Below are 57,671 nucleotides of genomic sequence, written 5' to 3'. Positions count from 1 at the left end.
CGCGCGATGGATACCTATCACCGCTGGATGGAAACGGTCGTACCGTGGACGCTGGCCGGCTGCCCGGTGATCAACGTGCCGGTCGGTTTCAACGACGCGGGGCTGCCGATGGGGATGCAGTTGATCGGGCGCCCGCGCGCCGATCTCGCCGTGCTGCAGCTCGCGCGCGGCTACGAGCAGGCGGCCGACCGGGTCGGCCGGCGGCTGCCGGCGTGGATGGCTGCGTAAGGTTGAGGCGGGCCGGCAGCCGGTAACGGGTAGCAGGGTGACGAAACGGGTGGCGGTGAGCCGCCCGTTTTGCTTCGATCCTCGAACGCGATGCTTGTCGGCAGTCAGCACTCGGCACGCCCGCGAGAACGCGTTTCCTGGCCGCGATACGTTTTGCGGTTCCGCTCGCAGAACCCGAAACCCGCCGTCATTCATGCAACCGGAGAACGAATTCCGGCACAGGCGTGATATCGCGCATCAACCGCGGACGAATCCGCTCGACCGTGTCCGTCGGTCGCGGAATTGCAAGCGGCCGCGCGACGTGATTTCGTTTCGATGTGTTTCAGTCGTTGCGGCGGCGCGCGACGCGCTTCGACAATATCGGCCTCAATCATTCCGGCACGAGGGAAACACATGAAGCACATTCGCGCGACGGGCAGGCATCTGGCCTCGGCAGGCATCGCATTCGGCATCCTGGTGAGCGGCGCCGCGCACGCGCAGCTCGATCTGCAGTCGCTCGGCGCGTCGCTGCTCGGCGGCGGCCAGCAACAGGCCGCGCCCGCGCAGGGAGGCATCGCGCAACTGCTGCAGGCGTATGTCGGTGCGAACCAGCAGGTGTTGTCCGGCCAGTCGACGCTCGCATCGGCGATGGGGCTGACCGGCGCGGCCGGGCAGGCGCAGCAGGCCGCGAGCCAGCTGGCCGGCGGCAACGCGCTGACGCCGGCCGCGCTGTCGCAGATGGGCGGCGCGCAGCAGTCGGTGTCGCAGGCGCTCGGCCAGGCTTTCGCGAGCGGCGGCGCGTCGCACGGCCCGATCGACAAGCAGGCGTTCAGCAACGGCCTCGCGTCGCTCGGCCAGGGGCTCACGCAGTATTCGCAACTGCAGTCGGGGCTCGGCAGTCTCGGTTCGACCAGTGCCGCGTCGCTGCTGCAGTCGGGCCTGAATCCGCAGAACATGCAGGCCGCGTCGTATATCGCGCAAAGCGCGCCGGGCCAGTTGCAGTCGCTCGCGGCGACGCTCAGCCAGGCCGTGCAATTCGCGACGAGCCAGGGCATTTCGGTGCCGTCGGTCGCGTCGTCCGCGCTGAAGCTGCTGCCGTAACGTTGCGCGGGGCTGCGCGCGGTGCGGTGCCGGCATCGCGCGTGACGACGGACAATCGCCCCGCACAACATGGGGATTTCGCGCGATGCTATCGTGGCGTGTCCCTTTTACCGGTGCAGGTTCATGACTGACTCGTTCGACCTCTCGCGCTATTTCTCCCGCATCGGCTACGACGGCCCGGCCGAGCCGACGCTCGACGTGCTGCGCCGGCTGCATCTGCTGCACCCGCAGGCGATTCCGTTCGAAAACCTCAATCCGCTGACCGGCGCGCGCGTCGCGCTCGACCTGCCCGCGATCGTCGACAAGGTGATCGGGCGCCGCCGCGGCGGCTACTGCTTCGAACTCAACAAGCTGTTCCATACCGCGCTCACGACGATCGGTTTTCGCGTGACGCCGCTGATCGCGCGCGTGCGCTGGATGCGGCCGCCCGAGATCGTCGCAGCGCAGACGCACATGCTGCTGCGCATCGATCTCGACGATACGGTCTGGCTCGCGGACATCGGCTTCGGCAGCGCGACGCTGACCGCGCCGCTGCGCTTCGTGCCGGGCGAGCGGCAACTGACGCCGCATGGCGCGTTTCGCGTGATCGACGCGCCGGTCGACGGCGAATTCGACATGCAGTTCGAGATCCCCGACGGCTGGCAGACCACTTACCGTTTCTCGCTGAAGCCGGCCGAGTGGATCGATTACGACGCCGCGAACTGGTTTACGTCGACGTATCCCGAATCGATCTTCGTGAACGACCTGATCGCATGCCGCGTGCTGCCGGACGGCCGCGCGGCGCTACTCAACACCGCGCTGACGCTGCGCGACGCGGCGGGGGCCGGACGCACCGTCACGTTCGACGACGCGGCCGCGTGGGGCGCGTGCCTGCGCGACACGATTGGCATCGATACGGCAGGGTTCGATCTCGACGCGCTGTTTGCGCGGCTGGCGGCGCGCGCCGCGAAGTAGACGCGCGAACGCACGCTATCCGAAGGCGGCCCGCACGCTGGCCGCGCCCGACCGAGACATCCCTTGCCATCGCCCGCAGTTGACTTTTGCTAGATTGCTAGCATACTAGCCTTCATGACCGACGAAGAAGTGAAGCAATTCAACGTGTACCTGCCGCTTGGCCTGATCCGGCAGGTCAAGTATCGCGCCATCGAAGCGGAGCAATCGCTGTCCGCGCTGGTGGCCGACGCGTTGCGCGCATACCTGGCCGCGCCGCCGCCGGGCGCGGGGCCGTCCACCAAGGAGGATTGACATGTCATCCGAGCGAATCGAAGCCGTGTACCTGACGACGCACAACTGGGGCAAGTCGGCGAAATTCTTCCAGGCGCTGGGCTTCACGCTGGAATTCGAAACCGATCACAACTCGGGCCAGCTACGCAGCGGCGACGGTCCTTTTCTGTTCATCGCCGAAGTGCCGCCGGGCGAGGCGCCCGACATGCAGGTCGTGCTCAAGGTGCCGGACGAGCAGGCGGTGCGGCCGCAGCCGATCGTCGATGTCGTCACGCCGTTCGAGGACACGCACTGGGGCACGCGCGATATGACCGTGCGCGACCCGGACGGCCGCGTGTGGCGGCTGCAGGCGCCGGGCAAGCAGGGCGCGTGAGGCCGCCATGACCGATACTCGCGAAGACGCCCCCGACAGCACCGCCGCGCGCGTCGCGCTGTGGCGCGCGCTGCACGTCGAACTCGACGCGCCGCCGCACGTGCTCGCCGACGAAGTCGGGCTTCGACTGCTCGCGCCGGCGCCGGGCTGGCAGCAGCGCGGCGACATGGATCCGCAGTTCACGCGGCCGTTTCGCGCGTCGATCGTCGCGCGGGCGCGCTTCATCGAGGATCTCGTGGTCGAGCAGGCCGTGCGCGGCGTGAGCCAGTACGTGATTCTCGGCGCGGGTCTCGACAGTTTCGTGCAGCGCCGGCCCGACATGGCGTCGCGCGTGACCGTCTTCGAAGTCGACCCGCCGGCGCCGCAGGCATGGAAGCAACGCCGCCTGGTCGAACTCGGCTTCGGCGTGCCCGACTGGCTGCGCTTCGTGCCGGTCGATTTCGAGGCGAAGCAGTCGTGGCGCGATGCGCTCGTCGGCGCGGGCTTCGATGCCGGCCAGCCGGCGGTCGTGGTGTCCACCGGCGTCAGCATGTACCTGACGCGCGAAGCGAACGCGGCCGCGCTGCGCGAAGTCGCGTCGCTCGCGCCGGGCTCGACGCTCGCGATGACGTTCCTGCTGCCGCTGGAGAATGCGGATCCGGACGTGCGCCCGGGGCTCGAAATGGCCGCGAAGGGCGCGCGCGCGAGCGGCACGCCGTTCATCAGCTTCTTCATGCCGGCGCAGCTCCAGGCGCTTGCGCTGGAGGCCGGCTTCGCGGCTGCCGCGCACGTATCGGCCGCTGAACTGACGCGTCGCTATTTCGCCGATCGCGCGGATGGCCTGCGGCCGCCGAACAACGCGGAAGAGCTGCTGGTCGCGACGGTCTGACCCTGCCCGAACCGTCACGCGCGTTCGAGCACGGCCATCTCCCGCACGATCACGAGCAGTACCGCGAGGCTGGCGCCGCCCGACGCGCGCAGGTCCGCGAGCAGGTGCTCGTAGCGCGCGAGCGCGGCGTCACGGCGCTCGCGCCACGCGCCGACGATCGTCTCTGGTGTGGTCGAATCCGGCGATTCCGCGAGCGCGCTCGTCGCGAGCGTGCGCTTCAGCCGCGCGACTTCCGCGAGCGCGGCCGCGCGTGCGAGCATGTCCCAGTGCGTGGGCGTCGGCAGCGTCGCAGCGCGTTCGCCGATCCATCCGTAATTGAGCAGCGTGCCGAGCGAGAAATAGACGCCCGCGACGAGTTCGAGGCTGCGGTTGCAGGTCGCGGCCACTTCGGCGATGTCGAGCAGCGCGGCCGAGATGTCGCCGCTCGCGACGCGCACCGCGAGCGCGCTGTCGACGCCGGCTTCAACGAGCACGCGCTGCCGCTCGGACAGCGCATCGAGCGCGTCGGCCGGCAGCAGCGACGGCAGTTGCGGCGCGAGCCGCTGCGCCGCGTCGCGGCAGCGCGCGATCAGCTCGGCAACGCCGCCGTCGGCCACCGCGCCGGACTGCAAATGACGCAGGAACCACAGCGCCGCGCGCTCCAGCAGCCGCGCGACGTCGACGAACATGCGCGCCTGCACGTCGTCGGCGACGCGGTTGTCGAGCGCGTCGATGTCGCGCCATACCGCATCGAGGTCGAACACGTCGCGCGCCATGATGCACGCGCGCACGATATCGCCGGGCTTCGCATCGGTTTCCTCCATCAGCCGATGCACGAACGCGCAGCCGACGCGATTGACGAGCGCATTGGTGAGGTGTGTCGCGAGAATCTCGCGGCGCAGCGGATGGCGGCGCATCGGCTCGCTGAAGCGCTGCTGCAGCGGCTTGGGGAAGTAGTCGACGAGCATCGCTGCGACCAGCGGATCCTCGGGCACGTCGGATTCGAGCAGCGCGTCGTAGAGCCACATCTTGCTGTACGCGAGCAGCACCGCGCGCTCCGGCGACGTGAGGCCGAGCTTCGCGGCTTGCCGTTCGGCGACTTCGTCGTCGGTCGGCAGGAATTCGATCACGCGGTTCAGGCGGCCCGCGCGTTCGAGCCAGCGCATCAGGCGCGCCTCGGCGTCGAGCTGCTCGACGCCGTAGCGGCCCGCGATCGACAGCGCCTGCGTCTGGTAGTAGTTGTCGCGCAGCACGAGCAGCCCGACTTCGTCGGTCATCTCCGCGAGCAGCGCGTTGCGCTGCTTCCCGGTCATCTCGCCGTCGGAGACGACGAGCCCCAGCAGGATCTTGATGTTGACTTCGTGGTCCGAACAATCGACGCCGGCCGAGTTGTCGATCGCATCGGTGTTGATGCGGCCGCCGCGCTGCGCGAACTCGATGCGGCCGAACTGCGTGCAGCCGAGGTTGCCGCCTTCGCCGACCACCTTGCAGCGCAGGTCCGCGCCGTTCACGCGCACCGCGTCGTTCGCGCGGTCGCCGACCTGCAGGTGGGTTTCGCGCGCGGCCTTCACGTAGGTGCCGATGCCGCCGTTGTACAGCAGGTCGACCGGCGCCTGCAGGATCGCTCGGATCAGCTCGGTCGGCGGCAGCGCGTGCGCGTCGATGCCGAGCGCGGCCTGCACGGCCGGCGACAGCGGGATCGTCTTCGCGGTGCGCGGGTAGACGCCGCCGCCCGTCGAAATCGCGGCCGGGTCGTAGTCGGCCCAGCTCGACCGTTCGAGCGCGAACATCCGCTGGCGCTCCGCGAAGCTGACCGCCGGATCGGGGTTCGGGTCGAGGAACACGTGCCGGTGATCGAACGCGGCGACGAGCCGGATATGCGGCGACAGCAGCATTCCGTTGCCGAACACGTCGCCCGACATGTCGCCGACGCCGACTACCGTGAAGTCGGTCGTCTGCGTATCGATGCCCATCTCGCGGAAGTGCCGCTTCACCGATTCCCACGCGCCGCGCGCGGTGATCGCCATCTTCTTGTGGTCGTAGCCAACCGAGCCGCCGGACGCGAACGCGTCGTCGAGCCAGAAGCCGTATTCGTGCGAGATCGCGTTCGCGTAGTCGGAGAAGGTGGCCGTGCCCTTGTCGGCGGCGACGACCAGATACGGATCGTCCGGGTCGTGGCGCACGACGTCGGGCGGCGGCACGATCGCGTTGCCGACCAGGTTGTCGGTCAGGTCGAGCAGGCCGCGCAGGAACGTCTGGTAGCACGCGATGCCTTCGCGCATCCACGCTTCGCGATCGCCCGGCGGCGGCGGGTTCTTCACGACGAAGCCGCCTTTCGAGCCGACCGGCACGATCACGACGTTCTTCACCATCTGCGCCTTCATCAGCCCGAGCACCTCGGTGCGGAAATCCTCGCGGCGATCCGACCAGCGCAGCCCGCCGCGCGCGACGCGCCCGCCGCGCAGGTGCACGCCCTCGACACGCGGCGAATACACCCAGATCTCGAACATCGGCTTCGGTTCGGGCAGGCCCGGCACTTTCGCCGGATTGAACTTGAACGACAGGTAGGGTTTCGATTCGCCGTTCGCGTCGAGCAGGAAGTAGTTGGTGCGCTCGGTCGCGTTGATCACGCCGAGGAACTGGCGCAGGATGCGGTCCTCGTCGAGGTTAGGCACCTGGTCGAGCGCAGCTTCGATCGCCTTCAGCAGCCGTTCGGCCTGCACGTCGCGCGTGTCGCCGGTGCGCGGGTCGAAGCGCAGCAGGAACAGCTCGACGAACTGGCGCGCGATCGCCGGATTGCCGGTCAGCGCGCGTTCGATATACGCGTCGCTGAACGTCGAGCCGACCTGCCGCAGGTATTTCGCATACGCGCGCAGGATCGTCACTTCGCGCGCGCTCAGGTGCGCGCGCAGCACGAGGCGGTTGAAATCGTCGTTCTCGATCCGGCCGCTCCAGATCCGGTCGAACGCATCCTCGAACAGGCCTTTCACGCGCTCGATGTCGAACTCGGTATCGTCGGCGAGTTCGAGCCCGAAGTCGTGCACCCATGCGTGCGCAGCGTCCTGCGTCTGGATCCGGTACGGCCGCTCCTCGTCGACGCGCACGCCGAGATGCTCGAGCATCGGCAGGCTGCGCGACAGCGCGATCGGGTCGCCCGTGCGATAGACCTTGAAGCGGAACGCGCGCGCCCCGGCCTCGATCGGCCGGTACAGGTTCATCGCAAGCTGGCCCGAATCCTTCACGCGCTCGATCAGCTCGATGTCGCGCACGGCCGTGCGCGCCGGATAGTCGTCGCGATAGCCGGCCGGGAACGAGTCTGCATAGCGTTGCAGCAGGCGGTTGCCTTGCTCTTCGCCGAACGCGTCGAGCAGTGCGTCGGCGAGATCGTCCTGCCAGCGGCGCGCCACCTGTACGAGCCGCGTCTCGAGCTCGCGCGTGTCGACGTCGGGCATCGTGCCCGGCTCCGCATGCACGACGAAATGAATGCGCGCGATCGCCGATTCCGACAGCAGCGGCGTGAATTCGACGTTCACGCCGTTGTACGCGTCGACGAGCAGCTTCGCGATGCGCCGGCGCAGGTCGGTGTTGTACTTGTCGCGCGGCACGAACACGAGACACGACACGAAGCGGTCGAACCGGTCGCGGCGCACGAACAGGCGCGTGCGCTGGTGTTCCTGCAGCCGCAGGATGCCGAGCGCGATGTCGTAGAGCTGGTCTTCGTCGGCCTGGAACAGCTCGTCGCGCGGATAGGTTTCGAGCACCGTCACGAGCGTCTTGCCGAGATGCCCCTTCGGCAGGAAGCCCGCGCGCCGCACGATGTTCGCGCACTTGCGGCGCACGATCGGAATTTCGGCATACGAACCGAAATACGCTGTCGACGTGTAGAGCCCGATGAAGCGACGCTCGCCGGTGATTTTGCCGTCGGCGCCGACGAGCTTCACGCCCACGTAGTCGAGATAGCCGGGCCGGTGCACGGTTGCGCGCGAATTCGCCTTGGTCAGGAAGATCGGCCAGGAGCCGGTGATGATGTCGGCGGCCGCCTTCGGCAGCGGCGTCACGTCCGACGCGCCCGACGCGCGCAGCGATTCGCGCAGGATACCGAGGCCCGTGCCCTCGATGCCGCGCAGGCCGAAGCCGGTGCCGTCCGACACCAGCGCGTAGTCGCGCTGGCCGAGGAACGTGAAGTGATCGGCGGCCATCCATTCGAGGAACGCGCGCGCCTCGATGTCTTCCGCGGTCGATTCGCGCGCCTTCATGTCCTTGATCGTCGCGCGCACGATGTCGACGATCTTCGGCCAGTCCTCGACCGATGCGCGCACGTCGCCGAGCACGCGCGCGATGTCCTCGCGCAGCGTGTCGAGCAGCGCGGCGTCGCCGCAGCGATCGACTTCGAAATGGATGAACGACGCGAGTTGAGACTGGCCGTCGCCGGACGTCGCGCCGCCTGCGTCGACGCGCTCGATGCCGCCGTTGGCGCCGCGCCAGATGCGGAACACGGGGTGCAGCGCCGAATGCTGCGCGAGCCCGAGGCGGTTGACGGCCATCGTCACCGAGTCGACGAGGAACGGCATGTCGTCGTTGACGATCTCGATGACCGTGTGGTCGGAATGCCAGCCGTGCTGTTCGAGGATCGGGTTGTATACGCGCAGCCGTTCGCTGCCGGGCACGTATTTCTGGGCGGTCTGCCAGTGCGCCATCGCGGCGCCGTACAGGTCGGCGATGCTGCGGTTCTGGAGATCGTCGGCGTCGACGAAATCGTAGTAATGACGCAGGAAAGGTTCGACGATCCGGAACGTGGCTTCGGGCAGGCGCTCGCGCGCGAATTCGACGACGTCGGAGAGCAGGTGTGCGACGACTTCCTCGTTCTTCGCTTCCATGGTGGTCTCCCGGGTGGCCATTGGCTGCTGCGTCTGTCCGGCATTATGCGCCGATTGCGTGACAAAGCGATGTGCGGGCGCACAACGGCGGAGCCGGGAGACGGCGCGAACGCGCGCTAGTCGAGCCGCTCGGGCTTCAGATCGGGGTGCCGTGCATAGAGTGGATTCATGAAGTCGACCAGCATCGTGGTGAGCAAGGATGAGACGAATTCGCGATAGGTCGCGAACTCGTGTTCGGGGCAGGTTTCCTTGACTTGCTGAAGCGATCGATCCAGTTCCGCACCCATGGACAGGACCATCTCGTTCAACGCCGAGGCGATTCGTGTGTTCTCGATCATGCGATCTCCTTCGAGCGCTGCGACGTCGCGGCGCGGCCGTTCAGGCTCCGGCTTGGTTCGAGCTCATTTTGCCCGGCGGGTTCCGTAGGGACTGAGATACGCCTGTCAGCCCTCGTCGCTCCACAGCTTCCCGGCCGTCGCCCAGTTCTCTTTCTTCACGTCGGTCAGGATGATGTCGACCGAGCCCGGCGCGCAGCCGAGCGTCTCGCACGTGACGCGCGTGATCGCTTCGACGAATTCGCGCTTCTGGTCGACGGTGCGGCCTTCGAACAGCTGGATATTGAAAGTCGGCATGACAGGTGCTCCGGTTGGGTTTGAACGATTCGGCCGCGGGTCGCGGCGATGGTTGCGGCGTCAGTCGCGATACGACGGATCGATCCGGTCGAGCCGGCGCAGCAGCGCCGGCCATTCCAGTTCGCCTTCGATCGCGCCGCCGCCGCGCAGTTGTTCGGCGGTGCGGTCGGCGACGGCCGGGGCGGGCAGCACGAGCGGCCCGCCGCCCGCCTGCGCGCGCACCTGGATGTCGCACGCCTTGATCAGCGTATCCATCAGCACATAGGCTTCGGCAACGGTGCGGCCGACCGTCAGCGTGCCGTGATTGCGCAGCAGCATCGCGGATTTCGCGCCGAGGCTCGCGGTCAGCCGCGCGCCTTCGGCCGGCGAGAACGCGAGCGCCTCGTAGTCGTGGTACGCGAGGTCGCCATGAAAGCGCAGCGCGTGCTGCGATGCGGGCAACAGCCCGTCGCGCTGGATCGACACGGCAATGCCGGCCGTATTGTGCAGATGCATCACGCACACGGCGTCGGCGCGCGCGGCATGCACGGCCGCATGCAGCGCGAAGCCCGTCACGTTGACCGCGTGTTCGCTGTCGCCGATCCGGTTGCCGGTCAGGTCGATCTTCACGAGGTTCGATGCGCGGACCTCGTCGAACGCGAGGCCGAACGGGTTGATCAGGAAATGGCCGGGCTCGCCGGGCACGGTCGCGGAAAGATGCGTGTAGATCAGGTCGTCCCAGCCGTTCAGCGCGACGAGCCGATACGCGGCGGCGAGATCGACGCGCAGCCGGCGTTCTGCGTCCGAGATCGGGCCGCCGGGTTTCGCGGCATCAGGACGGTGTGCGAATGACGACATCGGGTTCTCCGAGGGTGAAGCGGCGCGCGACAGCCACCGTGACCCACGACGCGAGCACGAATGGGGCCGTGAACGCGGGGATGCCCGCGCATGTCGCGAGCCACTGGATCAGTGCGGCGAGCGCGGCGGCCGCGAATGCGGCGCGCGGGCCGCGCGGCGCCAACGCGAGCGCGGCGAGCGCGCCGTTGAAGCCGAGCAGGCCGTCGGCGAACGACGTGCCGTTCGCGCCGAGCGCGAGCAGCAGCACGGTTGACACGATGGCGCCGCCCAGCGCGAACGCGGCCGCGCGACGCGACGCGGCGGCGACGCCGGCGACGATCAGTGCGCCGGCCCACGCGCCTTGCGCGAAGGTGGTCTGCGCGACGCCCGAGAGCAGCGCGTCGGCGATGGAAGAAAGCGTCAGTGTCGCGCCAGCCGTTGCGCCGCTCGCATGCGGCAGTGCAACAAACGGCAGCCACAGCGCGGTAACGGCGAGGCACGGGCTCGAATACGGGCACTGGCGCCAGCGGGCGAGCGGCGCGCGCATCGCGCGCTGCACGAGCGCCGCGCCGATGGCGACCAGCGGCACCAGCGCGAGCGCAGCAAGCGGATGGCGCGCGAGCAGCACGGCGATCAGCGCGGCGAGCGCGCCATTGAAGCCGTGCAGCCCCAGTTCGACAGCGCGGCGCTCGGCGCCGGACAGCACGGCGGTCATGCTCGCGGCGGCCGAGCCGACCAGCGCCGCGCACGCGAGCCGCACGTCGGTCAACGCCAGCGCGGCGAGCAGCAGCGCGCCGGTGAACGCATTCGCCTGCAGCACGATCTGCCCGATGCCGCGCAGCAGGATGCGCAGGTCGATCGACGGCGAGGCGGAGCGGGCGGTAGGCATGGTGGCGGCGGGACAGGACGAGCCGCGAGCATAGGACACAATTTCATGCACCGGAATAGGGAATCCTGGATAGTCAGGATTTGTGGGCGGTGCCCGGAATTGGGGCGGAAAGCGTTGTCCAGGATGCGTTTGTCAGGCGCATTAGCGTTTTTTTGGAGCTTCTCTATTTTGGTAGCAAATTTTGGTCGTCGTTAGATTTTCCGTCTCCATGCTAACGCGTTAGCGTTTTCGGGTAGGATCCGGAAATTGGTAGTATTTTCGCGGCCTCGGTAGGAGATTTTTCCATGCAAGTCGGCTTCAAGGCTCTGGCTGCTCGCTACGGTATTACGCCCGCACAACCTCTGCGTGTCGATTCGGTCATCGGCACCGGACGTGCGAGCCGGGAAACTGATGAGCAGGTAGAAAACCGGTATCCGCCCAGCTATCGACCCACCGACGACTTCGCCGGCCATTTTGAATTCGGACTCAAGTACGAAGAGCTTCACTTGGAGTTTTTCGCACGCCTGTTTGCAGCCGTGGGACCGGAGCAGATCGAAATGTGGTGCCGAAATGCTCCCTTTGGCCAATATGCCCGACGCGCGGGTTTCCTGTACGAGTGGCTAACAGGCAGGCGCCTGAATGTGCCTGACGTGACCAACGGCGGCTATGTCAACGCCGTTTCTCCGACTGAATACCTTACTCGCACAGAGTCGCTTCGCGTTCGCCGTTGGCGCGTGCACGACAACTTGCCGGGAACGCCCGCGTTCTGCCCGCTGGTTCGGCGAACCGCGGCGGTGCAGGCAGCGCTGCAGTTCGACTTGGGCACCGCATTGAGAGAGTTGGATCGCGTTTTCGGGGCCGACATCCTGATGCGGACAGCCAGCTGGTTGACGTTCAAGGAGTCGCGGGCGAGCTTTCTCATCGAGAAAGAGGCTGATCAGACCGACCGCATCCAGCGGTTTGCACACGTCATCGCGCAATACTGCGGCCGTATCGACGCTCCACTAAGCGACCGTAGCCTGCATACTCTGCAAGCCGGCATTCTGGGCCACGATGCGTTCGGTTTGGGGTTGCGGCGTTCGCCGGTCTTTGTCGGGCAGGCGACGATGCGCGAGAATATCGTGCATTACATTGCTCCTGCGTTCGAGGACGTGGCGGCGATGCTGGAGGGCCTCGGTGAATTCGAGGCCGCGACTCGAGGCGCAGAGCCGCTGGCACGTGCCGCTGCGTTGGCATTCGGCTTCGTATATATCCACCCTATGCGAGACGGCAACGGCCGGATTCATCGCTTTCTGATCAACGATTCTCTGGTGCGGGACAAGGCGGTGCCGGATGGCGTGATATTGCCGATCTCGGCAACCATCACGAGTTCGACGGAGTTCCGTGCCGGTTACGATCGCACGCTCGAGGTGTTTTCTCGCTGCTTCATGCGCCGTTATGCAACGTCCTATCGGTTCGGAGAACTGGTGACCTATGAGGACGGGACGCTGAGCAACTTCGTATTCGACAACTACGAAGATGCGCGCTTCGCTTGGCGTTATCCGGATCTGACGGCCCACGTTCTGTATACCGCGCGAGTTGTCGAGCACACGATTCGCACGGAGATGGCCGATGAAGCCAGGACGCTGCTGATCTTTCAGCTTGCCCAGGAGCGGCTCAAGGAGGTCGTGGAGATGCCGGGCCCGGATGCTGACCGTATCATTCGCTCTGTCAAGGAAAACGGCTGGCAAATCTCCGGCAAGCTGAAGCAGCAGTATCCGCAGCTGGAGAATGAGCGCAGGGCGTCGCGAGTCGTGGAAGCTATCCGGTCCTCGTTTGAAGGCAGGGACATGAACTTCGACAACGAATGACGCTCGTTGGATTTGTCGACAGTGAAATTCCGGATGGTCGGAATGTATGCGACGATCCTTCGCATTGAGTAAACCGGGAGGCGGAAAGATGCGCGAAGTGCGTTGGGCGTCGCTCGAAGGCGACGGGGTCGAACATCTGACGTTCGACCGGAGCGGCGGCGGGATCGTCGTCGAAAGCGCGGTGGTCGGCCAGCGGTACGGCCGCGCATACGGGCTCGCGTATCGCGTCGAGTGCGATTCGCACTGGCGCGTGACGTATGCGGTGCTCAAGGTGATGGGCGGCGGCACGCTCGAACTGCGCGGCGACGGCGCAGGCCACTGGCACGACGGAGCGGGCCGCGCGCTGCCGGAGCTCGACGGCTGCGTCGACATCGACATCGCGGCGACGCCGTTCACGAATTCGCTGCCGATCGGCCGCCTCGGGCTCGCGCGCGGCGAGCGGCGGCCGATCGACGTCGCGTATATCTCGACGCCGGACCTGAAGGTCACGCCGGTCAAGCAGGCCTACGCGTGCATCGAGCCGGGCCGGCGCTACCGCTACGAAGGCATCTTCCGGAATTTCACGGCCGAGATGGACGTCGACGACGACGGGCTCGTCGTCGACTACGAGACGCTGTTCAGGCGCCTGCCGACGCCGGCGGTGCGCTGAACCGCGGCGTTCGTGACCGCCGGCCGCTCGTGCGCGGACGCGAAGCGGTCGATCCGCGACGCGATCATGTCCGGGTGGCGCAGCACGATCCAGTGCGTGCCGTCGATTTCCTCGCGCACGTGGTCGCCGAGCCAGCGGTCGAGGTCGACCGACATCTCGGGCGTCACGTAGCGGTCGCGTACCGGCACGAGGATCTGCACGGGCGCCTGCGCGTACCGTTCGCGCGGCTTGCGTGCCCGCGCGAGGAAGTTCGCGCGGTAAAGTTGCAGGCCGTTCAGCGCATTCTTCAGTTGCACGGGGTCGCGCTCGGCGCGCACGCGTTCGGTGAGCTGCAACCAGCGAGGCCACAGCGCCGCGCCGCCGAGCCGCCATACCAGCGACGGCACGAGCGGCAGATGGAAGAATGCGATGTACCACGACTTCAGGCTCTGCTCGAGCCGCAGCTTCGCGCGGAACACGTGATCGAGGCACGGGCCCGAGATCGACGTGTACGACGCGATCCGGCCGCGGAACACGGGGTCGGTCACAGCCTCCCAGCATTGGATCGAGCCCCAGTCGTGGCCGACGAGGTGGAACGGCCGGCCGCCGCAGGTCGCGTCGGCCACCGCCTTCAGGTCGTCGGCGAGCCGCGCGAGCGTGTAGTCGGCACGGCGGCGCGGCGCATCGGACGCGCCGGCGCCGCGCACGTCGTACGCGATCACGCGGTAGCGCTTCGCGAGCCGTGCGCGGATCGGCGCCCATACGGCCGCCGAATCGGGGTAGCCGTGCACGAGGATCAGCGGCGGCGCGCGGCGCGATCCGCTTACGTAGACGGCGAGTTTCACATCGCCGGACTGGACGGTCAGCATCTCGTGCGCGCGCGCCATCGCGTCATGCCTGCGCAACCGGGTGCAGCGGCACGCGGCGCGGGGCGGCCTGCGCCGCGTAGCGCGCGTTGGTCGCGTCGATGTTCGCGAGCAGCGTGTCGAGCCCTTGCAGGTACTGGTGGTTGTCGTGGTCCCACGGGTGGAAGCCCGGGCGGAAGTAATCGAGCCATTCGCGCGCGATGTTCGGGAACACGCCGTGCTTCGGGCCGTACAGGTACTTCACGAGGCGCCACATGCCGCCGAACCTGCCGTGCTCGCGACGGTGCGCGCGCATCAGGCGCACGTGGAAGTCGAACACGATCGCCCAGAAGAACACCGTCGTCGTCAGCATCGTGCCCGTGCGCAGCAGGTAGCTGCCGAGGCCCGGCTTCATCACGGTGTTCCATACGTCGTACGACACCGCCTTGTGCTCGGTTTCCTCCATCGCATGCCACATCCACATCTGCTGATAGCCTTCGACCGATCCGTCGATGCGGTGCTCGTGGCCCGACAGCAGCTGGTTCGCGAGGATCGCCGTGTAGTGCTCGAGCGCGATCGTGATCGCGAGCTGCATCGAATGCGGCAGCACCTTCTTGAACCAGCCGAGGATCGTCCACAGGCGCTTGTCGAGCTTGTGCGCGGGCAGACCCGATGCCTGCAGCAGGTCGTTGTATTCGATGTGCTCGCGCGTGTGCATCGCTTCCTGGCCGATGAAGCCGAGCACCTGCTTCTTCAGCTCGGGATCCTCGATCCGGTCGCGGTAGTTGCGCACCGAATCCATGAAGAAGCGTTCGCCGGCCGGGAACAGCAGCGACAGTGCGTTCATGAAGTGCGTGACCGGCACGCCCTGCACGTGCCAGTCGCGCGCGCGTTCGGGCGGCAGCGCGAAACGGATGTCGCGCCGCACGGGCATCATGTTCGGGGTCGTCATGACTGTTCTCCTCCCTGATTACCTGCGTTGTTGTAGGTGGCGTGCAGCGGTGCGGGCGCCGGCGTGCCGCGGGCGGCGTCGCGTCGGGCCCTCGCGGCCTCGCGGCGCGTTGCCAGCACGACGAGCGCCTGGTATGCGGACGGCAGGATGCGCGCCATCCAGTCCCCGGCCTTCGCATCGCGGCCGATCAGCACGCGGCGCTTGTTGCGGCGCACGCCGGCGAGGATCGTGCGCGCGGCGTCGTCGGCGGTCGTGATGAAGAACTTCTCGAACGTGTCCCTGCCTTGTTGCTCGCTCGCGACCATGAAGCCGACCATGTTCTTCGACACGCGGCTGGCCTGCGCGATGTTCGTGCGGATGCCGCCCGGGTGCACGCAGGTCGCCGACACGCCGCACTTCATCATGTCGAGCTCCTGGCGCAGCGATTCGGTGAAGCCGCGCACCGCGAACTTGGTCGCGTTGTAGCCGCTCATGCCCGGTTGCGCGAAGATCCCGAAGAGACTCGACGTGTTGATCACGTGGCCGTCGCCCGATGCCTTCAGATGCGGCAGGAACGCCTTCGTGCCGTGCACGACGCCCCAGAAGTTGATGTTCACGATCCACTCGAGATCGCCGTAGTCCATCCCTTCGATCGTGCTCGACAGCGCGACGCCCGCGTTGTTGAAGATCAGGTTGACCTTGCCGTGTTCCCTCGCGGTGTCGTCGGCCCACGCGAACATCGCGTCGCGCTCGCCGACGTCGAGCACCCGCGTCGATACACGCACGTTCGGCGCAATCGCACGGACGATCCGTTCGGTTTCGGCGAGACCGACGCCGTTCTTGTCGGCGAGCGACACATGGCAGCCGGCCTGCGCGAGCTGGATCGCGAGCGAGCGGCCCATGCCCGAGCCGGCACCCGTGATCGCGGCGACCTTGTTGGCGAAATCTCTCATGTCGTTGGCTCCTTGTCTGGCTCAGGCCGCTTCGGCGGAAGTGGATGCGGAAGCGGCGGGCGCGGCGATCGGCCGCGCGATCGTGTCGTGCGGTGCGCGATACGCGTGGTAATCGGCGATCGAGAAGCGCGCGGTTGCCTGGCGGAAGCGCCACGTGAAGCCCGGCCACAGCGTCGTGTTCTTGCCCGTGCGCGGATCGAGGTACCAGCTCTTGCAGCCGCCCGTCGACCAGATCGCCTTCTTCAGCTTGCCTTGAAGGTCGCTGTTGAACTGCGCCTCGACGAGCGGGCGCACCTCGATCGCATCCGCGCGCTCGCGGCGCATCGCCTGCAGCGCGCCGAGGATGTATTCGATCTGCGACTCGATCATGAACACCATCGAGTTGTGGCCGAGGCCCGTGTTCGGGCCGACGATCATGAAGAAGTTCGGGTAGCCGGGCAGCGTCGAGCCGAGATACGCATGCGCGCCGTCGCGCCATGCGTCGACGATGTCGAGGCCGCCGCGGCCGACGATCGCGCCGCGCGGATACGGATCGGCGACCTGGAAGCCGGTGCCGTAGATCAGGCAGTCGACTTCGTGTCGCTTGCCGTCGGTCGTCACGACGGCGTCGGCTTCGATATGGTCGATGCCGGTCGTGATCACGTCGACGTTCTTGCGCGACAGCGCCGGGTAGTAGTCGTTCGAGATCAGCACGCGCTTGCAGCCGAGCGTGTAGTTCGGCGTGACGGTCTTGCGCAGTTCCGGATCGGGAATCTGCTTGCGGATATGGCGCAGCGCGAGCTTCTGCACGTTCTTCATCAGCGACGGATGGATCGCGAAGCCGAGCACGCGCGATTCGAGCATCCAGTAGATGCCGCTGCGCACGGCCTTCTGCGTGAACGGCAACGTGCGGAACAGCCATTTCTCGAACCCGGTCAGGTTGCGGTCGGGCTTCGGCATGATCCACGGCGGCGTGCGCTGGAACAGCGCGAGCGCCTTCACGCGCGGCGCGATCTGCGGCACGAACTGGATCGCGCTCGCGCCGGTGCCGATCACCGCGACGCGCTTGCCTTCGAGCGCGTAGTCGTGATCCCACTGCTGCGAATGGAACGCGTGGCCCCGGAAATTCTCGACGCCCGGAATCGCCGGCAGCGCGGCGCGCGACAGGCCGCCCATCCCCGACACCAGCACGCGCGCGGACAGCCGCTTGCCGTTCGCGAACGTGAGGCGCCAGCGTTGCGCGGCCTCGTCGTACTCGGCGCGCTGCAGTTCGTGGTTCATGCGCAGGTGCGGGCCGATCCCGAAGCGCTGCACACAGTCTTCCAGATACGCGCGGATTTCCGGCTGCGGCGCGAACATGCGCGTCCAGCGCGGGTTCGGCGCGAACGAGAACGAATAGACGTGCGATTGCACGTCGCATGCACACCCGGGGTAATGATTGTCGCGCCACGTGCCGCCGACCGACGCGGCCTTCTCGAGGACGACGAAGTCGGTCACGCCTGTCTGCCGCAGGCGGATCGCCATCCCGAGACCGGCGAAGCCGGTGCCGATGATGGCGATGTCGATGGTTTCGTCCAGGCCGTCGTGGCCGGGCGGACCGAAAGGCAACGTGCGAGCATTCATCCGGGTGTCTCCGATTTGGCTCATTTTTTAATGTTACATTGGTTGATGTAACGATAGTGGGTGAGCCCGGAAACCGCAAGAGGCTAGAAGCGGCGCTCTAAGGGCCGGAAAACCAGGCGGGAAAAGGCTGAGCGGGGTTTGGAACAGCACACTTTCCGCAATGCGGGATACGCGGAAAAGCCCGTCGACGCGGGCGGAGCGGGGCGGAGACGAGACCGCCGGCGTGCGGCGGTCTGTTTGAAACGGAATCAGGGGCGGATCGATCGGGCGGCCGTCTCATGGAAAACCCCGGCCACGATCGTGACCTGCGCGAGCGCGTAGAGGCCCCAGATCAGGTAGTCGATGCCCGGAAAACCGCCGAGGAAGCGGCCGACGCCGATCAGCGTATCGGAGCCGACGAAGACCAGGCTGCCGACGGCCACCAGTGGGCCGTGCGTGCGGGCGGCGAGCGCGAAGCTCGCCATCGCACACAGCACGAGCATGTAGACGGCGACCGGCGCCAGCAGCTCGCCGAGGTGCGGGAAGAAGGCGAGGTAGAAGGCCGGCGCGGCGATCCACAGCCCGACCAGCGCGGCGATGCGCCAGCCGTGCGGCCGCGCGCGCCAGCGCAGGAAGATCGCGCAATAGCACAGGTGCGTGAGCAGGAACGCGCCGAGGCCGAGGGCGAACGACAGCGGCCAGTCGGGCAGCGCGAGCAGCACGTCGCCGAGCACGGCCGTCGCGAGCGCCGCGCACAGCCACGCGCGTTCGCGCGGCGCGCCGCAGGTGCTGCCCGCCGCGAGCAGCAGGATGCCCATCGCGGCTTTCGCGGCGGCCTGGCCCGGATAGGGCGCGGCGGCGAGCGACAGTCCGTACAGCAGCGCGGCGGCGACGGCGAGCGGCCAGAGCCGGCGATAGGTGGCGGGAAGCGTGGCGATCAAGGCGGGTGTCTCCGGTTTGTTGTTGTCTGCGGTGGACGGCACGTCGTCGTCGGCGCGGCTGCGGCCATTATCCGGAAGAAAGGGCGGGCGAAAACCGGCGAATCCTTCTAGGACGCGGTCGGGATGGCACGTGCAGGTGTGTGCCTGCCGCCGCCGCGATCCGGTGCTGCCGGGTGACGATGCGCGGGCGTTGCCGCCGGATTTTTTCAACGCGTTGCCCCTGCTGAACCGGGGCAACGGCTCCAATTCGGCTTGCTATGATCGCCGCGACATTGCCGTTGTCGTTATTCCGCCCGGCGGCGCGACTGGACGCGCAAGCCGGTGCGTGCCCGATGAATCCATGCCGTGCCCGGCCCGCGCACCCATGCAAAGCGGGGCCGAGCCGGCTCCCACGAAAACAGGTCCGACCATGACCGAACTTCTCCACGGCGACGGCGCGATCCGTCGCACGACGCCGTACGGCTCCTCGATCGAAAACACCTATGCGGGCGTGCTGTCGTTCATGCGTCGCAACTATTCGCGCGCGCTCGACGGCGTCGATGTCGCGATTTCCGGCGTGCCGCTCGACCTCGCGACCACCTATCGCTCGGGCGCGCGGCTCGGGCCGGCCGCGATCCGTGCGGCGAGCGTGCAGCTCGCGGAGCTCAATCCGTATCCGTGGGGCTTCGATCCGTTCGAGGATCTCGCGGCCGTCGACTACGGCGACTGCTGGTTCGATGCGCACAACCCGCTGTCGATCAAGCCCGCGATCGTCGAGCATGCGCGCACGATCCTGCGCTCGGGCGCGAAGATGCTGACGCTCGGCGGCGACCACTACATCACGTATCCGCTGCTGGTCGCGCACGCGGAGCGCTACGGCAAGCCGCTGTCGCTGATCCATTTCGACGCGCACTGCGATACGTGGGCCGACGACGATCCGGACAGCCTCAATCACGGCACGATGTTCTACAAGGCCGTGAAGGAAGGGCTGATCGATCCCGCGACGTCGGTGCAGGTCGGCATCCGCACGTGGAACGACGATTTTCTCGGGATCGAGCGGCTCGATGCCGCGTGGGTGCACGATCACGGTTCGCGCGCGGCGGTCGAGCGGATCGTCGACATCGTCGGCGCGCGGCCCGCGTACCTGACGTTCGACATCGACTGCCTCGATCCGGCGTTTGCGCCCGGCACGGGCACGCCGGTCGCGGGCGGGTTGTCGTCCGCGCAGGCGCTGGCGATCGTGCGTGGGCTCGGGGCGGTGAATCTGGTTGGGGCGGATGTTGTCGAGGTCGCGCCTGCTTACGATCATGCGGACATTACGGCGATCGCGGCCGCGCATGTTGCGTGCGATCTGCTGTGTCTGTGGCGGCAGAAGAAGGTGGCGGGGGCGTTGAAGTAGGGCGGCGCGTACGGGCACGTGATGCAAAAGGCCGGTGGGCAGGGTGTCCGCCGGCTTTTTGCATGCGCTGCGCGTGACTTCGCCGGATCGATGGCCGTGTGCTGATTGCCCGCGGTGGGTCAAGCGAGAATGCTCTTCGCGGATTTCCGTGGATGGCGCTTTCCGACTGTGGATTCAACCGGTCGATGCCGCATGACACTTGCACGGACGCGACTCATCACGCTATTTCTTCTTCGACACAATCGCCGCCAACTTTGGCCAACGCATTCAGCAACCCTGTTCGCAGCGTGATCAACGCGAGACTCTTTGCGTCGAGTTCGGCGAGTTTTGCTTGCAGGCACGCGACCTTTTGGTCAACGCCGAACGTCGGACTTTCCCATACATGGACAACGTCGCGAATTTCCGCCAGCGTGAAGCCCAACGCCTTCGCGTGGACGATCAGCCTTATCCGCTGTAACGAAAGTTCTGAATAGCGCTTGTAAGTGTTCGTCGCGTTAGGTTGTGTTGCTTTGTCCAGCAGACCCATGCGCTCGTAGTAACGGACGGTGTCGCGCGATACACCCGCCCGCTTGCATAGCTCGCCGATGCGCATGCTGCCTCCAATCAATGTCGTGGAGCGTCATTTACGCTTGACCGTTGCCTATAGTCAACGGTTTAGAGTGCAAACTCCCGTTCCACTCCATCAGCAAGCTATGAGTAAATCTTTCGATTTTGGCGGAAAAACAGCACTCGTCACCGGTGCATCGTCGGGTATCGGGCGCGCGTTTGCCTATGCGTTGGCCGAACGCGGTGCGAGACTCCTGCTGGTCGCACGCTCTCACGACAAGCTGCGCGATCTGGCCGCAGAACTGCGGCGCGACTATGCGTGCGACGCCGATTTTCTGACGGTCGACCTGAGCGCGGCCGACGCCGTCGACACGATCGATCGTCATCTGAAGGAGACCGGCACGATCGTCGATGTGCTGATCAACAACGCGGGCTTCGCAGCATACGGGCGCTTTGAAACGATTCCGTTGACGCGCCAGCGCGATGAAGTTCTGGTGAACTGCATCGCCGCGCTCGAGCTGACTCATCTTCTGCTGCCGGGGATGCAAGCGCGATCCGGTGGCGCAGTCATCAACGTCGCGTCAACCGCGGCATTCCAGCCCGATCCGTATATGGCCGTCTACGGCGCGACGAAGGCCTTTCTCCTGTCATTTTCGGAAGCTGTTTGGGCTGAGAACCGGCATCGGGGCATCCGGGTCGTCGCGCTATGTCCTGGCGCGACGCAAACGGCCTTTTTCGACGTTGTCGGCGCGAAGGAGGCTGCTGTCGGCGTGCCGATGCCGGTCGCGAACGTGGTGCGGGATGCGTTGTGGGCGCTCGATCGCAATCTGAGCTATCGGGTTGTGGGGGCGCGAAATCGACTGCTGGCGAACTTGCAGAGACTACTGAGCCGTCATATGTCGGCCCGGCTCGTTGAAAAAATCCTTCGGCCAAGAGAAGATCCGGATTTCGCGGCAACAGATCTCAAGGCTTAGGGCGGTGCCGTTTCCAGATGGTGGTCTCTCGATGTCGCTATCCGCAGATCGTCTTCGGCGGATAGCGAACGGTTGCAACTGGCCGAACACCAACAGTGCGTCCCACGTTCCCCGAAAATTCGAGAAGAACCAAAAAAGGCCGACGGGCAGGGTGCCCGTCGGCCTTTTTCGACTGCGCGCCGCGCGTTACTTCGCCGCGAGCGCGCTCGCCACGCGTTTGTCGCTCCACGCATTGTCCGCAACGCTCAGCTTCTGCGGAATCAGCTTCGCCGCGTAGAACGCGTCCGCGACACCCTGCTGAACCGCAACGATCTTCTCGTCGACCGGCACCGCCCCAAACGGCACGCGCTTGATCCACGTCTCGACGAGCGCGAGCGGCAGCCCGACCTTCGGCGCGATCAGCGCGGCGGTCTCGGCCGGATGCCCGTTGACCCACAGGCCCGTCTCGCGCGCCTGCTTCAGGATGGCGCCGACCACGTCGGCATGCTGCTCCGCGAAATCCCGCGTCGCCTCGTAGAAGTTGTTCGCCGGCGTGAGGCCCGTGTAGTCGGACAGCGTGCGGATCTTCAGCGAATTCTGCGCGGCCGCGTAATACGGATCCCAGACGGCCCACGCATCGACGTTGCCGCTTTCGAACGCGGCGCGCGCGTCGGCGGGCGGCAGGTACACGGGGCGAATCTCGTCGTAGCGCACGCCGGCCTTCTTCAGCGCTTCCAGCAGCAGGTAGTTCGCGCTCGAACCTTTCTGCAGCGCGACCTTCTTGCCGCGCAGCTCGGCGAGCGAGCGGATCGGCGAATCGGCCTTCACGAACACGGCTTCGTTGTGCGGCGACGGCGGTTCCGCGCCGACGTACACGAAGCGCACGCCTGCTGCCTGCGCAAACACGGGCGGCGGCGCGCCCGTATAGCCGAAGTCGATGCTGTTCGCGTTCAGCGCTTCGAGCAGTTGCGGGCCGGCCGGGAATTCGAACCACTGCACGTTGTAGCCGAGCGGCTTGAGCCGCGCTTCGAGCGAGCCCTGCGCCTTGATGATCGACAGCAGGCCGGCCTTTTGATAGCCGATGCGCACGACCTTGTCGGCGCCGCCCTGCGCGAAGGCCGACGCGGCGGACAGCGCGACGAGCGTGACGGCGGCGGTGCGGGTGATCCAGCGGGTGAAACGAATCATCGAACGGACTCCATGCGAAACGTCTTCGGGAGAGCGGCCGGTGCCGCTCGGTTGGAAGAATCGTCGCATGGGCGGTTGCGCTCGCAAACGAAGCATTGCCGATAAGAATATGACGGCGGTGGCCCTATGCTTTGTCGTCGTCGCCTTGCGTATCGGGCGTGCCGGACTGGCGCGCCGCTTCGTCGCTGAGCTTCTTGTCGAGGATCGTCGCGACGCGGCCGCCGAGATACGCGCCCGCCGCGGTTTCGAGCGCGCGGTTCGTCTCGCCTTCGACGAACACGGCCGCGAGCGGGCGCAGGCGCCAGATCGCGTCGACCAGTTCGGGCACGTCGGTGGCCGGCGGCAGCGTGCCGGCGTCGTAGCGGTCGAGCCGCTTCACGACGAGATCGACGAGCAGCCGCGCGATCGCGTCGAAATGCGGCCGCGCGAGGCTGATCACGTCGAGCAACTCGCGCGGCGGGATGCCTTCCTTCGTCATCGCGGCCGCCGCTTCGAGCAGTGCGGGGCTCTTCGCGACGAACGACAGGCCGTGCCGTTCGAGCAGCCCGAGCTCGGTCACGCGCGAAAGCTGCGTGGTCGCCTGCGGCCCGAACATCTGTGCGAGCGCGGCGAGCGAATAGGTTTTCGGCAGTTCATGCGACCAGCGGCCGCCGATCGCGTTTTCGAGGCCGAGGATCGAGCGCAGGTCGTGGCCTTCGTCGATCGCCTTGATCAGGTCCTGGATGTTCGACAGCGTGTAGCCGCGCGCGAGCAGGTGGTTGATCAGCTTCAGGCGCGCGACGTGCGTGTCGTCGTAGATGCCGACGCGCCCGCGCTTCTCGGGCGGTGCGAGCAAACCGCGATCCTGGTACGCGCGGACGTTGCGCACGGTCGTGTCGGACACGCGCGCCAGCTCGTCGACCGTGTACTCGTTGCGGGAATCCGCCGCGGCCTCGTCGGGGGTGGAATGAGTCTGTTTTGACATGCGGCCATTCTAGCGCGACGCGGCAGGCCCGGGCGAGGCGGGGAGCGTGCGTGCGCCGTCTCCGAGCGGGCGCTGCAGCAGCGCCGTGTCGATCCAGCGGCCGTGCTTGAAGCCGACCGCCTTCAGCGTGCCGGCCGGCTCGAAGCCGAACGCACGATGCAGCGACGTCGAGCCGCCGGTGCCGCCGTCGGCGATCACCGCGATCATCTGCCGCCACGGGCCGGTCTCGCAGCGCGCGATCAGCGCCGCGAGCAGTGCGCGGCCGATCCCGCGCCCGCGCTGCGCATCGTCGATGTAGATCGAATCCTCGATCGTGAAGCGGTATGCGCTGCGCGCGCGGTACGGCGTCGCGTACGCGTAGCCGGCCACGCGGCCGTCGCATTCTGCGACGAGATACGGCAGCCCGTGGCCCAGCACCGCGTCGCGGCGCGCGCGCAGCTCGGCGGCATCGGGCGGCGTTTCCTCGAACGACGCGACGCCGTGGCGGACGTGGTGCGCATAGATCGCGTGGATGGCGGCGAGATCGGCTTCGGTCGAATCGCGGACGATGCAGGCAGCTGGCGTATCAGGCATGGTGACGGGGCGGCAGGGCGGGGATGAGGGCAAACCATGACTATGCGGGCGATCGCCTGGCGCGTAAAGCGGCGGCCGCATTCCGGGCGCCGCGGCGTTCAGTTCGGCGGCCGCTTCTTCTGCGTGTCGCGCGGCAACTCGTCGAAGCGGGCGAAGTAATACGCGGAAAAGCGGCCGAGGTGCCCGAAACCGAACGTCAGCGCCGTATCGGTGATGCTGGCCACCGGGTCGGTCAGCAACTGCACGCGCGCGGCGTCCAGCCGGATGTTACGCAGCAGTTCCATCGGGGTCGCGCCGTGGTAGCGCCGGCACAGCACGTTCAGCGTCCGCAGGCTGACGCCGGCCGCCCTGGCGAGATCTTCGAGCGAGATCGGCGCGCAGAGCCGCGCGTGAATGAATTCGTGCAGCGCATCCATCTGCCGGATGCCGCCACGCGACACGGCTTGCGCCGGCGCGCCGCCGCGCGCTGGCGGCGCCGCGCCGGCACGCACGGCGGCGGGCGACGGCGGGCAATGCACGAGCAGGAACAGCGCGAGGCTTCGTTCGAAATGGTCGCGCCATTCGGCCCGGATGCCACCGTCGTCGGCGACGGCGAGCACGTTGAGCAGCGACTGTGCGATCAGATCCCATTGCGACGCAAGCGCCGTCGGCAACAGGAATCCCGGCGCGAGGCCGGGCGCCGCGTCGTCGGGCCGGCGGCCGCAGACCGCGCGCATCAGCGAATCGGGCACCTTGACGATCAGTTGCCGGGTGCCGGACCGCCAGCGAAGACGGACGTGCGACGTCGGCGCCAGCACGGCGGTGCGCCCTTCGGACACGCCCATCACGTGCCCGTCGCACTCGATCTCGGCGCCGCCCGCAAGCGATGTGTGGACGAGCGAAAAGCCGTCGAACGGGCGCGGGGCGACCTCGACTTCGGCGCCGTACTGCAGCGCGTAGACGCTCAGATGATTCAGTTGCCCCTTGAAAAGCGCCGCGTCGGGCACGCCCTGCTTCCAGCGCAGCGCATGCTCGGCCAACTCCAGCGAGACCTGCTCGTGCGCATCCGCGCGCAATCCGGATCGGAACACGCAATTCCGGTACAGCGCGGACAGCACTTCCGCATTCGGGGTGAGGGGCATGGGGGGGCGTCTCCTGTGTGGCGTTTTTCGTGCAGCGCATCCAGCGGGCCGCGGATGCGCGTCATGCCACATCGGTTTCTCTTGTGAGCGAGATATCCTGAAAGGATGATATTGATCTTCGTCAGACTTGTCGAAAGTATCGCAAGAATCGGATAGTCCCGCTCCTGCCAGGGAAAAATCCGGATAGCGCGCGGCCCGCGGCACGCGGCACCAGAAAAAAAGCGGACTGAGTTCGCGAGCCACGTGCAAATTCCGGATAGTGAGAATCATTGTGGCTTCCTACACTGCGCCGGCATCCGGACGGAAAGCGGCGCATTTCAGGATGAAATTTCGTACAGCTACTAAATCGATGAGCTGAGCGATCGTATTACTTCGAACGCGCGTGATGCGAAGGCTACCGCCGGGCCTGAATCCCCTCTGGAAAAAGGAACGAAGCTCCATGCGTCAAATCAACCTGCAGGCGCTCTCCGACGATGCGCGGCTGGGTCCGCTGCACGGCGTCGTGCTGTGCTGGTGCGCGCTGATCATCGTGTTCGACGGCTACGACCTCGCGGTGGCCGGCATCGCGCTGCCGGCGATCATGAAGGAGATGGGCGTCAATCCGGCGCAGGCCGGCTTCATGGTCAGCTCTGCGCTGTTCGGCATGATGTTCGGCAACATCGTGTTCGGGACCGTCGCCGAGCGGATCGGGCGCCGCTGGGCCATCGCGGCCTGCCTGACGCTGTTCAGCGTCTTTACCGCGGCGGCCGGGCTGGCGCCGACGCCCGCGCTGTTCGGCGCCGCCCGCTTCCTGGCGGGCATCGGCATCGGCGGCGTGATGCCGAACGTGATCGCCCACATGACCGAGTACGCGCCGAGACGCTTGCGCAGCACGTTGGTGACGCTGATGTTCAGCGGCTATTCGGTCGGCGGCATGCTCGCGGCCGTGATGGGCAAGGGGATGATCGAGGCATACGGATGGCAGTCCGTGTTCGTCGCCGCGGGTGCGCCGGTGCTGCTCGTTCCGCTGCTCGTGAAATGGATGCCGGAATCGCTGCCGTTCCTGATCCGGCGCGGCAGGACGGACGAGCTCGCGCGCATCGCGCGCCGGCTCGATCCCGCATACCGGCGTCAACCGGGCGACTGCTATGTCGTCCCGCGCGAAGGCAACGCCGGCAGCGCGCCGGTTCGCCAGCTGTTCGACGACGGCCGCGGATTCAGCACGGTCATGTTCTGGATCGCGTGCTTCATGTGCCTGTTCATGGTGTATGCGCTCAGCTCGTGGCTGACGAGGCTGATGGCGAGCGCCGGCTACAGCCTCGGCTCCGCGCTGACGTTCGTGCTGGTGCTGAACGCCGGCGCGATGGTCGGCGCGATCGGCGGCGGCTGGCTGGCCGATCGCTTTCCGATCAAGACGGTGCTCGTGTCGATGTATCTGCTCGCCGCGGTGTCGATCACGCTGCTCGGCTACAAGATGCCGACCGCGCTGCTGTTCGTGCTGGTCGGCCTCGCGGGCGCGTCGACGATCGGCACGCAGATCGTCAATTGCGCGTATGCGGGGCAGTTCTATCCGATGGCGATCCGCTCGACCGGCATCGGCTGGACGCTGGGCGTGGGTCGCAGCGGCGCGATCCTGGCGCCGATCGTCATCGGTTTGCTGGTGGGCATCGATCTGCCGCTGGAACAGAACTTCATGGCGATCGGGCTGCCCGCGCTGGCGGCGGCCGTCGCGGTCGGCCTGATCGATCATCGGCGCTCGGCGTCGCATCGCGATCATCCGGCCAGTACCGGCGAGCGTCAGGCGTCGCCTGTCCGGCAGTCCTGAGCGGCGCATCGGCGGGGCGCAACCGGGGCGGGGATCACGGCCGGCCCGCAACGGCGGTTCTGAAGGGGCGGCGGTGTCAGAGCCGCCCGTCGGCCGCGCGCACCGCATCTGCGATCGCGTCCGCGACGCGCTGCACGCGCGGCGAGCGGCGCACGTCCGGATGGACGACGAGCCAGATCTCGCGCTCGATGTCGCAGCGCGGCGCGGAAGTCAGCTCGACGAGCGGCGCGGGTGCGGACGAGGGTGCCGCACCGGCTGCGGCGAGCGAATCGTCGACGAGAAACCGCGGCAACAGCGCGACCCCCGCGCCGGCGACGCACGCGCGGTGCAGCGCCGCGAGGTCGTTCGCGACGAACGCGAAACGGCGCCCGGCCGCGAAGCGTTCGAGCCATTGCTGCTGCGGCGTCTGCGCGAGCGCGTCGTCGTAGCCGACGAACGGCCAGGTGTCGGGCGGCGCGGCCGCCCATTCCGGCGACGCGCACAGCGCGAAGCGCATCGTGCCGAGCCGGCGCGCGGCGAGCCCCGGCTCGCTCGGCCGCGACAGCCGCACCGCGAGATCGGCTTCGCGCGCATACAGGTTCGCCGCATGCATCTCGCCCATCAGGTCGATCCGCAGCGCCGGCCATGCGCGCTGCGCGCGGGCAAGCCGCGGCGCGAGGAAATGGCTGGCGAACACCGGCGACGCCGACACGCGCACCACGCCGTCGAGCGCCGCCGCACCCTGCGCGGCGCGCGCGAACGCATGGGCATCGGTTTCGACGCGCGCGGCGTGCTCGGCGAGGTGCAGCCCTTCGTCGGTCGGCGGCCAGCCGCGCGGCAGGCGGTCGAACAGCCGGATGCCGAGCGCGGACTCCAGCGCGTCGATGCGCCGTGCGACCGTCGAATGCTGGACCTGCAGCGCGCGCGCGGCGGCCGACAGGCTGCCGCCGCGCATCACCGCGAGGAAGGTGCGGATGTCGTCCCAGCTCATCGGCAGTGCGGACGCGGGAACGGAATCAGGATCGGTCGAATTTTGCACAGTAGATGGGCGATAAACGGGAATTCCGATCGATTATGCACGATGGGATGATCGTGTCACTTCATTTGATTGCGAGGAACGTCATGACCCAAACTGCCACCGCCATCCGGATCGGGATCGACCGCTACGGCGACGCCGGCGTGCTGCGCCGCGTCGATGCGCCCGTCGCGCCGCCCGGCGCCGGCGAGGTGCGGATTCGCCAGACCGCCGTCGGCGTGAATTTCGTCGACATCTATTTCAGGACGGGGGCGCACGCATTGCCCGCGCTGCCGGACGCGCTCGGCGTCGAGGCGGCCGGCGTGATCGACGCGGTCGGGCCCGGCGTGACGGATCTCGTGCCGGGCCAGCGGGTCGCGTATGCGGGCATGCCGACCGGCAGTTATGCGAGCCTGCGCACGATACCGGCCGGGCGCGTGCTGCCGATACCCGACGGCCTGAGCGACGACGCGGTCGCCGCCGGGCTGCTGAAAGGGATCACCGTCTACATGCTGCTGCATCGCGTCCGGCAGGTCGGCGCCGGCGACACGGTGCTCGTGCATGCGGCGGCCGGCGGCGTCGGGCTGCTGGCGACGCAGTGGGCGCGTGCGCTCGGCGCGCGGGTGATCGGCACGGTCGGGTCGGCCGCGAAAGCCGCGCTCGTGCGTACGCATGGCGCCGACGAGGTCGTCGATTATCGCGAGGAGGATTTCGTCGCGGCTGCACGCGCGTTCGGCGGCGGCGCGGGTGTCGATTACGCGATCGACGGGATCGGCGGCGACGTGCTGACGCGCACGCTCGGCGCGATCCGTCCGTTCGGGATGGTCGCGAGCATCGGGCAGGTTGCCGCGATCGGCACGCGGCAGACGGTCGATCTCGACGAACTGGGGCCGGCCCGCTCGATCGCGCTCGCGCGGCCGAGCGTGCTCGGTTTCATCGCGCGCGACGTCGCGGGGTATCGCGAAGCCGCGCGCGCGACGCTCGAACGGCTGGCGGGCGGAATGCACGTCGAGATCGGCGCGCGGCTGCCGCTCGAACAGGCGGCCGATGCGCACCGGCTGCTGGAGTCGCGCGCGACGACGGGCGCGGTCGTGCTGGTGCCGTAAAGACGGGCCGCTGCGGATGGGGCGCGATGCGGGTCGAAGGCCTGAAGGCCGCGGCGTGGCGCGCTTCCGGTGCCTGCCGCGGCGCGGCTCGCATGCCGATCAGTTGTGCGTGCGCAGCGGCGCATCCTCGACGAACCACGCGAGTACGAACGCGATCGCGACCACGGTGGCCGCCGCGAGATATACGACGTGCAGCGAGCCCGCGAACGCATGCAGGTACGCGTCGCGCACCGCGTCCGGCAACTGGTGCACGGCACCGGGGCCGTGCGCGGGCGGCAGCTCCGTGCCGGCCGGCAGCGCCCGCAGCATCCGCGCCTGCAGCCCGTGCGAAAACAGTGCGCCGAACGCCGCGACGCCGATCGAGCTGCCGATCGAGCGGAACAGCGTCGCGCCCGATGTCGCGACGCCCATGTGCCGGAACTCGACCGTGTTCTGCACCGCGAGCGTGAGCACGGGCATCACCATCCCGAGGCCGATCCCGAGCAGCGCCATGTACGCGTACATCGTATGCAGCGGCGTATCGAGCGACAGCGTCGACAGCAGCGCCAGCGCGATCCCGCCGATCAGCGTGCCGGCGATCGGAAAGATCCGGTACGAGCCGAGCCGCGAGATCAGCCGGCCGCTGATCACCGACATCGCGAGCATCCCACCCATCATCGGCAGCAACTGCATCCCGGCCTGCGACGGCGTCGAGCCCTTCACGACCTGCAGGTAGAGCGGAATGAACGTGACCGAGCCGAACAGCGCGGTGCCGACCACGAAGCCGATCAGGCTGACCAGCACGAACGTGCGATGACGGAACAGTTCGAGCGGGACGATCGGCTCGGCCGCGAGCCGTTCTTCGTAGATGAACCCGCCGATCGCGACGAGGCCGAGCACGAGCGTCATCCACAGTTGCGGCGACGTCCACGGCAGCAGCGAGCCGCCTTCGCTGGTGAACAGGATCACGCAGGTGAGGGCCGTCGCCAGGAACGTGGCGCCCATGTAGTCGATCCGGTGCTTCACGTGTGCGCTGTGCGGCCGGAACGCGATGCCGATCACCGCGAGCGCGAGAAAACCGAGCGGCAGGTTGATCGTGAAGATCCAGCGCCACGACAGATGCTCGACCAGGAAGCCGCCGAGCAGCGGGCCGACGATCGTCGCGAGGCCGTACACGCCGCCGAACATCCCCTGGTAGCGCGCCCGGCGATCGGGCGGGACCAGATCGCCGATCGCGGCCATCGTGACGACCATCAGGCCACCGCCGCCGAGCCCCTGCAGCGCGCGCAGCACGATCAGCTGCGTCATGTCCTGCGCAACGCCGCACAGCGCCGAGCCCGCGAGGAACAGCACGATCGCGGCCTGCAGCACGATCTTGCGGCCGTACAGGTCGCCGAGCTTGCCGTACAGCGGCAGCACGACGGTGGACGACAGCAGGTACGCGGTGACGACCCACGACAACTGGTCGAGCCCGCCGAGTTCGCCGACGATCGTCGGCAGCGCGGTCGACACGATCGTCTGGTCGAGCGCGGACAGCAGCATGACGAGCAGCAGCGCGGCGACGATCAGCCCGGTCGGCGCGTCGCGGCGGGCCGTCTCGGCGGCCGGCGGAGTAAGGAAGGTGTCGGTTGTCATCGAGATATCTGCCATGGCAGGGAATTGGTCGAAATATAACGACCAGTGATTGACTAGTCAATTTCTGCCCAGCCTCGATATGTTGCAACCGTAACGGGAGATTGCCGGTGCGAAAAATTGATCGGGATCAGACAGAAAGCGGGGCCGGACTCAAGTTTTCTGCAGGCAAACCGTAATCCAGAGTGCCGCGGACCGATTGCCGCGGCACTTTTCATCGCTCACGTGCCGCCATGAACCTGAACGCCCTGTTTTCCCGTTTCTCGATCCGTACGCGGATCTTCTCCACGCTCGGTCTCGTTGCCGCGCTGCTCGTCGTGTCCGGGCTGATCGGCCTCGCCGGGATGCAGAGCTCGAACCACGCGCTCGACGAGGCCTATACGCAGCAACTGGCTGCGAAGACCGCGCTGTCCGCGGCGAGCCTGAACCTGACGATCGTGCGCACGACGCTCGACCGCGCGCTGCTGCATCCGGAAGCAGCGGAAGTGCCCGATCTCGTCAAGAAGGCCGAGGGCTATCTCGCGAAGGCCGACACCGCATGGCGCGGCTACGCGGCGATGCCGCACGACGGCGACGAAGGCCCGCTCGCGAGCCGTCTCGACGCCGCGCGCCAGGCGCTGATCGGGCAGGCGCTGAAGCCGCTGATCGACGCGATCCGCGACGGCCGGCGCGACGAGGCCGACCGCTTGCTGATGCAGGTCGCGCCGCCGCTGTCGGTCGCGCTGACGCAGGCGACCGATGCGCTCGATACGTACCAGGCGGCGCGCGGCAAGGATGTCTACGACACCGCGCAGACCTATTACGGCTGGATGCGCGCCGGCGCGATCGCGGGCATCGCGTTCGGCCTGGCCGCGTGCCTCGGCTGCGCGATCGGCCTGCATTACGCGATCACGCAGCCGGTGAACCGGCTGCTGTCGCATTTCCGCCGCCTGTCGGACGGCGACCTGACGTCGGAAGTGCGCTGGTCGTCGCACGACGAGATGGCCGAACTGGTCGAGGGCGTGACCGGCATGCAGCGCAGCCTCGCGGACACGGTGCGCCAGGTCAGCCAGGGTTCGGAAGCGATCTCGACGGCGACGCACCAGATTGCGGCCGGCAACACCGATCTTTCGCAGCGCACCGAGGAACAGGCGTCCGCGCTGCAGGAGACGGCCGCGAGCATGGAGCAACTGACCGCGACCGTGAAGCAGAACGCCGACCATGCGCTCGAGGCGCAGGCGTGCGCGGACAGCGCGAGCGAGATCGCGACGCGCGGCGCGACGGTGGTCGGCGAGGTGATCGGCACGATGAACGAGATCGACCAGAGCTCGCAGAAGGTCGCAGACATCATCGGCACGATCGAGGGGATCGCGTTCCAGACCAACATCCTCGCGCTGAATGCGGCGGTCGAAGCCGCGCGCGCGGGCGAGCAGGGCCGCGGCTTCGCGGTGGTCGCGGGCGAGGTGCGCACGCTCGCGCAACGCTCGGCGTCCGCCGCGAAGGAAATCCGCACGCTGATCGGCGAATCGGTCGAGCGCGTCGCGAACGGCTCGCGGCTCGTCGGCGTGGCCGGCGCGACGATGCAGGACATCCAGCAGGCGATCGGGCGCGTGACGGGGATCATGACCGAGATCGCGGCCGCGTCGAACGAGCAGCGCGACGGGATCGAGCAGGTGAACCGCGCGGTGTCGCAAATGGACCAGGTGTCGCAGCAGAATGCGGCGCTTGTCGAGCAGGCCGCGGCTGCGGCGTCGTCGCTGGAGGAGCAGGCGGACGGGTTGCGTCGTGCGGTGGGGGCGTTCCGGGTGGCTTGATGGATAACGGGCGGCGACGCGGCGGGCGCTTGCTTGCCGGCCGCCCGCCCGTTGCGTCAACCCGTCGCGAGTTGCCCAGCCGCCCGCGACGACGCGACGATCAGCAGCTTCATCGTCGCGCGCGTCGCGCCGACGAACAGCTTGCGCGCAGCACGCGCGTCGAGCGTGTCGAAGTCGACTTCGGTGAGGATCACGCACGGCGCCGACTGGCCCTTGAAGCGGTAGATCGAATCGAGCAGCACATCGCCCTCGCGATATTCGGGGTTGCCGAACAGGTCGTACTTGCCGGTGAAGCTCTTGACCCGGTGCGGGCCGAGCTGGTCGAGCGGCGCGAGCACCGAGCCTTCGCGGCCGCGATACGACAGCACCGCGATGTCCTGCTTGCGGAAGCCGAGCGACAGCGCGTGCGTGATCGCACGCTTGGTCGCGTCGATGCAGGCTTGCGCCAATGCGTCGCCCGACATGCCTTCTTCCCCGTATGCCGACACCGACGGATCGGACCCGTCGAACGGGCTGCCCGAGCGCAGCTCGGCGGCAAGCGGCTCGATGCGCCCGACGACGTCGCGCACGAAGTCGAGCAGGTCGCGCGGGCTGCGGTAGTTCGTCAGTGCCTTCAGCGTCACCCAGCCAGGCAGCGCGACGGGCTCGCGCATGTACAGGTTCTGCAGCGGATCTTCGAGCCACCACCACGCGCCGTCCGGCGCCAGCAAACGCTCCAGTGCGGCCGCCCACGGCGCATGGAAATCCTGCCCTTCGTCGACGACCAGCACGTCGAAGCGCCAGCGTTCGGCGATCGGCGCCTGTGCGAAGCGCGTCTCGAGGCGCTCGAATTCGCCGGGCACCTGGAAGTCGGGCGTATAGCCGCCGTCGCGCGCGACCCAGTCGCACAGCTGGTGGTAGTTCGCGATCTTCGCGCCGGGCGGCGCGATGCGCGCGATGTAGTCGGCGAGCGGCCGGTTGAAGCACACGTAGAGCACGCGCTTGCCGGCCGCGACCGCATCGCGCATCGCCTGCACCGCGAGCTGCGTCTTGCCCGAGCCGGCCGTGCCGGTGACGCGCAGCCGGAACGGCGCGAATTCGAGCTGGCGCGCCCACGCGGCGAGGCCGCCCGACAGCCGCGTGACGAGCGTGCCGGCCTGCCCGACGAGCGCGCTCGTGTCAGGCGTGAGCGCGAGCTCGTCCGCGAGGAAATGGTGGAGCTTCGGCGCGTTCGGGAGACGTTCGTCGTCCTCGGGCAGGACCTGCAGGATCACCTGCGCGAGCTGCGCCTTGCGCGACGCGTCGACGATGCGGTCGGCCGCGACGCCGGCGATCGATGCCTGCCGGATCGAATAGTCGGGGCAGTACAGCAGCGCCTCGACGCCGTAGACGCCCGCGCCGAGCGCGGCCGTCAGGCGCCGGTGCAGCGTTTCCTGCGTGCGCGCGAGCTGGATCGCGACGTTGCGCTCGGTCTGCAGGTAGACCTTCACGAGCCCCTTCGGCGTTTCGCGCAGGAAGCCGGCCTTCTGCTCGATCAGCAGCACGCGGCCGGCCGGGCTCACGACGACGAACGCGGCTTCGCCGAACACCGAGAAGGCCTGGTCGGCGCGCGTCCAGTGCACGCCGTGATACACGGTGTAGGTGTCGGGCAGCGCGTGTTCGAGCGCGGCGAGCGTTTCGCGCTCGCGTTCGGCCGCGCCGGTCGCGGCGAGGCTTTTCCAGTCGTCGGGAATGAGGCGGGCCATGGAGTCGGGCGGCGTAGGCGTGAACAGGTGCGGCTATTGTACTGAGGAACCTGTTCACGGCCGCACGGACGCTGGCCGTCCGGGAGAGGGACGGAAGCTACCCGCGCGCGAGCCGTTTCGCGAGATCGGCGCTGAGGATCGCCATGCGCGCGGGTTTTTCGTAGCAGACGACGTCGAACGTGCGGATCACTTCGCTGATGTCGACTTCGCTCGCGCGGCCGGTGAGCAGGTCGCCCGTCAGCACGAAAATCGGCGCGCCCGGGTTGTCGGACGTACGCACCGCCTTGATCGCGGTCGCGGCCGTGCCGTCGTCGAACAGCCATTCGGTCAGCACCGCATCGAAAGCCTGGCCCTGCAGCGCGTCGACGAACGGCGCGAGGCCGTCGAACGCGGCCGTCGCGAAACCCTGCCGTTCGAGATAGCGGCACAGCTCGGTCGCGCTGACGCGATCGGGATCGATCACGGCGACGACGAGCTTGTCGCTCTCCGCGCGGCGCGGATAGATTTCGATCTTGTGCACGTCGTACGCGTTCTGGTACAGCACGCCCGTGTGGCGCAGCACGCGCCAGCGGCCGTTCTGTTCGTACGCGACGAACTCGGGGCGCGCGCCGGCTTCGAGCGGCGCGCCGATCCATGCGGTGCACGGAATCTCGGCGACGCCCGCATAAAGTACGGCTTCCTGCGAACAGGCGCCGACCATGCCGGGGTCGAGCGTTTGCGCGCCGAACAGCTGGGCGGCGGGTTCGCCGTACGCTTCGGCGACTTTCTTGATTTGCGCGAGCGTCCAGGGGCTGCTGCCACGCAGCTTACGATGGCCTTGCGAGAAACTCAGGTCGAGGATGCGGCACAGCTCGGTGGTCTGCTGGCGCTTGCCGATGCCGTTGCGGGTCATCAGCTCGCGCACGCGCTCGGCAACCGCGAGGGAATCCGTGGTGATTGCTTCAGTGGTCATGCTACGGGAACGGATCGTGACGTTCAGAACGACGCCTTGCGGCAGTCTCGACGGACAGTCTTCATGACGTCCAGTGGCGAGCCGACCGGCCACGCGCGGAAAAGATAACTTTACCGCAAAATGGGCGTCATTCAGTGTCGCGAAAGGTGCGTTTGTGTGAAAGGTGTGTCACGACGTTACCGCGGCAGCCCGTATCTCGAATGTATTAACGCCCGACAGGAAACAATGACGACAACCTATCCGCTGCACGATGCGTTGACCCGCGCCGAAACGGCGCTTCCGGCCGAAGCCGACGTCGTGATCGCCGGCGCCGGCATCATGGGCTGCGCGGCCGCCTATTACCTGGGCCTGCGCGGCCTGAAGGCCGTCGTGCTCGACAAGTCGCGCATCGCCGGACAGCAGTCGACACGCGCGTGGGGCTTCGTGCGGCAGCAGGGGCGCGAAGCCGCCGAAGTGCCGCTGATGATGGCCGGCATGCGGATCTGGGAAGGGTTAGAGGAAACCCTCGGTTTCGATCTCGAATGGCGGCAGGGCGGCTGTCTCTATATTGCGGACAACGAAACGGACTGGGCGTCGTTCAACGCGTGGCTCTCCGTCGCGCGCGAGCACGGCCTCGATACGCGCACGCTGACGCGCGCGCAGATCGACGAGCGCGTCAGCGGCCTTTCGCCGCAGGCGCGCACGCTCGGCGGGCTGTATACCGCGACCGACGGGCAGGCCGAGCCGCGCCGCGTGGCCGCGGCGTTCGCCGCGCGTGCAACCGAGGCCGGCGCGCGCTTCTTCGAAGGCTGCGGCGTGACGGCGATCGAGACGGCCGGCGGCGCGGTCGTCGGCGTCGCGACCGAGCGCGGCGCGATCCGCACGCGGCGCGTGATCTGCGCGGCCGGCGCGACCAGCTTCCGGCTGCTCGACGGCGTCGGCATCCGGCTGCCGCAGCAGGCCGTGCGCGGCACCTGCATGCGCACCAACGTGGTGCCGCCGGTATCGGCGTCGACGGTGTGGGGGCACGGCCTCGGCATCCGGCAGCGCAAGAACGGCGCGATCAACCTCGCCGACGACATGCAGGTCGACGTCGACCTGACGCTCGGCCACCTGCGCGGGTTGAGCCTGTTCTGGCCGGAGTTCTGGTCGCAGCGCGACAAATTCCGGCTGCACGTGAATTCGGCCGCGTGGCGCGATGTGCTTGCGCGCATCAGCGGCGCGGCCGGGCCGATCGAGCCGCGCGATCCGCAGCCGCAGCCGAATCGCGCGCATGCGCCGCGCGCGCTCGCGAAGCTCAAGGCGATCTTCCCCGCGCTGAAGGATGCGCAGATCGTCGAGGCATGGGCCGGCCTGATCGACGTGCTGCCCGACGGCATTCCGGTGATCGATGCACCGGGCGCGCCGTCGGGGCTCGCGATCGCGACGGGGTTCTGCGGTCACGGTTTCGCGATGGGGCCGATCGTCGGCCGGCTGCTCGCCGAATGGATCGACACGGGTGCGCCGTCGCTCGACCTGTCGGCGTTTCGTGCGCAGCGTTTCGTCGACGGGACGATGGTGCGGCCGCGCAGCATGCTGTAGCGGACGAATCGATGCAATGATGTCGGGCCGGATCGCCGCCTTCCCGTCGTAGAATCGAGCCCGCATCCTTCAGGAGATTCCCCGTTGGCCTCGCCTTCCGCCCAGCGCCGTTCGTTGCGCTCACGCCTGCGTCGCGCCCGCAACCCGTGGCAGGCGCCGCGTGCGCGCATGCTGTTCACGCGTCCCGCGACGTCGCCGCGGCGCACGCTGCTGTTTCGTGTCGGCGCGGTCGCGCTGTTGTGCATGCTCGCGTTCCTCGTGCTGTATCTCGATCGCGACGGCCTGCGCGATTCGACCAAGAGCACGCCGATGACCGTCGCCGATCTCGTGTACTTCACGATGGTCACGGTCGCGACGGTCGGCTACGGCGACATCGTGCCCGTCACCGCGCGTGCCCGCCTGATCGATGCGTTCTTCATCGTGCCGATCCGCATCGTCATATGGTTCATTTTCCTGGGCACGGCGTATCAGTTCGTGATCCAGCGCGTCATCGAGGAATTCCGCATGAAACGCCTGCAAAAGCAATTGTCCGATCACATCGTCGTGTGCGGTTACGGCCTGTCGGGGTCGATCGCCGTGCGCGAGCTGCTCGAGAGCGGCGTCGATGCCGCGACGATCATCGTGATCGATGCGCAGCAGCAGGCGCTCGAGGCCGCGACGTCGCTCGGCGTGACGGGGCTGCTCGGCGATCCCGCGCACGAGGATCTGCTCCAGCAGGCCCAGGTGCGCGCGGCGAAGGCCGTGATCATCTCGGTGACCGACGATCCGACCGCGATCCTGCTGACGCTGTCGGTGCGCAGCATCGCGCCCGACACGAAGATCGTCGTGCGGATCCAGGAGAACCTGTACCAGCGGCAACTGCGGCAGGCCGGTGCGGACGTGATCGTGTCGTCGACGAAGATCGGCGCGTTGCTGCTCGCGGATGCGGTGCACAGCCGCTATATCGTGCCGTTCGTGAACGACATGCTGTCGACGCGCGGGCGCGCGACGCTGATCGAACGCGAGGCGCTGCCGCACGAGATCGGCTGCATGACGAATGTCGTGCCGGGCGCGATCGTGGTCGGGCTCGATCGCTGCGGGAAGATCCAGTCGTTTTATGAAGATCCGCCATGCCGGATCGAGGCGGGGGACACGCTGGTCGTGATTCAGTCGGCGCGGATTCCGGATCCGGATGCTTGAGGATGTTTGTTTTTGTAAAGCATGGATGTTTAGGTATGCGAGCCGTTTGAGACGTCCTGGTCTGGAAGTGGACTTCTTTTAACGACGCCCCTCGGAGTTCGGGGCCGGCGGGCATTACCCAACGCATGAGTGCATGCGTAGCCGTCGACGGTCGTGGCAAGCGGCAACGTTGCGAACAGCCAGGCGAGATAGCGGTGCGGCTCGACATTGTTCGCTTTGCAGGTCTCGACGAGGGAGTACAGGTTGACTGGCCCTCGCGCCGGCGACCGTATCGGAGAACAGTCAGCCCTTTTGCAGCCCACGACGCGCGAACGTGACCGGGGGGCTGCGCGAAGGCAACGATCGAGAACTACGGACATGCCTGTTGGCGCCGAGCGCCGAGGCCAATGCGGGAAAGAAGTGAATCGTTTGACGGTGTCAATCATGCTGTTTGAATCGAATTTCAAGTCAATTGCCTGTTATTTATCGCAGGGCTTGTCGAATTGTAATTTCGCCATGCAGGATTGAAAACAAACTCAAATCAAATCCCCTAAATATTGAGTTTAATGTTCGCGCTCGTGCGCGCGACATGAAGATTAATAATGAGATTGACTTTGAAAACGCTGTGTACTACCTTGTCGTCTCGATGAGTTTGCAGTTCAATAAGATTTAAAATATCGCCAGAGGGTCGCTTCATTATTGCAATGTTCCGTTGAAGAACTCCCGGAGTCTATCGGTCGGCGTTTTGGTGCGCGCCGTTCTGGTGTGCATTTCCCGTTTTTCAATTCGCTAAACAGAGCAGGGGCCGGTGACCGGGCAACGCAGTTTGTGGCTTGCTGGTACCGGTTCACTCATAAAAAATTATTCAAAAAACAATAATCTGAGAGATATCAAAAGCAAAATTGCCGGGTGATGTGACACTGACATCATCGATAAGCACGATTCCACGGAGCGCTGGTGAGTGCCTGACGTCTTGCCGGTATCTTGTTTTGTTGCAAACGCGCTTTCGTCAGAATGCGTCGTAAAACGATCGAATCCGAAATTTTTATTGCGCGAAAGTTGCCGACGCAAAGCAAACAAGGCACCTCTGTATGAGGTGCTGGCGGGGTCGATGCGCCAGTTGCAAATGAATAAGAGATGGAAGGGGCTTTGCACCGATGTGTATTCGTATCCGTGTTCATCGAAATATCCCGTGTTTTTCTGTGGCAGCGAGGCGCCGGGGCGTGCACGGCGTCACCTGTGGCCGGACGCACGGGCACCGCGGCGCGCATGTCCATTGAACCGAACTTCGGGAAGAGAGGGGCCCAGTGACTCATTCGCTTGATTCATTTGCAGAGCAAAAGCTCGCGGAACTGAGCGCAGCGAACTTGCGTCGCGTCCTCACGGAAACGGATCGAAGTGAAGGGATCTGGATTCGCCGGGACGGACGCCGGTTGCTTTCGTTCTCGTGCAACGACTACCTCAATCTCACCCAGCATCCGGCGGTGAAGGAAGCGGCGATCGCCGCGATTCGCCGCTATGGGGCCGGTGCCGGCGCGTCGCGGCTCGTGACGGGCAATCACCCGTTGTTCGCCGATCTCGAAGCGCGGCTCGCCGGCCTGATGGGTACGGAGGCCGCCTGCGTGTTCGGCTCGGGCTACCTCGCCAACTCGGGCATCGTTCCGGCCCTCGTCGGCAAGGAGGACCTGATCCTCGTCGACGAACTTGCGCACGGCTGCCTGTGGGCGGGCGCGCAGTTGTCGCGCGGCCGGACCGTCGCGTTCCGGCATAACGACCTCGCCCACGTCGAGGCGCTGCTGGACGAGCACCGGCGCGCACATGGCAAAGCGATCCTGTTGACCGATGGCGTGTTCTCGCAGGACGGCGACATCGCGCCGCTCGAGGCGCTGGTCGCGCTTGGCGATCGTTTCGACACATGGGTGATGTCCGACGACGCGCACGGCATCGGTGTGGTGGGGCAAGGGCGCGGCGCGACCTTCGCGACCGGGCGCGACGCGCGCGTACCCCTGAAGATGGGCACGCTAGGCAAGGCGGTGGGCAGCTACGGCGGCTACCTGGCGGCGTCGGCCCCGGTGATCGACCTGATCCGCAACCGCGCGCGTACCTATGGGCTGACGACGGGCCAACCCCCGGCGACGGTCGCGGCGACCATCGCATCGCTCGAGATCATCGCGACCGATCCGGCGCTGGTCGGACGGCCGCTCGCGAAAGCGAAGGCGTTCGCGGCGTCGCTGGGCATCCCGGAGCCGCAGACGCCGATCGTGCCGATCATCATCGGCGACGAGAGGGCCACGCTGGACGCATCGCGCATGCTTGCCGACGAAGGCTTCTTCGTGACCGCGATCCGTCCGCCCACGGTGCCGCGCGGCACGGCCCGCCTGCGCGTCCTGATCACCGCGGGCCATCCCGACGACGAGATCGAGCGCCTCGCGACGGTGATCCGGCAGCGCGTTGCGCGCGCGGACGCGCCGGCCGGCAGCTGATCATCCGCAGTAGTGCGTGCGGCGGGCGCGGCGCGCCCGGCAGTGCTGCTTCCTGTCGGCCGCCTCGGGGTCGCGTGGAGCGACCGATTCATGGAGAAGACATGAGGGTATCTGGAGAGAAGGGGCACGCGCTCGTCATAGGCGCGGGCGTGGCCGGCCTGACGACAGCGCTGTGCCTGCACGCGCACGGCATCCGCGTGACGGTCGTCGGCGAGAAATTCGCGCCGAACATCACGTCCGTGGTGGCCGGCGCCCTGTGGGAATGGCCGCCCGCCGTCTGCGGCTATCACGACGACGAGGTTTCGCTGGGGCGCTCGAAGCACTGGTGCATGGTGTCGTTCCGCAAGTTCGAGACGCTCGCGGCCGATCCGGCGACGGGCGTCTACATCCGCCCGGTCAATTTCTATTTCCGCAACAGGATCGAGGAGCACGCGCTCCATCTCGAGAAGATGAACGAGATCCGCGAGCACGTGCCGGGCTTCCGGCGCGACCCGTCGCTGATCCGCGAGAACGGCGTGAATCCGGACATCGGACTCGTCGACGCGTATTGCCATCTCGCGCCGATGGTCGATACGGACGTCTACATGGCCTGGCTGCTGGGCCAGGTGATCGCAAAGGGCATCCGGGTCATCCAGCAGCGGATCGAAGGCGACCTGCAGGCGAACGAGGCGCGCCTGAAGGCGGACTTCGGCGTCGATGCGATCGTCAACTGCGCGGGCCTCGGGGCGGCCGAGCTGAGCGGCGAGCCGATGTATCCGCTGCGCGGCGCCGTGATCCGCCTAGTGAACGACGGCAGCAAGATGCCGCGCCTTGATCAGGCGCACTGCGTGTCTCATGACCACGTGACGGGCGTCGACGAGATCGTGTTCCTCGTGCCGCGCGGCGAGGACCGTATCGTGCTCGGCGCGATCGCGGAAGCCGACGAATGGAGTACCGACATCGGGTTCGACAATCACGAGCCGATCCGGCGGATGTACCGGCGTGGCATCGAGTTCATGCCCGCACTCGCGAACGTCGAGATCGATCCGGGCGAGCCGGTGCGGGCCGGGCTGCGGCCGTTCAGGCACGGCAACGTGCGGCTCGAAGCCGTGCCGGGCACGCACATCCTGCACAACTACGCGCACGGTGGGGCCGGTGTGACGTTGTCGTGGGGATGCGCGCTCGAGGCTGCGGAACGGGTCGAGCAGATGCTGTCGGCCGGGTCGGTCGGCATCGAGCAGGATGGCCGTCGGGGCGCGCGCGCCGACGACGTGCCGGCCGGGGCTTGATCATGCGCGCGATCGTATGTGAAGCCTATGACGGCACCGGGGCGCTCGCGCTGCGGGACGTGACGCCGGCGCCGCTCGGGGCGGGCGAGGCGCGGGTCGACGTGCATGCGTGCGGCATCAATTTCGCGGACACGCTGATCGTCGAGGGGCGCTACCAGACCAAGCCGGCGCTGCCGTTCGTGCCGGGTTTCGAAATCGCGGGCACGGTCGTCGAGACGGCGCCCGGCGTGACATCGGTGTCGGTCGGCGAGCGGGTCATGGGCATCCTCGCGTGGGGCGGCTTCGCGGACGAGGTCGTGCTGCCTGCCGCAAACCTGTTCAGGATACCGGCGTCGATGGATTTCACGACCGGCGCAGGCTTCGCCATCGCCTACGGCACGTCGTACGGCGCGCTCACGTGGCGCGCAAAGCTGCAGGCGGGCGAGACGCTGCTGGTGCACGGCGCGGGCAGCGGCACCGGCCTGACCGCTGTCGAAGTGGGCCGGGCGCTCGGTGCCACGGTGATCGCGGTGGCGAGCTCGGAGGACAAGCGGGCGGCCGCCCGTCGCCACGGCGCGCACCACGTGATCGAGGTCGGCCGCGACGATTTCCGCGAGCAGGTGAAGGCGCTGACCGGCGGGAAGGGCGTGAACGTCGTGTACGACCCGGTCGGCGGGGCCGCGTTCGACGTCAGCCTGCGGGTGGTCGCGCCCGAGGCGCGCATCGTCGTCATCGGTTTCGCGAGCGGCGAGATCCCGCGCGTGCCGGCGAACCTGCTGCTGGTCAAGAACTGCGACGTGATGGGTTTCTACTGGGGGCACTACCGGGCGAACCGGCCGGACTGGGTGCGCAAGGCGTTCGCCACGCTGTTCGGCTGGTTCGAGGCCGGCAAGCTCGCACCGCACGTGTCGCGCGTCATGGAACTGTCGGAGGCGGCGGACGCAATCGAGCTGCTGCGCCAGCGCAAGGTGGCCGGAAAGGTGGTGCTGAGCACCGGGCGGAACTGACTGCCGTCCGATTTTCATTTCAATCAACGGAATCGTTCACATGAGTCATGACACGTCGTCGGACGGCGTTCGCGCGTCCGCAGGCGGGCGGAGCGCCGACGCGGCCGTCCGGCACGACTGGACGCACGAACAGATCGCGGCGCTGTTCGCCGCGCCGCTGACGGATCTCCTGTACGACGCGCAGACGATCCAGCGCCGCTTCCATGCGGGACGTCCGCTGCAGATTTCGCAGCTGCTGTCGATCAAGACCGGCGGATGTCCGGAAGACTGCGGCTATTGCAGCCAGTCGGTGCATGCCGACACGATGCTGCCGGCCAGCAAGCTGATGGATCTCGATGCGGTGCTGGCTGCCGCGGCGTCCGCGAAGGCGGCCGGCGTGCAGCGGTTCTGCATGGGCGCGGCGTGGCGCAGCCCGCGCGAGCGGGATCTCGAGCGCGTGTGCGACATGGTCAAGGGCGTGAAGGCGCTCGGCCTCGAGACCTGCGTGACGCTCGGCATGCTGACCGGGCCGCAGGCCGAGCGGCTGGCGGAAGCCGGGCTGGATTTCTACAACCACAACATCGACACCGGGCCGGCGTATTACCCGACGGTGGCGAGTACGCGCACGCTCGACGATCGCCTCGAGACTCTCGATCACGTGCGCGGCGCGGGCCTCAAGGTGTGCTGCGGCGGCATTGTCGGCATGGGCGAGACCCGCTACGACCGCATCGGCATGCTGCAGACCCTCGCGAACCTGCCGGTCCATCCCGAGTCCGTGCCGATCAACTCGCTGATGCGGATTCCTGGCACCGCGCTGGCCGACGCCGACGGCGTCGACGGGCTGGAGTTCGTTCGCACCATCGCGGTCGCGCGGATCCTGATGCCGGAATCGGTGGTCCGCCTGTCGGCCGGCCGCGAGCACATGAGCGACGAACTGCAGGCGCTGTGCTTCCTGGCCGGCGCCGGATCGGTATTCGTCGGCGACCGGCTGTTGACGACGCCGAACCCGACGCTCGAGCGGGACGAGCATCTGATCACGAGACTGGGCGCGCGCTGACCCGGCGTCCGTGTCGACCCGACACCATTCGAATCACTTTACGAGGGGCCGTCATGCATGTCCTTGGGATTAGCGGGCTGGACCGCGCCATTGCGTTTCGCGAGCAGCACTACCCGGATATCCAGCGCCGTGAATTGCGCATCACGCAAGGGCTGGACGCTGCCGCGGCGCTCGTCGGCCCGGACGGCATCGTCGGCGCGGCGGCGGAAGAGCGCTTCACGGGTCACAAGGGCACCGAGCGCTTTCCGGCCGGCGCGATCGACGCGGTGCTGGCCCAGGCGGGCCTGCGGCTCGACCAGGTCGATCGCATCGCGCACGGCTTTGCCTACGATGCCGTCGCCGCATCGCTGGCGCAGTCGGGCGATGCAAGCATGGAGTTCGAGCAGGTCCAGTCGCGCGACGCGCAACTGAGCGTGCTGCGCGAACGCTGGGGCGACGGGCCGTGGGACGAGAAGTTCGTGCAGGTGCCTCATCATCTCGCGCACGCGGCCAGCGCCTACTACCCGAGCGGCATGGACGACGCGCTGGTGTTCGTCTCCGACGGAATGGGCGAGACCGAGAGCGCGTCGATCTGGACCGGCCGCAACGGCCGCCTCGCCCGGGTCGCGAGCGTGTCGCACCGGCATTCGCTCGGCGTGCTGTACGGGCTGTTCACGCTGCACCTCGGGTTCCGTTTCAACTCGGGCGAATACAAGGTGATGGGACTGGCGCCGTATGGCGACCCGCGCCCGTACTTCGCGAAGCTGAGCGAGCTGGTGCGCCTGCAGGACGATGGCTTCTACACGATTCCGGTCCTGCAACTGAACGAGACGCCGCTCGAGATGGCGACCTATCGCGCGTCGTCGCGCGTCATCGAGGAGCTGTTCGGCAAGCCGCGCCTGCCGGACGAGCCGATCACCCAGGCTCACATGGATCTCGCGGCCGCGCTGCAGGCCGTGCTGCAGAACACGACGCTGCATACGCTGCGGACCTTCAAGGCGAGCACCGGCGCGCGCCACCTGTGCATGGCGGGCGGCGTCGCGCTCAACTGCACCGCGAACGGCGTCGTGCTGCGCAGCCGGCTGTTCAGGCGCACCTTCGTGCAGCCCGCTTCGGGCGACGACGGCACGGCGCTCGGCGCGGCGCTCTACGTGCAGAGCGAGCACGACCCGGATGCGGTGATGCAGCCGATGAGCATGCCGTTCTGGGGCACGCACGAGGACGACGACGCGATCCGCGCGGCGCTCGACAAGCCGTGGCTCGACGTGCGCCGCTTCGACGACGCGGCGGAACTGGCGAGCGTGACGGCGGACCTGCTCGCGCGCGAGCAGATCGTCGGCTGGTTCCAGGGCGCGATGGAATTCGGTCCGCGCGCGCTTGGCAATCGCAGCATCCTCGCCGATCCGCGCTCGCCGTCGATGCGCGCGAGCGTCAACGCGCTGGTGAAGAAGCGCGAGGATTTCCGGCCGTTCGCGCCGGCCGTGCTGGCCCACCGCGCGCCGGAATTCTTCGACGTCAGGGCGGGCGAAGTGGATACCTTCGCGCACATGCTTTACGTGACCGGCGTGAAGGCCGCGCACCGGGACGCGTTGCCGGCCGTCACGCATTGCGACGGCTCCGCGCGGGTGCAGACGGTGTTCGCCGACCGCAACCCGCGCTTTTATCAGTTGCTCGAAGCGTTCGAGCATGCGGCGGGCATCCCGATCCTGCTGAACACCTCCTTCAACGTGCGCGGCCAGCCGATCGTTCGCACCGCGGAGGAGGCCGTCGAGACGTTCCGCGAAGCGCGCCTCGACGCGCTGGTGATCGGTAATTACCTGGCAGTGCTGACGGCTTGAAGATAACGACGACACGACCATGAACGCACACACGACGACGCCCGCGACGCACGCGCCCGTACCGCTCGACCTGCCGCGCGACTATCCCGCGCCGGTCACGCCCCGCTACCGCAGGATGCGTCACGACATGCCCGTGCCCGCCGCGGCGGCGGAGGCGGCCGGCAAGCGCGCGCGACAGGACGGCCACGCGGAGACGACACTCTGGCTCGCGGGGCTCGGCATGACGCTCGCCCGCTACGCGGACCAGCGCAGCGTGCCGCTCGACCTGATCACGCACGCCGACGCGCAGGACGAACCGGCGCGCACGCGACTGACGCTCGACGTCGCGCCGGAGGCGCCGGCCGATGTGTTGCTGCGCGCGACCCGTGGCGCGCTCGACCAGCGCGCGCTGCACGACGCCGAGCGCGTGCCTGCTCCGGTGACGGTGTCGTTCGCCGGCTTGCCCGCCGATCTTCCCGAGGCGGCGTTGTCCGAGGCGGCGCTGGATGACGCCGGCGCGCTGTTCGTCGACAGCGAGCTCAATTTCATGCTGATCCGCCGCGCGGAGGGTCTGTCGCTCGAGTGCGAGTACGACGAGGATCGCTACGAAGCCGCGACGATCGCAGGCATGCTGACGAGCTGGCTTGGTGCGGCCACGGCGCTGTCGGACGCGCAGGCCGCGCCGATCGGCGAACTGCCGCTGTGGCCGGCGCCTGCGCTCGCCGCGTGGTGCGACACGCTGCGCGGCCCGGTGGCGGAGATCCCCGATCTGACGGTCAGCGCGTTGATCCGGGCGGCCGCCGCGCGCACGCCGGACGCGATCGCGGTCGAGACGGCGACGCAGCGGCTGAGCTATCGCGAACTGCTGCAGCGGGCGGCGCGGGTCGCCCGCGAGATTCACGCGCGAGGCGTCCAGCCGGGCGAGCGCGTGGCGGTGTGCGTGGAGCGTCGGGTCGATTTGCTCGGCGCGCTGCTCGGCGTGATGACGGCCGGCTGCGCGTACGTCCCGCTGGACCCCGGTTACCCGGCCGCGCGACGCGATTTCATCCTCGAGAACGCCGACGTCCGGCTCGTGATCGCCGAGGCGGCGGCCGACGGTGCGCCGGCGCGTCCGCAGGTGGCGCTGGACACGCTGCTGGAAGGCGCGCCCGGCGACGCCGCGGGCACTGATTTCAGCGATGACGATCCGTCCGCGATCGCCTACGTGATCTACACGTCGGGTTCGACGGGGCAGCCCAAGGGCGTGCGCGTCGCGCATCGTGCGGCCGTCAACCTGCTGCTCGCGATGCACGAGCGCAGCGGCCTGCAGGCCGGCGAGACGTGGCTGGCCGTGACCACGCCGATGTTCGACATCGCGTTCGCGGAGCTGTTCGTGCCGCTCGTCGCCGGCGGGCGCGTGTGGCTCGCGAGCCGCGACGAAACGGCGGACCCGCTGGCGCTGGCGAGCCGGATCGACGCGGCGCAGGCACGCGTGCTGCAAGCAACGCCGGCCACCTGGCGGATGCTGGTCGCCGCGCAATGGCGCGGCAAGCCCGACCTGACCGCCGTGTGCGGCGGCGAAGCGCTCGACGAACCGCTCGCGCGCGCGCTGCGGCCGCTGGTGGGCCGCCTGTGCAACGTCTACGGGCCGACGGAGGCAACCGTGTGGGCGACCTGGCACGAGGTACGGGATCACGGTTTCGTGGCGATCGGCGCGCCGTTGCGAAACGTGCACCTGCATATCCTCGACACGCATGGCGCACCGGTGCCGCCCGGCGTGGCGGGCGAGCTGTATATCGGCGGCGCGGGCCTTGCCGACGGCTACCACGGCCGCGATTCGCTGACGCGGGAGCGTTTCGTCGAAGCGACGCTCGACGGTGGCCGCAAGGTTCGGCTGTATCGCACCGGCGACCTGGTGCGGGCGAGCGCGAGCGGCGCGATCCGCTGGCTCGCGCGGCTCGACAACCAGGTGAAGCTGCGCGGCTTCCGGATCGAGCTGGGCGACGTCGAGGCCGCGTTGACCGCGCTGCCGGGCGTACGCCAGGCGGTGGCGATCGTCGAGCGCGTCGACGAGCAAGACCAGCGGCTCGTCGCCTACGTGGTGCACGACGACGGCGCAGCCACGGACCGCTCGGCGCCATGGCGCGACGCGTTGCGCCGCACGCTGCCCGACTACATGATGCCGGCGGCGTTCGTGTCCATCGAGCGGGTGCCGCTGACCGACAACGGCAAGGTCGACCGCAACGCGCTGCCGGCGCTCGCACGTGCGGCGTCGCCCGCGCCGCAGGCCGCGGCGGCCGGCTCGACGCTCGAACGCGTGCAGGCGATCTGGCGGGACGTGCTGCGCACGCCCGAGGTGGGCGTCGACGTCAATTTCTTCGATCTCGGCGGCCATTCGATGCTGCTGCTGCAGATGCAGCAGAAGATCGAGCAGGCGTTCGGGATGCGCGTGCCGCGCGTCGAGTTCTTCCGCAATCCGACGGTGGCCGGGCTGGCCGCCCATCTCGACGCGCACGGCCAGCCGGTCGGCGCCGCCGGCCGGCCGCGCGGACGCAGCCGGGGCGAGACGCCGGCGCGCCCGGCGAGCGTCGCGGTGGTGGGGATCGGGGTGCGGGTGCCGGGCGCGTCGAGCATCGACGCGTTCTGGCGCAACCTGCGCGAAGGCGTCGAATCGCGCACGGAATTCAGCGAAGCCGAGCTGCGCGCGGCCGGCGTCTCGCCCGCGCTGCTCGCCGATCCGAACTACGTGCGCGCGGGCTTCGTGCTCGACGACATCGACGCGTTCGACGCGACCTTCTTCGGCATGAGCCCGCGCGAAGCCGAGCTGCTCGATCCGCAGCAGCGGATCTTCCTCGAATGCGCGTGGCAGGCGCTCGAGGATGCGGGCGTCGATCCGCAGAAGGAGGGCGACGGGATCGGCGTATTTGCGGGCACGGACGCGAGCGGCTATCACAAGTCGGTTCTCGCGCCGCTCGAATCGGACTCGGCGCCCGCGGCGGCCTTCCAGATCCGCATCAGCAACGAGAAGGATCACCTGCCGACGCGCGTCAGCTACCGGCTGAACCTGCACGGCCCGAGCGTCAACGTGCAGACAGCCTGCTCGACTTCGCTGGTCGCCGTGCATCTGGCCGCGCAAAGCCTGCTGCGCGGCGAGTGCGACGCGGCGCTCGCCGGCGGCGTCAGCATCCACGTTCCGCATCGCATCGGCTACCTGTACCAGGAGGGGATGGTCGCGTCGCCGGACGGCCACTGCCGCGCCTTCGACCGGCAGGGCGCGGGCACGGTGTTCGGCAGCGGAGCCGGCGTGGTCTTGCTGAAGCGGCTCGACGACGCGCTCGCGGCCGGGGACCGCATCTACGCGGTGGTGAAGGGGACCGCGATCAACAACGACGGCTCGGGCAAGGTCGGGTACACCGCGCCGAGCGTCGACGGCCAGGCGGCAGCGATCATGGAGGCGCACGCGGCGGCCGGCATCGATCCGCGTGCGATCGGCTACGTCGAGGCGCACGGCACGGCGACGCCGCTCGGCGATCCGATCGAGATCGCCGCGCTGACGCAGGCATTCCGCGCGTCGACCGCGGACACCGGCTTCTGCGCGATCGGCTCGGTCAAGACCAACATCGGACACCTCGATCAGGCGGCGGGCGTCGCCGGGCTGATCAAGGCGGTCCTTACGGTATTTCACGGCGAGATTCCGCCGAGCCTGCACTGCACGCAGACCAATCCGGACATTCCGTTCGACGCAAGCCCGTTCTTCGTCAATACGCAGTTGCGCGCGTGGCGCCCCGAGGGCGGCGTGCGGGTGGCCGGCGTGAGTTCGATCGGGATCGGCGGCACGAATGCGCACGCGATTCTGGAATCGGCGCCGGAGGTGGCGCGCGAAGCGGCGGCCGCGGGCCGCGGCGCGCAGGTGCTGACGCTGTCGGCGCGCAGCGAGGAGGCATTGCGCGCGCTGTCGACGCGCTATGCGTCGTTCGTGGAGCAGGGCTCGGCGGATCTGGCATCGATCTGCTACACGGCGAACACGGGACGCAGCGCGTTCGAGCAGCGCGCTGCGTGGGTCGTGCGCGAGCGCTCGGAGCTGGTGTCGCGGCTGCGCGCATTCGGCGAGGGCGGTGAGCAGCCGGCGCTGCTGCGCGGGGTGTACCGGAACCGCCGGCCGCGGGTGGCGATGCTGTTCACGGGCCAGGGCTCGCAATACGCGGGGATGGGCCGTGAGCTGTACGAGCGCGAGCCGGTGTTCCGGGCGGCGCTGGACGACTGCGCGAGGCTGCTGGAAGGCGAGCTGGAGGTGGGGCTGCTGGAGGTGCTGTTCGGGGCGTCGACGGGGCTGCTGGACCGCACGGACTACACGCAGCCGGCGCTGTTCGCGCTGGGGTATGCGCTGCGCCGGACGTGGGAGGAGTGGGGTGTGACGCCGCAGGTGGTGATGGGTCACAGCCTGGGCGAGTACATGGCGGCGCAGGCGGCGGGGGTGCTGACGCTGGAGGCGGGGCTGAAGCTGGTGGCGAGCCGGGGGCGGCTGATGCAGGGCCGTTGCGAAGGTGGGGCGATGCTGTCGGTGATGCTGGATGCGGCGACGCTGCGCGAGCGGCTGGCGGAGCAGGGCGGCGGGCTGGTGATCGCCGCGCTGAACGGGCCGTCGCAGCAGGTGGTGGCGGGGACGTCGGAGCAGATCGAGGCGCTGCGTGTGCGGCTGGCGCAGGACGGGGTGCGCACGGACCTGCTGCCGGGCTCGCACGCGTTTCACTCGCCGCTGGTGGAGCCGATGCTGGGGGCGTACGAGGACGTGCTGAAGGCGACGCGGCTGTGGGTGCCGCAACTGCCGCTGGTGTCGAACGTGAGCGGCGCGATGGCGGGCGCGGAAGTGGGGACGGCGGGGTATTGGGTCGAGCATACGCGTGCGCCGGTGCGGTTCGGCGTGGGGATCGAGGCGCTGGCGGCGCAGGGCGTGGATGTGGTGCTGGAGATCGGAGCGCGTCCGACGCTGACGGCGCTGGCGCGCCAGACGCTGGGGCTGGACAGCGAGGTGGTGTTGCTGGCGAGCTTGCGCCCCGGGCGCGGAGAGGTGGAGCAGATGCTGGAGAGCGCGGCGGCGCTGTATGTGCGCGGCGCGGCGCTGGACTGGGCAGCGTTGCATCGTGTCGACCGGCCGGTCAAGGTCGCGTTGCCGACCTATCCGTTCCAGCGCAAGCGCCATTGGGTCGATGCGAGCCAGCACGCCGATGCGTCCGCGCACCGGCACGCGGCGTCCGACGAAGGCGGCCTGCACACGCTGCTCGGCCGGCGCCTGAAGCTGCCGCGCTCGACCGAGGTGCGCTTCGAGGCCGAATTCCGCCCGGACTGGCCCGCCTACGTGGACCACCATCGCCTGTTCGGCGCGATGGTCGTGCCCGGCGCGTCGCACATCGCAATGTTCCTGGCAGCAGCCGAGGCGGTCTACGGCGAAGCCGGCTGCGTCGTCGACGAAATCCTGTTCCTGCGGCCGTTCGTGATGCCCGAGGCGGGACGGCGCACGGTGCAGATCGTGATGCGGCCGCCGGCGGCCGGCCAGTCGCACGCGATCGAGATGATCACGCTCGCGCCGCAACGCGATCCCGCCGACGACGCGGCCTGGACCCTCCACGTCGAGGCGCGCAGCATTCGCGGCCCGCGTGCGTTGCCGCCGGCCCCGGACGCATCGGAGCTGGACGCGGTCAAGGCGCGCTGTGCGGACTACCTGTCGGGCGCCGACTTCTATTCGAAAGTGTGGATTCCCGGCATGGACACGGGCAATTCGTTCCGCTGGATCGACGAGATCTGGCGGGGCGACGCGGAGGCGCTGTGTCGCACGCGCCTGCCGGCGCTGCTCGAACCGATCGACGGGCCGTTCCACGCCGGCCTCGTCGAATCCGGCTTCCAGCTGCTCAACAGCTGCTGGCAGTTCGCGACCGAGGAGCTGCTCAAGACCGACTACATCTACGTGCCGTTCAGCATCGACAGCTATCGCCTGTACGGACGCCCCGCGACCGACCGGCTGTGGGTCCATGCGCGGATCGTCCGGCAGGGCGAGGGCGAGGAGAACGGCGTGACCGCGGATATCCGGGTGTTCGAGGATTCGGGGCGCGTGATCGCGCACGTGCGCGGCTTCGAGGTGCGCCGCCTGCATCGGGGCGCGGTGCACGCGCTGTTGCAGGGCGACGGAACGGATCGCCTGTTCGCGACCCGCTGGCAGCGCCTCGACGACCTGGCGACACCGCCGCTGCCGGCCGACGACTGCGTGCTGGTCGTCGGCGACGGCGCGGGAACCGGCGCGGCGCTGGCCGCCCGGCTGCGTGGCGCGGGAGTGCGCTGCGTGCAGGTCGATGCGGCATCGCACACCGGCGACGACCTGACCGTGCCGCTGGCCGATCCGGCGAGCGAGGCGGCATGGCGCGAAGCGCTGCGCGCGGTCGCGGCGCGTGCGGGCAAGGGCACGCTGCATGTCGTGGACCTGCGAGCACTGGACCTCGGTGCCGAGGCCGACACGCCGGCCGACCCGCTCGCGGTCCAGGAGCGGCTGTGCGGCGGCGCGCTCGCGCTCGTCGGCGCGCTGGCGCAGGCCGGCAGGCCGGCCCGCGTGAGCTTCGTCACCCGTGGCGCGCAGGAGCCGGGCGGCACGCTGAACGTCGAGCGCGCGACACAGGCGACGCTGGCCGGGCTTGCGCGCGTGGTCGCGGCCGAGCATCCGGAATGGCGTTGCCGCACGATCGACCTGGATCCCGCGACGGCCGACCCGGCCGCGGCGCTGGCGCCGCTGCTGCACGCCGCGCCGGACGAACTGCAGCTCGCGATCCGCGACGGCGCCGTGCATGTTGCCCGCCTTGCGCGCGCGAAGCCGGCCCGTCGGGACGCGCCGCCGCTGGAGCCGAACGGCAGCTACCTGATCACGGGCGGGCTCGGCGGGCTGGGCTTGCGCCTTGCGCAGCAGCTCGCGCAGGCCGGCGTGAAACGGCTCGTGCTGATGTCGCGCGGCACCCCTGACGCCGCCGCGGCCGCCGCGATCGACGCGCTGCGCAAGCAGGGCTGCACGGTCGAGCTGGCCCGCTGCGACGTCGCCGATCTCGCGGCGCTGCGCGCCGCATGGCACGAGACCGTGCTGTCCGGCCCGCTGCCGCTGAAGGGCATCTTCCACGCGGCCGGCGCGCTGCGCGACGGAGTGCTGGGCGGCCAGTCGTGGGCGGAGTTCGCGGTGCCGTTCCACGCGAAGGTCGCGGGCGCGCTCAACCTGCATGCGCTGAGCCTCGACGCGCCGCTCGACTGCTTCGTCTGCTTCTCGTCGATCAGCGCGCTGTTCGGCACCGCCGGGCAGGGCAACTACGCGGCGGCGAACGCGTACCTCGACGCGCTCGTCGGCGCCCGCCGCACGCTCGGGCTGCCGGCCACGAGCATCCAGTGGGGGCCGTTCGCCGAAGTCGGGATGGCGGCCGCGCTCGATCGCGCGCATCGCGACAAGACGGCCGCGCGCGGTCTGCAGGCGCTGTCGCCGGACGAGCTCCTCAAGTACGTCGAAGCGGCGCGGCGCGCCGACGTGGCCACGGTCGTGATCGGCAACGACGACTGGCAGCGCTATGCGCAGACCGAACCGTCCGAGGGCGTGTGCAAGCTGCTCGCCGACTGGTTCCCGAAGGAGGCGGCCGACGCCGCGCCCGTCGCGACCCACGACGTGCGCGACCGCTTCGACGCGCTGGCGCTGCCGGCCCTGCACGACGCGCTGGCGACCTATCTGCAGGCGCAGATCGCGGTGATGCTCGGCCGCACCGCCGAGGAGGTCGCGCCAACCCGCGGCTTCCTGGAGCTCGGGCTGGATTCTCTGGCTGCCGTCGAGTTTCGCAGCAAGGTGCAGCGCGACCTGCGGCTGTCGTTGCCCGCGACCTTCGCGTTCGACTACGGCAACGTCGAGCTCGGCGCCGACTTCCTGTTCGAACGGCTGAAGGCGGAACGCGTGCCGGCGGCGGACGAGCCGGTGCCGGCGGCCGGGGCCGGGAATCCGGGGCAAGCGGCGGGACAGGCGGCGGGACAGGCGGCGGACGAGGCGGCGGACGAGGCGGCGGACGACGTCGACGCGGAACTGGCGCGCCTCGAGGCGTCGCTGCGCCGTTGAGCATCACGCGCACAGACACGGGGACATCAAGGTGACTACAACGCAGCAACGGATCGCGCAGGCGCTCAAGCTCGCGCGGGAGCGGGTCGAGGCACTCGAGCGGGCCCAGCGCCAGCCGCTCGCGATCGTCGGCATCGGCTGCCGCTTTCCGCGCGACGTCGCGGGCCCGGACGCGTTCTGGGACGTGCTGTCGAACGGCCGGGACGTGACGACGGAGATTCCGGCGGACCGCTGGGACGTCGAGCACTTCTTCGATCCCGATCCGGAGGTGCCGGGCAAGATGTACGTGCGGCGCGGCGGCTTCCTGGACGCGGTGGACGGCTTCGACCCGGCGTTCTTCGGCATCTCGGAGCGCGAGGCCGTGTCCCTCGATCCGCAGCAGCGGCTCTTGCTGGAAGTGGGCTGGGAAGCGCTCGAACATGCCGGGATCGCGCCGAGCGCGGTGCGGGGCGCGTCGTGCGGCGTCTTCATGGGCGTGAGCTGGCACGACTACGAGCGGCTCGCGTTCGGTCGCGACGCGCGGCGCGTCGATGCGTACGCGGGGCTCGGCAACACGCCGAGCATCGCGGCAGGCCGGCTCGCCTACGTGCTCGGCGTCGAGGGGCCGACGATGCTCGTCGACACGGCATGCTCGGCCAGCCTGGTCGCGGTCCACGAGGCGTGCCAGAGCCTGCGCATGGGCGAATGCGACATGGCGCTCGCGGGCGGCGTCGCGTTGATGCTGTCGCCGCTGTCCACGGTGTTCTGCTGCAAGATCCGGGCGCTGTCGCCGACCGGCCGCTGCCACACGTTCGACGCGGCGGCCGACGGCTATCTGCGCGGCGAAGGGGCCGGCGTGATCGTGCTGAAGCGGCTCGACGACGCGCGCGCGAACGGCGACCGAATCCTGGCCGTGATTCGCGGCACGGCCATCAACCATGACGGCGCGAGCAGCGGGCTGACTGTGCCGAACGGCCGGGCGCAGGAGCGCCTGCTGGAAGCCGCGCTGAAGGATGCCGGCGTCGAGGCCGGCGCGATCGGCTACGTCGAGGCGCACGGCACGGGCACGCCGCTCGGCGACCCGATCGAGCTGGCCGCGCTGTCGAAGGTGTACGGGCGCGGGCGCACCGCGCAGCGGCCGCTGCTGGTTGGCTCGGTGAAAACCAACATCGGCCATCTGGAAGCCGCCGCGGGCATCGCGGGGCTGATCAAGTCGGTGCTGATGCTGCAGCACCAGCGGGTACCCGCGAGCCTCAACTTCACCGATCCGAACCCCCGCTTCGACTGGGCGAGCAGCGGGCTGGCGGTGCCGACGCGCCTGACGGAAAACGACGCGCCGCTGAAGATGATCGGCGTGAGTTCGTTCGGTTTCAGCGGCACGAATGCGCACGCGATTCTGGAATCGGCGCCGGAGGTGGCGCGCGAAGCGGCGGTCGCGGGTCGCGGCGCGCAGGTGCTGACGCTGTCGGCGCGCAGCGAGGAGGCATTGCGCGCGCTGTCGACGCGCTATGCGTCGTTCGTGGAGCAGGGCTCGGTGGATCTGGCGTCGATCTGCTACACGGCGAACACGGGACGCAGCGCGTTCGAGCAGCGCGCTGCGTGGGTCGTGCGCGAGCGCTCGGAGCTGGTGTCGCGGCTGCGCGCATTCGGCGAGGGCGGTGAGCAGCCGGCGCTGCTGCGCGGGGTGTACCGGAACCGCCGGCCGCGGGTGGCGATGCTGTTCACGGGCCAGGGCTCGCAATACGCGGGGATGGGCCGTGAGCTGTACGAGCGCGAGCCGGTGTTCCGGGCGGCGCTGGACGACTGCGCGAGGCTGCTGGAAGGCGAGCTGGAGGTGGGGCTGCTGGAGGTGCTGTTCGGGGCGTGGACGGGGCTGCTGGACCGCACGGACTACACGCAGCCGGCGCTGTTCGCGCTGGGGTATGCGCTGCGCCGGACGTGGGAGGAGTGGGGTGTGACGCCGCAGGTGGTGATGGGTCACAGCCTGGGCGAGTACATGGCGGCGCAGGCGGCGGGGGTGCTGACGCTGGAGGCGGGGCTGAAGCTGGTGGCGAGCCGTGGGCGGCTGATGCAGGGCCGTTGCGAAGGCGGGGCGATGCTGTCGGTGATGCTGGATGCGGCGACGCTGCGCGAGCGGCTGGCGGAGCAGGGCGGCGGGCTGGTGATCGCCGCGCTGAACGGGCCGTCGCAGCAGGTGGTGGCGGGGACGTCGGAGCAGATCGAGGCGCTGCGTGCGCGGCTGGCGCAGGACGGGGTGCGCACGGACCTGCTGCCGGGCTCGCACGCGTTTCACTCGCCGCTGGTGGAGCCGATGCTGGGGGCGTACGAGGAGGTGCTGAAGGCGACGCGGCTGTGGGTGCCGCAACTGCCGCTGGTGTCGAACGTGAGCGGCGCGATGGCGGGCGCGGAAGTGGGGACGGCGGGGTATTGGGTCGAGCATACGCGCGTGCCGGTGCGGTTCGGCGTGGGGATCGAGGCGCTGGCGGCGCAGGGCGTGGATGTGGTGCTGGAGATCGGAGCGCGTCCGACGCTGACGGCGCTGGCGCGCCAGACGCTGGGGCTGGACAGCGAGGTGGTGTTGCTGGCGAGCCTGCGCCCCGGACGCGGGGAGGTGGAGCAGATGCTGGAGAGCGCGGCGGCGCTGTATGTGCGCGGCGCGGCGCTGGACTGGGCAGCGCTGCATCGTGTCGACCGGCCGGTCAAGGTCGCGTTGCCGACCTATCCGTTCCAGCGCAAGCGCTACTGGGTCGAACCGGACGATGCCGAGACCGCGGGCGGTGCGCCTGGCGTCGCGGTGTCCGGGCTCGGCGCGCGGGTCGACGTCGCGGACGGCACGATCGTGTTCGAGCAGCGTTGCAGCGCGCGCAGCCACGCGTTCCTGCGCGACCACCGGTTGTCCGGAGCGATCCTGGTGCCGGGCAGCTTCTACCTGAGCCTCGCGCTCGAAGCGTGCGACGCGTTGGGCGACGGCGTCGCGACGGGCGTGCGCGACGTGGTGTTGAGCGCGCCGCTGCGCCTCGCCGAGGACGAGACCCGGGTGATCCAGCTGGTCGTCTCCGCGCCGGCGAACGGTGCGCGCCGCTTCGCGATCCACAGCCGGGGCGACGCCGCGCGCACGGAAGCGGGCTGGACCGAGCATGCGCGCGGCGAGCTGGCGCCGGTCGCGCGCGAAGCCGGCGCGCCGCCGTTCGACGCCGCCGACGACGCGCTCGTCGGGCACCTGGGCGGCGCCGCGCTGCGCGCGCAATTCGCGCGGCGCGGGCTCGGCTACGGCGGCAGTTTCCAGGCGCTCGCCGACGTGCGTCACGGCGCGTATCGCGCCGAGGCGACCCTGGTCGACCAGGGGACGACGAACGGGCTCGCGGTGCATCCCGGCCTGCTCGACGCCGCGCTGCAGGCGAGCGCCGCGTGCCTCGTCTATCAACTGCGCGACGGGGCCTTCGTGCCGCTCGCGTTCGACGAGGTCATGCTGTCGAGCGGTACCCGGCCGTTCGCCGCGTCGCGGGTGGCCGTCTGGCTGGACCGCGATGGCGACGCGCAGCCGGACACGATCCGCGCGACGCTGCGCCTTTTCGCGGACGACGGCGCGCCGGTGATGGAGGTGCGCGGCATGACGCTGCGCCGCCTCGCGGAGCCGGTGCTCGACGTGGCGCCCGAGGCGGCGGAGCCGACCGAGCACGCGATCGAATGGACGCCGGTCGACGCAGCCGTCGGGCCGGAGGATCCGGCGGGCGTCTGGCTGCTCGTCGGCACGCCCGCGCGCTGCGCCGCGCTCGAGGCAAGGTTCGCGCGCGGCGGCGCCGGCATGACGTTCGTGCGCGTCGACGAGGCGGCGGGGCGCGACGCGATCGCCGACGCATTGCGCGACGCGCCCGGCCCGTTGCGGGGCGCGCTGCGCGTCGTGCCGGAGCTGGACCTGTCTC

41 protein-coding genes and 1 pseudogene (1 of these 42 running past the window's edge) are annotated in these 57,671 nt (G+C 68.5%); 22 read left to right on the top strand and 20 right to left on the bottom strand.

All coding sequences use genetic code 11. The annotated features are described in order from the left end of the window. The 6 genes from ACNQQL_RS25705 to ACNQQL_RS25680 form a co-directional block, all read left to right on the top strand. Positions 1 to 228: the end of an amidase gene (locus tag ACNQQL_RS25705; RefSeq protein ID WP_347066620.1), read on the top strand. It extends 1,257 nt beyond the left edge of the window; the window shows 228 of its 1,485 coding nt (coding positions 1,258-1,485); its start codon lies off the left edge, out of view; its stop codon occupies positions 226 to 228. Positions 229 to 621: 393 nt separating this feature from the next. Further along, a complete protein-coding gene (locus tag ACNQQL_RS25700) occupies positions 622 to 1,308 on the top strand; it encodes a hypothetical protein (protein WP_347066618.1) in 687 nt (228 codons plus the stop codon). A 123-nt stretch (positions 1,309 to 1,431) separates the two neighbouring features. Continuing rightward, positions 1,432 to 2,262, top strand: coding sequence for an arylamine N-acetyltransferase (locus ACNQQL_RS25695; protein ID WP_347066616.1), 831 nt, complete (start codon positions 1,432 to 1,434; stop codon positions 2,260 to 2,262). 114 nt (positions 2,263 to 2,376) lie between these two features. Beyond that, a complete protein-coding gene (locus tag ACNQQL_RS25690; protein WP_347066614.1) occupies positions 2,377 to 2,553 on the top strand; it encodes a CopG family transcriptional regulator in 177 nt (58 codons plus the stop codon). Between the two features lies 1 nt (position 2,554). Further along, a complete protein-coding gene (locus tag ACNQQL_RS25685; protein ID WP_347066612.1) occupies positions 2,555 to 2,905 on the top strand; it encodes a VOC family protein in 351 nt (116 codons plus the stop codon). Between the two features lie 7 nt (positions 2,906 to 2,912). Next, on the top strand, positions 2,913 to 3,773 hold the full coding sequence (locus tag ACNQQL_RS25680) for a class I SAM-dependent methyltransferase (protein WP_347066610.1): 861 nt from the start codon (positions 2,913 to 2,915) through the stop codon (positions 3,771 to 3,773). Between the two features lie 14 nt (positions 3,774 to 3,787). On the opposite strand, the gene ACNQQL_RS25675 is transcribed toward ACNQQL_RS25680, so the two are convergent. The 5 genes from ACNQQL_RS25675 to ACNQQL_RS25655 form a co-directional block, all read right to left on the bottom strand. Continuing rightward, positions 3,788 to 8,629, bottom strand: a complete 4,842-nt coding sequence (locus ACNQQL_RS25675) for an NAD-glutamate dehydrogenase (RefSeq protein ID WP_347066608.1) — start codon at positions 8,627 to 8,629, stop codon at positions 3,788 to 3,790. Positions 8,630 to 8,745: 116 nt separating this feature from the next. Next, on the bottom strand, positions 8,746 to 8,967 hold the full coding sequence (locus ACNQQL_RS25670) for a hypothetical protein (RefSeq protein WP_347066606.1): 222 nt from the start codon (positions 8,965 to 8,967) through the stop codon (positions 8,746 to 8,748). A gap of 105 nt (positions 8,968 to 9,072) precedes the next feature. After that, positions 9,073 to 9,261 carry a 4-oxalocrotonate tautomerase gene (locus ACNQQL_RS25665; protein WP_072443320.1) on the bottom strand — a complete coding sequence of 63 codons (189 nt, stop codon included), beginning with the start codon at positions 9,259 to 9,261 and terminating at the stop codon, positions 9,073 to 9,075. Between the two features lie 60 nt (positions 9,262 to 9,321). Beyond that, the gene (locus ACNQQL_RS25660) at positions 9,322 to 10,098 is read right to left on the bottom strand and encodes a class II aldolase/adducin family protein (protein WP_347066604.1); all 777 of its coding nucleotides are present in this window, start codon (positions 10,096 to 10,098) and stop codon (positions 9,322 to 9,324) included. Further along, complete coding sequence (locus ACNQQL_RS25655; protein WP_347066602.1) at positions 10,073 to 10,966, bottom strand: urea transporter; 894 nt, start codon at positions 10,964 to 10,966, stop codon at positions 10,073 to 10,075. The genes ACNQQL_RS25660 and ACNQQL_RS25655 overlap by 26 nt, the downstream gene beginning before the upstream one ends. Positions 10,967 to 11,250: 284 nt before the next feature. Between ACNQQL_RS25655 and ACNQQL_RS25650 the strand changes: the two genes are divergently transcribed. Both ACNQQL_RS25650 and ACNQQL_RS25645 read left to right on the top strand, forming a co-directional pair. Further along, positions 11,251 to 12,795, top strand: a complete 1,545-nt coding sequence (locus ACNQQL_RS25650) for a Fic family protein (RefSeq protein WP_347066600.1) — start codon at positions 11,251 to 11,253, stop codon at positions 12,793 to 12,795. An 88-nt stretch (positions 12,796 to 12,883) separates the two neighbouring features. Beyond that, positions 12,884 to 13,444 carry a putative glycolipid-binding domain-containing protein gene (locus ACNQQL_RS25645; protein ID WP_347066598.1) on the top strand — a complete coding sequence of 187 codons (561 nt, stop codon included), beginning with the start codon at positions 12,884 to 12,886 and terminating at the stop codon, positions 13,442 to 13,444. On the opposite strand, the gene ACNQQL_RS25640 is transcribed toward ACNQQL_RS25645, so the two are convergent. The 5 genes from ACNQQL_RS25640 to ACNQQL_RS25620 form a co-directional block, all read right to left on the bottom strand. Further along, entirely contained in the window at positions 13,399 to 14,310 is a 912-nt protein-coding gene (locus tag ACNQQL_RS25640; protein ID WP_347066596.1) for an alpha/beta fold hydrolase, read from the bottom strand. The genes ACNQQL_RS25645 and ACNQQL_RS25640 overlap by 46 nt on opposite strands. 4 nt (positions 14,311 to 14,314) lie before the next feature. Then, positions 14,315 to 15,220: a metal-dependent hydrolase gene (locus tag ACNQQL_RS25635; RefSeq protein WP_347066594.1), complete on the bottom strand. Its 906-nt coding sequence runs from the start codon at positions 15,218 to 15,220 to the stop codon at positions 14,315 to 14,317. Further along, a complete protein-coding gene (locus ACNQQL_RS25630; protein WP_347066592.1) occupies positions 15,217 to 16,152 on the bottom strand; it encodes an SDR family oxidoreductase in 936 nt (311 codons plus the stop codon). Before ACNQQL_RS25630 ends, ACNQQL_RS25635 begins: the two co-directional genes overlap by 4 nt. Before the next feature lie 21 nt (positions 16,153 to 16,173). Further along, positions 16,174 to 17,754: an NAD(P)/FAD-dependent oxidoreductase gene (locus tag ACNQQL_RS25625; protein ID WP_347066590.1), complete on the bottom strand. Its 1,581-nt coding sequence runs from the start codon at positions 17,752 to 17,754 to the stop codon at positions 16,174 to 16,176. A 248-nt stretch (positions 17,755 to 18,002) separates the two neighbouring features. Further along, positions 18,003 to 18,674 carry a lysoplasmalogenase gene (locus ACNQQL_RS25620; RefSeq protein ID WP_347066588.1) on the bottom strand — a complete coding sequence of 224 codons (672 nt, stop codon included), beginning with the start codon at positions 18,672 to 18,674 and terminating at the stop codon, positions 18,003 to 18,005. 409 nt (positions 18,675 to 19,083) lie between these two features. On the opposite strand from ACNQQL_RS25620, the gene speB reads away from it, so the two are divergent. Further along, a complete protein-coding gene (speB, locus tag ACNQQL_RS25615) occupies positions 19,084 to 20,052 on the top strand; it encodes an agmatinase (protein ID WP_347066586.1) in 969 nt (322 codons plus the stop codon). A gap of 217 nt (positions 20,053 to 20,269) precedes the next feature. Here the strand turns inward: speB and ACNQQL_RS25610 are convergent, their stop codons facing one another. Then, the gene (locus ACNQQL_RS25610; protein ID WP_072443292.1) at positions 20,270 to 20,644 is read right to left on the bottom strand and encodes a heavy metal-responsive transcriptional regulator; all 375 of its coding nucleotides are present in this window, start codon (positions 20,642 to 20,644) and stop codon (positions 20,270 to 20,272) included. Positions 20,645 to 20,744: 100 nt separating this feature from the next. Here ACNQQL_RS25610 and ACNQQL_RS25605 point away from each other — a divergent pair, with 100 nt between their 5' ends. Next, complete coding sequence (locus tag ACNQQL_RS25605) at positions 20,745 to 21,572, top strand: SDR family NAD(P)-dependent oxidoreductase (RefSeq protein WP_072443290.1); 828 nt, start codon at positions 20,745 to 20,747, stop codon at positions 21,570 to 21,572. A 186-nt stretch (positions 21,573 to 21,758) separates the two neighbouring features. On the opposite strand, the gene ACNQQL_RS25600 is transcribed toward ACNQQL_RS25605, so the two are convergent. The 4 genes from ACNQQL_RS25600 to ACNQQL_RS25585 form a co-directional block, all read right to left on the bottom strand. Continuing rightward, entirely contained in the window at positions 21,759 to 22,739 is a 981-nt protein-coding gene (locus ACNQQL_RS25600) for a sulfonate ABC transporter substrate-binding protein (protein ID WP_204421387.1), read from the bottom strand. A 124-nt stretch (positions 22,740 to 22,863) separates the two neighbouring features. Then, a complete protein-coding gene (locus ACNQQL_RS25595) occupies positions 22,864 to 23,703 on the bottom strand; it encodes a MerR family transcriptional regulator (protein ID WP_072443286.1) in 840 nt (279 codons plus the stop codon). 9 nt (positions 23,704 to 23,712) lie between these two features. Next, entirely contained in the window at positions 23,713 to 24,276 is a 564-nt protein-coding gene (locus ACNQQL_RS25590; protein WP_347066582.1) for an N-acetyltransferase family protein, read from the bottom strand. A gap of 98 nt (positions 24,277 to 24,374) precedes the next feature. Next, positions 24,375 to 25,667, bottom strand: coding sequence for an AraC family transcriptional regulator (locus ACNQQL_RS25585; RefSeq protein WP_347066581.1), 1,293 nt, complete (start codon positions 25,665 to 25,667; stop codon positions 24,375 to 24,377). 169 nt (positions 25,668 to 25,836) lie between these two features. On the opposite strand from ACNQQL_RS25585, the gene ACNQQL_RS25580 reads away from it, so the two are divergent. Then, positions 25,837 to 27,201 carry an MFS transporter gene (locus tag ACNQQL_RS25580; RefSeq protein ID WP_072443251.1) on the top strand — a complete coding sequence of 455 codons (1,365 nt, stop codon included), beginning with the start codon at positions 25,837 to 25,839 and terminating at the stop codon, positions 27,199 to 27,201. A gap of 76 nt (positions 27,202 to 27,277) precedes the next feature. Here the strand turns inward: ACNQQL_RS25580 and ACNQQL_RS25575 are convergent, their stop codons facing one another. Further along, positions 27,278 to 28,171 carry a LysR family transcriptional regulator gene (locus ACNQQL_RS25575; RefSeq protein WP_310137378.1) on the bottom strand — a complete coding sequence of 298 codons (894 nt, stop codon included), beginning with the start codon at positions 28,169 to 28,171 and terminating at the stop codon, positions 27,278 to 27,280. Positions 28,172 to 28,302: 131 nt separating this feature from the next. On the opposite strand from ACNQQL_RS25575, the gene ACNQQL_RS25570 reads away from it, so the two are divergent. Then, positions 28,303 to 29,301: a quinone oxidoreductase gene (locus tag ACNQQL_RS25570; RefSeq protein ID WP_347066578.1), complete on the top strand. Its 999-nt coding sequence runs from the start codon at positions 28,303 to 28,305 to the stop codon at positions 29,299 to 29,301. Positions 29,302 to 29,400: 99 nt separating this feature from the next. On the opposite strand, the gene ACNQQL_RS25565 is transcribed toward ACNQQL_RS25570, so the two are convergent. After that, entirely contained in the window at positions 29,401 to 30,915 is a 1,515-nt protein-coding gene (locus ACNQQL_RS25565; RefSeq protein ID WP_347066576.1) for an MDR family MFS transporter, read from the bottom strand. Positions 30,916 to 31,145: 230 nt separating this feature from the next. Between ACNQQL_RS25565 and ACNQQL_RS25560 the strand changes: the two genes are divergently transcribed. Further along, positions 31,146 to 32,705 (top strand): methyl-accepting chemotaxis protein, encoded by a 1,560-nt coding sequence (locus tag ACNQQL_RS25560; protein ID WP_347066574.1) that lies wholly within the window; start codon positions 31,146 to 31,148, stop codon positions 32,703 to 32,705. Positions 32,706 to 32,761: 56 nt separating this feature from the next. Here ACNQQL_RS25560 and ACNQQL_RS25555 read toward each other — a convergent pair whose 3' ends face one another. Continuing rightward, positions 32,762 to 34,429, bottom strand: a complete 1,668-nt coding sequence (locus ACNQQL_RS25555; protein ID WP_347066572.1) for an ATP-dependent helicase — start codon at positions 34,427 to 34,429, stop codon at positions 32,762 to 32,764. Between the two features lie 97 nt (positions 34,430 to 34,526). Continuing rightward, complete coding sequence (locus ACNQQL_RS25550) at positions 34,527 to 35,381, bottom strand: helix-turn-helix domain-containing protein (protein ID WP_072443244.1); 855 nt, start codon at positions 35,379 to 35,381, stop codon at positions 34,527 to 34,529. 225 nt (positions 35,382 to 35,606) lie between these two features. On the opposite strand from ACNQQL_RS25550, the gene ACNQQL_RS25545 reads away from it, so the two are divergent. Together ACNQQL_RS25545 and ACNQQL_RS25540 are read left to right on the top strand one after the other, a co-directional pair. Next, positions 35,607 to 36,941 carry an FAD-binding oxidoreductase gene (locus ACNQQL_RS25545; RefSeq protein ID WP_347066570.1) on the top strand — a complete coding sequence of 445 codons (1,335 nt, stop codon included), beginning with the start codon at positions 35,607 to 35,609 and terminating at the stop codon, positions 36,939 to 36,941. Positions 36,942 to 37,025: 84 nt separating this feature from the next. Further along, a complete protein-coding gene (locus tag ACNQQL_RS25540; RefSeq protein ID WP_072443240.1) occupies positions 37,026 to 38,120 on the top strand; it encodes a potassium channel family protein in 1,095 nt (364 codons plus the stop codon). Positions 38,121 to 38,226: 106 nt separating this feature from the next. On the opposite strand, the pseudogene ACNQQL_RS25535 reads toward ACNQQL_RS25540, so the two are convergent. Next, positions 38,227 to 38,402 (bottom strand): annotated as a pseudogene (locus tag ACNQQL_RS25535) (transposase domain-containing protein); the annotation flags it as partial. A 1,130-nt stretch (positions 38,403 to 39,532) separates the two neighbouring features. Here ACNQQL_RS25535 and ACNQQL_RS25530 point away from each other — a divergent pair. From ACNQQL_RS25530 to ACNQQL_RS25500, 7 genes are all read left to right on the top strand, one after another. Then, the gene (locus tag ACNQQL_RS25530) at positions 39,533 to 40,582 is read left to right on the top strand and encodes an aminotransferase class I/II-fold pyridoxal phosphate-dependent enzyme (protein WP_347066566.1); all 1,050 of its coding nucleotides are present in this window, start codon (positions 39,533 to 39,535) and stop codon (positions 40,580 to 40,582) included. 101 nt (positions 40,583 to 40,683) lie between these two features. Further along, on the top strand, positions 40,684 to 41,850 hold the full coding sequence (locus ACNQQL_RS25525) for an FAD-dependent oxidoreductase (protein WP_347066564.1): 1,167 nt from the start codon (positions 40,684 to 40,686) through the stop codon (positions 41,848 to 41,850). Positions 41,851 to 41,852: 2 nt separating this feature from the next. After that, a complete protein-coding gene (locus ACNQQL_RS25520) occupies positions 41,853 to 42,836 on the top strand; it encodes an NADPH:quinone oxidoreductase family protein (RefSeq protein ID WP_347066562.1) in 984 nt (327 codons plus the stop codon). Positions 42,837 to 42,876: 40 nt separating this feature from the next. After that, positions 42,877 to 43,872, top strand: coding sequence for a biotin synthase BioB (bioB, locus tag ACNQQL_RS25515; protein ID WP_347066560.1), 996 nt, complete (start codon positions 42,877 to 42,879; stop codon positions 43,870 to 43,872). A 53-nt stretch (positions 43,873 to 43,925) separates the two neighbouring features. After that, positions 43,926 to 45,689 carry a carbamoyltransferase gene (locus tag ACNQQL_RS25510; RefSeq protein WP_347066558.1) on the top strand — a complete coding sequence of 588 codons (1,764 nt, stop codon included), beginning with the start codon at positions 43,926 to 43,928 and terminating at the stop codon, positions 45,687 to 45,689. 19 nt (positions 45,690 to 45,708) lie between these two features. Then, on the top strand, positions 45,709 to 53,769 hold the full coding sequence (locus tag ACNQQL_RS25505) for an amino acid adenylation domain-containing protein (RefSeq protein WP_347066556.1): 8,061 nt from the start codon (positions 45,709 to 45,711) through the stop codon (positions 53,767 to 53,769). 31 nt (positions 53,770 to 53,800) lie between these two features. Continuing rightward, on the top strand, positions 53,801 to 57,671 hold a 3,871-nt coding region (locus ACNQQL_RS25500; RefSeq protein WP_347066554.1), incomplete at its 3' end, for a type I polyketide synthase.

It is taken from the genome of Burkholderia sp. LFS061 (assembly GCF_047978125.1).
Classification (GTDB): domain Bacteria; phylum Pseudomonadota; class Gammaproteobacteria; order Burkholderiales; family Burkholderiaceae; genus Burkholderia; species Burkholderia pyrrocinia_C.
Note: the sequence above shows the minus strand (reverse complement) of the source record. Positions and strands in the feature narration are given on the sequence as shown.

What these genes read in the sequence shown, in the direction of transcription:
- ACNQQL_RS25600 (WP_204421387.1), bottom strand. Translation starts at nt 22,739, where the DNA reads ATGATTCGTTTCACCCGCTGGATCACCCGCACCGCCGCCGTCACGCTC.
- ACNQQL_RS25505 (WP_347066556.1), top strand. Translation starts at nt 45,709, where the DNA reads ATGAACGCACACACGACGACGCCCGCGACGCACGCGCCCGTACCGCTC.
- ACNQQL_RS25550 (WP_072443244.1), bottom strand. Translation starts at nt 35,381, where the DNA reads ATGACCACTGAAGCAATCACCACGGATTCCCTCGCGGTTGCCGAGCGC.
- ACNQQL_RS25700 (WP_347066618.1), top strand. Translation starts at nt 622, where the DNA reads ATGAAGCACATTCGCGCGACGGGCAGGCATCTGGCCTCGGCAGGCATC.
- ACNQQL_RS25690 (WP_347066614.1), top strand. Translation starts at nt 2,377, where the DNA reads ATGACCGACGAAGAAGTGAAGCAATTCAACGTGTACCTGCCGCTTGGC.
- ACNQQL_RS25565 (WP_347066576.1), bottom strand. Translation starts at nt 30,915, where the DNA reads ATGACAACCGACACCTTCCTTACTCCGCCGGCCGCCGAGACGGCCCGC.
- ACNQQL_RS25580 (WP_072443251.1), top strand. Translation starts at nt 25,837, where the DNA reads ATGCGTCAAATCAACCTGCAGGCGCTCTCCGACGATGCGCGGCTGGGT.
- ACNQQL_RS25560 (WP_347066574.1), top strand. Translation starts at nt 31,146, where the DNA reads ATGAACCTGAACGCCCTGTTTTCCCGTTTCTCGATCCGTACGCGGATC.
- ACNQQL_RS25590 (WP_347066582.1), bottom strand. Translation starts at nt 24,276, where the DNA reads ATGCCTGATACGCCAGCTGCCTGCATCGTCCGCGATTCGACCGAAGCC.
- ACNQQL_RS25520 (WP_347066562.1), top strand. Translation starts at nt 41,853, where the DNA reads ATGCGCGCGATCGTATGTGAAGCCTATGACGGCACCGGGGCGCTCGCG.
- ACNQQL_RS25635 (WP_347066594.1), bottom strand. Translation starts at nt 15,220, where the DNA reads ATGACGACCCCGAACATGATGCCCGTGCGGCGCGACATCCGTTTCGCG.
- ACNQQL_RS25610 (WP_072443292.1), bottom strand. Translation starts at nt 20,644, where the DNA reads ATGCGCATCGGCGAGCTATGCAAGCGGGCGGGTGTATCGCGCGACACC.
- ACNQQL_RS25605 (WP_072443290.1), top strand. Translation starts at nt 20,745, where the DNA reads ATGAGTAAATCTTTCGATTTTGGCGGAAAAACAGCACTCGTCACCGGT.
- ACNQQL_RS25575 (WP_310137378.1), bottom strand. Translation starts at nt 28,171, where the DNA reads ATGAGCTGGGACGACATCCGCACCTTCCTCGCGGTGATGCGCGGCGGC.
- ACNQQL_RS25630 (WP_347066592.1), bottom strand. Translation starts at nt 16,152, where the DNA reads ATGAGAGATTTCGCCAACAAGGTCGCCGCGATCACGGGTGCCGGCTCG.
- ACNQQL_RS25655 (WP_347066602.1), bottom strand. Translation starts at nt 10,966, where the DNA reads ATGCCTACCGCCCGCTCCGCCTCGCCGTCGATCGACCTGCGCATCCTG.
- ACNQQL_RS25675 (WP_347066608.1), bottom strand. Translation starts at nt 8,629, where the DNA reads ATGGAAGCGAAGAACGAGGAAGTCGTCGCACACCTGCTCTCCGACGTC.
- bioB (WP_347066560.1), top strand. Translation starts at nt 42,877, where the DNA reads ATGAGTCATGACACGTCGTCGGACGGCGTTCGCGCGTCCGCAGGCGGG.
- ACNQQL_RS25660 (WP_347066604.1), bottom strand. Translation starts at nt 10,098, where the DNA reads ATGTCGTCATTCGCACACCGTCCTGATGCCGCGAAACCCGGCGGCCCG.
- ACNQQL_RS25545 (WP_347066570.1), top strand. Translation starts at nt 35,607, where the DNA reads ATGACGACAACCTATCCGCTGCACGATGCGTTGACCCGCGCCGAAACG.
- speB (WP_347066586.1), top strand. Translation starts at nt 19,084, where the DNA reads ATGACCGAACTTCTCCACGGCGACGGCGCGATCCGTCGCACGACGCCG.
- ACNQQL_RS25695 (WP_347066616.1), top strand. Translation starts at nt 1,432, where the DNA reads ATGACTGACTCGTTCGACCTCTCGCGCTATTTCTCCCGCATCGGCTAC.
- ACNQQL_RS25585 (WP_347066581.1), bottom strand. Translation starts at nt 25,667, where the DNA reads ATGATTCTCACTATCCGGAATTTGCACGTGGCTCGCGAACTCAGTCCG.
- ACNQQL_RS25525 (WP_347066564.1), top strand. Translation starts at nt 40,684, where the DNA reads ATGAGGGTATCTGGAGAGAAGGGGCACGCGCTCGTCATAGGCGCGGGC.
- ACNQQL_RS25595 (WP_072443286.1), bottom strand. Translation starts at nt 23,703, where the DNA reads ATGTCAAAACAGACTCATTCCACCCCCGACGAGGCCGCGGCGGATTCC.
- ACNQQL_RS25680 (WP_347066610.1), top strand. Translation starts at nt 2,913, where the DNA reads ATGACCGATACTCGCGAAGACGCCCCCGACAGCACCGCCGCGCGCGTC.
- ACNQQL_RS25685 (WP_347066612.1), top strand. Translation starts at nt 2,555, where the DNA reads ATGTCATCCGAGCGAATCGAAGCCGTGTACCTGACGACGCACAACTGG.
- ACNQQL_RS25645 (WP_347066598.1), top strand. Translation starts at nt 12,884, where the DNA reads ATGCGCGAAGTGCGTTGGGCGTCGCTCGAAGGCGACGGGGTCGAACAT.
- ACNQQL_RS25555 (WP_347066572.1), bottom strand. Translation starts at nt 34,429, where the DNA reads ATGGCCCGCCTCATTCCCGACGACTGGAAAAGCCTCGCCGCGACCGGC.
- ACNQQL_RS25670 (WP_347066606.1), bottom strand. Translation starts at nt 8,967, where the DNA reads ATGATCGAGAACACACGAATCGCCTCGGCGTTGAACGAGATGGTCCTG.
- ACNQQL_RS25665 (WP_072443320.1), bottom strand. Translation starts at nt 9,261, where the DNA reads ATGCCGACTTTCAATATCCAGCTGTTCGAAGGCCGCACCGTCGACCAG.
- ACNQQL_RS25625 (WP_347066590.1), bottom strand. Translation starts at nt 17,754, where the DNA reads ATGAATGCTCGCACGTTGCCTTTCGGTCCGCCCGGCCACGACGGCCTG.
- ACNQQL_RS25510 (WP_347066558.1), top strand. Translation starts at nt 43,926, where the DNA reads ATGCATGTCCTTGGGATTAGCGGGCTGGACCGCGCCATTGCGTTTCGC.
- ACNQQL_RS25650 (WP_347066600.1), top strand. Translation starts at nt 11,251, where the DNA reads ATGCAAGTCGGCTTCAAGGCTCTGGCTGCTCGCTACGGTATTACGCCC.
- ACNQQL_RS25640 (WP_347066596.1), bottom strand. Translation starts at nt 14,310, where the DNA reads ATGGCGCGCGCGCACGAGATGCTGACCGTCCAGTCCGGCGATGTGAAA.
- ACNQQL_RS25570 (WP_347066578.1), top strand. Translation starts at nt 28,303, where the DNA reads ATGACCCAAACTGCCACCGCCATCCGGATCGGGATCGACCGCTACGGC.